The following is a 57,671-nucleotide window of genomic DNA, read 5'->3' as shown; positions in this document are numbered from 1 at the left end:
CAAATTTTTATTATCCCAATCTTTGCCTACCGATGACAAAGAATTAAAATATAGAATTGCTTGTTCATGATTTGTTAGTTGTGATCTGAGAATTTTCAATAGTTCTCTCTTCTTTTCTTGGGAATAATTTGAATTATGGACAAAATTTACAGTATGATATAGGTGCCTAAAATAATGTCCAAGCCTAGATTGATGCCCCTCAAAAGGCGTATATCCGAAACTTTTTTTATATTCCTCCTTTGAGGAATTCATTTTAGAAATTAGATTATCTATAAGTTTTTCATCAACATCTTTTAAATATTTTTGTAGAACGCGCGATGAGTTTGGACCAGTTCCAAAAAAGAAACTTAAGTATGTAATGTTGAGTATAGTTCTTTTATTTTCAAGAGAATTAAAATATAAATTATGAGCTTTTGCAACCTCTTTTACGATCGTTAAAAGCTTTCTAAATTCTCGAGTATACATGACAAAAACTTTCAGGCTTCTATGTTGTTTAATTTCCATTTTGTCTACATTCTCTCTATGAAATTTTACCAGTTCTAGAAAGTTGTTTTCAAAATTATTGCGTGCTTGATCCCGTAAAGTGATGATTAATAAAAATATACTGAATAACGTGAATATTGATCCTACATACCCACCAATGAAACTTCCGAATTGATTTGCATTCTCTGAATTAATTGATTTCCCATCAAATGCATTACACATTAAAAATGCATGGATGAATATCAAACCGATAATTAATATGAAATATTCTAACTTATGGTCTTTAAATTTCAACATAGTTCTTACGATTTCGGCTAATTTATTTATGTGTGTGATAAAATTAAACAAAGCCACCCTACATTGGGTAGACATGTGTGACAAACGGTAGCGTTTATTTCGCTAATATATAAATAAATCTTACAAATCCAGCTATGGCTTTATTGTTTATGTATTATTTCTCTTAGGGTTTTGAGTTGGATTTCCAGTTTCTATTAACAAGAACTCTCGTTTATATAAGGCTTCTCGATACAATTTTTAATAGTAAAGCTGTCGCATTACTATTAAAAATCACTCGAAGTGACGAATTCTTTACTTAATGACATTGACATATTAGAATCAAGAAAACAAAAAAAGCTTTAGCCAAATCTTGATTTAGATTTTAGCTAAAGCCCAATTCTATTCATTTTTAATTTAAAAAAGATCCGTTTAAATCTGTTTAAATCCGTCTAATCTGTGTTCCACATTTTTTACTGTTTCCACACTAACACATCGGCAGTTTTCATGGATTTAGTTCCAATGATAATTTCTGCATTGGCAGGCAATTTCATTTCATAAACTTTATCTGAATAGTTTACGGCAATCCCAAAACCATCGCGGTATTCGACCATAATTCCTTCCGGATAATTTTCGATAGCAATATTTTGTTGTTGGTATAATTTGGTCAAAACCTGTTTTTCTAAGTCTCCTCTTTTAGAATCAACGCCAATATAAGTTACGGTTCCTTTGCCTAATTTACGCGAAATCACAGCAGGAGTTCCGGCATAGAAATCACCCTGAAAAGTGCCCCAGATTTCGGTTCCTTTGTTTGGTTTTAACAAATCGCCCCAAGAAACCCAATCAAAATCCTGATTGTTGAATTTGATTTTGTCAGGTGATTGTGGCATCAATAAATCGTATGATTCAACTTCGGAACCAATTAATTTCCAGATCGGTTCATAGAATTTAGCTTCCCAAAGATGCCCTTTTCTATTTTGAATTCCTGATCGGCAGCTTAATACTAAGTTTCCTCCGTTTTGTGCATAGGCGGTCATTTTATCAATCATTTGCTGATCGATCATTTGATAAGCAGGTGCGATTAATACAGGGTATTTAGAAAAATCAGTAGTATCACGTACAAAATCCACCGGAGCTCCAAAAGATTTTACCGTTTTGTAATACTTTAGAAAATGATTTTCGGTATTCCATTGGTTCGTTTGCTTGTTCAAATTAATTCCCATAACGTTATCAGCATTAAAAAGAATTCCTGTTTTGCGTTGCAAATATTCCTTAGGCAATTGCGCTTTCGGATTGTGTTTTTTTCGCAACAAATTAATGTCTTTGATAAACTGGCTGAATTCTTGTCCGCCAGTGGTAGGAGTAACGCCATCAGTACCTACAATTCCGTAGTGGTATTGCTCATAACCGTACAATGGCGCACGAAAACGATAGGTGCAGGTAAATTTACTTCCGCCGGCAAAAACGTGCCATAACCAAAGTCGCATAGCTCCCGGCAAAGGTTGCGGATTGATACTTCCCCAGTTTACCTGTCCCGGCTGTAATTCCATCACTCCATAAGCACCTTTTAATGGACGGAAAAAATCATTTGCCATTGCAATTCTGGAATATTCGCCCACTCGATAGCCTTTTGGACCAATACCTAAATCGCTACCATAAACCATATAACGGGTGTAAGAAACAAAGTCCAGTTCTTTACTTGCGCCCACATAACCCACATCATACATTGGAATATAATTAGAAGTTACCCATTGGTTCGAATTGGAATATTTACGGATTTCTTTGGCTTGTTCGTCAAGAAAAGTAGCGGTTTCATCATCGGCAAAGCGGTAGTGGTCTAATTGCGAATGCAAATTCATCCCCCAAACAGAATGTAAAGGAATATTAATTTCGTCAAAATTACTGTAAGTTCCGCTCCAGAAATTATTTCCCCAGGCTTCATTCAATACATCAATGGTTTTATATTTTTCTTTTAACCAATTACGGAATCGTTGCGGTGCATCTTGTCCGTAATCCAGAAAACGACGTGGTTCATTGTCTATTTGCCAACCGATTACATTTTTATCATTACCGTATCTTTTAGCTAATTCGGCAATCATTTTCATCGAATAAGAACGGTAATAGTTGCTCGAAAAAGTTGCATGTTGGCGTGTTCCGTGATCCATTTTAGTACCATCTTCCATAGTGGCTAATACGTCAGGATGTTTGCGAACCAACCAAACCGGAGGCGTAGCCGTAGAAGTACAAAGAATTACTTTGAGATGGTATTTTTTAGCCAGTTCGAGTGATTTATCCAGCCATTTGAAATCGTATTTTCCTTCTTCTGGTTCAAGTTGTGCCCAGGCAAATTCGCCAAAATGGGTAAATTCAAATCCCATTTTTTCCATATTTTGGAAATCGCGTTCCCATTGCGCCGGATCCCAATGTTCCGGATAATAATAAACTCCTACAGAAGTCAAATCTTTGGAAGGGAAAAATTGCTCCATTTTTTGAGCAAATGTTGCCGTACTAAAAAGCAATAGCAATGCTAAAAAGCACTGTTGGTACAATGCAGTAATTTTGTAATTCATAATAAACCGGTTAGTTAATAGTGAATTACAAATCTAAGTTTTTTTAGATAATATTCTGAAGTTTCTTATAGTATTCAAATAATGTTCATTGCTTTTGTTTTATAGAATACGTAAAAAAGGGAAAAAAATTATAGGGGAAAATTGTCCATGCATTAGCGCCTATTATCCAATTTATTTGTTTCAGTTGTGCTGTATCTTTACTAAGTAAAATGATGAAAATCAGTTTGAAAGATTAAAGTCTGTTTCAAATCGCTAACCATTTTTATTTACATTTATAAGATAAAATACAATTATATGAATACTGAAGAAAAAAGATTTCCGCTGCCACCATTTACTTTAGAAACTGCTTTACAAAAAGTTCAAATGGCTGAAGATGCCTGGAATAGTCAAGATCCGGTGCGTGTTGCTAAAGCTTACACTATTGATACCGAATGGCGTAACAGAAGTAGTTTTATTAATGGAAGACAAGAAGCGGAGGCATTTCTAACAAAGAAATGGCAGGAAGAAAAGCATTATAAATTAAAAAAAGAACTATGGGCTTTTCTCGAAAATAAAATAGCAGTTCGTTTTGAATATGAATTCCAAAATAACGAAGGACAATGGTTTCGTGCATACGGAAATGAAAATTGGGAATTTGATGAAAATGGCTTAATGCAGAAACGTTTTGCTAGTATTAATGATTTAGCAATTGAGGAAAAAGACAGAAAATTTAAATAAATTACAATGGCTCAAAATTTTCATCAAATTGCTTTTACTGATGCTGTAAAAGCTTTACAAACGGAACACGGTAGCCGAAATAGCTATGAACGAATGGAGAAGTTCAACGTTATTGATGGCTTATCAGAAAATGAAATGAGATTTATTGCTAATCGGGATAGTTTTTATCTGGCTTCTTTTGGAGCTAATAATTTTCCCTACGTTCAGCATCGTGGTGGGCCAAAAGGTTTTGTAAAAGTTTTAGATGAGCATCAAATCGGATTTATTGATTTCACTGGAAATAAGCAATACATAACGGTTGGGAATATAGCAACAAACAATAATGTTGCCTTAATAATGGTCGATTATCCTACACAATCCAGATTGAAAATATATGCCAAAACAGAAATTGTAGAACTCAAAGATAATCCCGAATTACTAGCAACTCTTGATTTAGAAAATTATAAATTTCGTCCGGAAAGAATGATGGTTTTCCATATTGAAGCCTATGATTGGAACTGTCCGCAACATATTACACCTCGTTACACGGGTGCCGAAATTAAAGTTGCCCTGCAACCACAACAAGATTATATTGAAAAACTAGAAGAAGAAAATAAAAGGCTAATCGAAAAATTAAAAGAAGCAGGAATTAATTAATTCATCGTGTAAACCGAAATGTTTTTGTACAAAGCCGATCGGGTTGCCATTTGTCTTAGACCAATTCGACCTTCAATAAGTTCAGGATCATTTTGTAAATTCCACGAAAAAAGTTTTGAAGTGTCTTTTCCAGTGACTTTAAAATACAGTTTTTCAGCGGTTTTGATTACTGTAATTTTATAGTTTTCGTCAGTTTTAAATAATTCGGTTTCAAAAAAAGCATTAGGAATTTCGGTGGTAGTATTGAAATTTTGTCCTTTAATTACAGGATATTGACGTACCCGGATATAATCTTTTTCGGGGTCATTATTATCATTTTCGAATGAAGAATAACTAATATGCAAGGCTTTCATATTATTGAAATAAGTCTTCATCGCCGGAATCGTCCTTAGCTGATTCCATTTCGAAATATCTTCAACATAAGGTGAATTTCCAATACCAGTTGCCTGAAGGTATAAGATAATTGCCCATTTGGTTTCAGTATCTTTTCGGGTAAAGTTGTATTCTATTTTTAAATTTCCCTTAAAAGATTGTTTTGTCCATAAAACAGCATGAGCAGTATCGGTTCCTGCGGTTGTTCCGGCATTAAAAAGCATTCCCGCTTTGGTATTTTTAATATTGGCTTCGAGTCCGTCGAGAAACCATTTCGTTTGCCAGTCTTTTGTTCCTTTATCCTTTAATTGTAATTGCCAATGCTTGGACTGATTCAGAATTTCGAATTCTCGATTATCAGTGTTCTGAGCATTTACAATGACAGTTAAAAACAGATTTAGTGAAAAAAGAAAGGACTTTACATTCATGTATCTTAATTTATTTAAAGTTTAATTTTCGATACATTTTAAGTTTTGAATGAAATAATTTTCCGGCTGAAATGTTTTTCCGCTCAATTCAGAAACTAGTTCTTTTTTAATGATAAAATCTTCTATATCCGTTGAATATTTTATTCGCATCAAAGAAAGCGGAGAACTTTTTAAATCTTCCATTGATCCTTTCATAAACATGAAATTTCCAACAATCACGCGGTTGTCAAAACCATTTTCGTCTCTAATCATGCTGCCACAATATTCCATATTAGTGTGCACTAACGTAATTACTTTTCCGCTGTTTAATTGTAGATATAATCTGGAATTTTTGTCAAAACATCTGGCTTTAATAAATCCTTTACTTTTTTGAATCAATTGCACATTTAGCGTTGGTAAACCATCGGTTAATGACAAAGTATAGAAAATATAGCTTGAAGTTCCCGCAAAGTTTTTTTCAGAAATCAGGTATTCTTTGGTTACTTTGTACGTTCCAATAGAGTCCGTTACATTAGTGGCATATTCGCACGCCGTTTGTGCAAAAGTGTTGAATGATAAAAAGAAAAAGGCAATGAGTAATAGTTGTTTCATTATTAATTTATTTTGGCGCAAATTAATACAATTTTGTTATTGTTTTCATCTGTGGTAAAAAAAGAATATAAATTTCCTCCGTCTTTAATTTTCCATTTTTTTCGAATGTTTTCTACGGTTTCGGGAAAATTCCGAGTGGTAATATTGAATTGTTTCCCACTCATGTAGTTTTTCATCTCCGTTTTATTGTATGGAAAAGATGCTGTGATTTCGAAAATTCTACCCGGAAATGCAACTACCTCATTTGAGGTATATAAATGCGAATGTTTATGCAATTTAGCAATGTTATAGCTAACGGAAACTGCATCAAATCCGCCCGATTTCATAATCGCACTATTGGGTTCAAACAAGTATTTTTTAGGTAAACTATATTCTGGAAAAACGGATTCCTGATTCATAACGAATTCAAAAGTGTCAATAGTTCCTTTTGTAATATTAGCCGTTTTTAAAGTCACTTCGCCCGAATAATCTTTATGCAATTCCCATAAAAGCTCCTTTACTTCATTTTCCAAAGCTACAATATGAATAGCTTTTACATTTTTCAATTCAGATAATCCAGCCGAAATATCTAATATTGGTGCTGTTTTGATTAAAATAGCATCACTTTTTTCGAAATAAAAATCAAGGTTTTCAGGAACATTAGGTAAACAGTCTTTCAGCATAAAAACTTTTCCCTTTACATCATTTCGTCTCGAAGGATCAATGTAAATCCAATCCCATTTTTGATTCAATGATTGTAAGGTTTCCAAGCTATCGCCTGTATAACATTCGATATTTTTGCAATTTAATTGTTCGAAATTATGCCTCACAATTTCAGAAAGTTCGGGATTGATTTCGCAATGTGTTACCGATTTGATTTTGGATGCAAAAAAATAATCATCAACACCAAAACCACCGGTAAGATCAATTAATGATACTCCCGAAACGATATTGGTTTTATAAAGTGCTGTTTTTTCTGAAGAAGTTTGTTCGACCGAAATTTTACCGGGATAAATAATATTATTGGCAGTAAACCAGGTTGGTAATTTATCCTTAGCTTTTGATTTTGCTGCGATTTGGTTTAAAATTACAGCAAAATCAATTTCAGGAAACGGATTCTTTTTAAACGCTAATTGAGCAACATCAGTGTTGAGATTAGCGTTTATAAATTCCTGAATTTCTTTTTTTAAGATTTCTGAAGTCAACTTAAATTCCTCTCGTTAATACTTTTACAACTGGATTTTCAGGAAAAAATTCTTTGGCTACCACTTTAGCAATGGTGTAAAGCGGTACGGCGATAATCATTCCCAGGATTCCAAAGATGAAACCACTTGCTAAAATCACGATGAAAATTTCCAGTGGATGTGAATTGACACTATTCGAAAAAATCAATGGTGTTGTTACATTGTTATCAATAACCTGCGCCAGTGAATATCCAATTAAAACATATAAAGTGGTAGATAACATTTCGCCCTGCGATTGTGGATCCATGTGACCAAGCATTGTTAAAACAGCAACCAAAATCGTTGCAATCAAAGGCCCGATATACGGAATGATATTTAATAATGCTGTTATAAATGCAATGATAAAAGCGTTTTGTACTCCAAAAATGAGTAATACAATTAAATATAAAACAAACAAAATAGTTATTTGTCCTATTAAACCAATGAAGTAGCGACTCAATAAATGATTGATTTTTCTAAATGAATTTAAAATTTTGTCTTCATGCTGAGCAGGTAAAATTTGTCTGGCGTTAGAAGTGAAAAGCTTTTTGTCTTTCAGAAAAAAGAAAGTAATGAAAATAATAGAACCTATTGCCATCCCAAGATTTCCAAGCGTTCCTAATAAAGAATTCAGGAAATTAGGAATGAAATTCAAATTAATTTTTGAAGCAATATTAGATTCTTTCAGCATTCTTTCGGTATCAATATTATGATCTGAAAAATAGGTTTTTAGTTTTTCAATAAGCTGTGTCAGGTCATTTTGAAGTTTTCCGGTATCTAAAAGCGACAAATTTTCACTTTGCGAAATAATGAGCGGTACAAACATCATGATGAAACCAGCTAGCAATGAGATAAAGAAAATCATCGTGACAATCACTGCGGCAATGTGGTTGAATTTTAATTTGGTTTCCAGAAAGCGTACAATTGGATTTCCAATCATGCTTACAATTAATGCAATAAAAAGAAAATAGATGACAGGCTGGATTAGGAATAAAACGTAAAGTAAAAGTACAGTTCCCGCTGTTATAATTATGGCACGTAAAATTCCGTTACCAATTATTTTTGATGTTACCATTTTAGATTTGTTTATTTTGCTAAAGATAGCAAACTACAAATTAATTTTCGAAGTTAATTCATATAAAGCAATGCTTGTTGCCTGTACCACATTCATACTGCTGTTTTTTCCAAACATATTGATATGTACAATTTGGTTTGAAATATTTAAAATTTCATCGCTTATTCCGTTGATTTCGTTGCCTATAACAAGCGCTGTTTTTTTATCTGAAAGTAATTCGATTTCTTTTAAAGGTTTACTATTCGAAGCAATTTCTAATGCAATTATTTCGTAGTCATTTTGTTGTAAATACGTAATGACGTCTTTGTTTTCTTCAATTATCGAATGAGGGACATGTAAATGCGTGCTTCTTGAAGTTTTATTTATTTTTCGGGGATTAAGCGGAATATCTTTCCCTGAGAAAATGATTTTTTCGATTCCAAAAGCTTCTCCAATTCTAAAAAGCGAACCGATATTTTGCTGAAAATAAATATGATCGCAAACTAAAGTAATAGGAAAAGTAGTTGGCTTAAATTGATTTTCTTCGTGTTTTAATTGCACCTGAATCTAGTTGTTAAAGATGTAGTTAATAATATTGGCGCCCATTTTTAAGGCTTTTTCGCGTACAGCAACGGGATCATTATGTACTTCAGGATCTTCCCAGCCATCGCCTAAATCGCATTCAAAAGTATATAGCAATACTAATTTATTGTCAACAAAAATTCCAAAAGCCTGCGGACGTTTACCTTCGTGTTCATGAATTTTAGGTAATCCATTAGCAAAAAGATACGGCTTTTGAAAAATAGCGTGCGTAGCAGGAATTTCGACTAATTCTTTATTTGGGAATACTTTTTTTAGCTCTTTTCGAATGTATTCATCCATTCCGTAATTATCATCAATATGTAAAAAACCACCCGCTTTTAAATATTTTTGAAGATTCATCACATCCGATTCGTTAAAAACTACATTTCCGTGTCCCGTCATGTGAATAAAAGGATAAGAGAATAAATCAGGACTACTTGGTTCTACTGTTGCGGGCTTTGGACTAATAGCTGTTTTAATATTGCTGTTGCAAAAACGAATCAGGTTAGGAAGCGCCGTAGGATTTGCATACCAATCGCCACCACCGCTGTATTTTACCAAGGCAATTTCCTGGGAAAAAGAAGCGAAAGAAATTAATAGTAAAATGATATAGAGTCTTTTCATTTTTTAGTCCTTAGTGATTAGTCCTTAGTCCCTGGCTCTTGAGTTTTAGTTCTTAGTTGAGAAAGTTTGATTGCTAAGGACTATCATTCATTAAAAAATACCACACTGTGACAGGCTACAACTGCGGCAGTTTCGGTTCTTAATCTGGTGTTGCCTAAAGATACAGGAATGTAATTGTTTTCTAGCGCTAAAGTGATTTCTTTTATCGAAAAATCACCTTCAGGCCCTATTAATAATGTGATATCTTCATTCGGTTTTAAAACTGATTTTAGCGTTTTCTTATCCGTTTCTTCGCAATGAGCAATCAATAAATTACCGTTTTTTTGCTGTTTGATAAATTCTTTAAAAGTAATAGCGTTGTTTAATTTTGGCAAAAAAGCTTCGTTACATTGTTTTAAAGCCGACAAAATGATTTTATCAAATCGGTCTTTGTTGATTACTTTTCTTTCAGAACGATCACAAATAATCGGAGTGATTTCCTGAATGCCAATTTCGGTTGCTTTTTCCAGAAACCATTCGTAGCGGTCGTTCATTTTTGTTGGAGCAACCGCTAAATGCAAATGAAATTTTGGAGTTTCTTTTTTTTCGAAAGTATTAATTTTTACCGTGCATTTATTGTCTGAAGCTAAGGTAATTTCGCATTCAAAAATAAAACCGGCACCATTGGTTACAAATAAAATATCGCCGTCTTTCTTTCGCAGGACTTTGATAATGTGTTTGCTTTCTTCTTTATCGAAAGAAAAAGATTCGGTTTGTTCGTCGATATTTGGATTAAAAAATAATTGCATAGTTTATACCATTTGTATTTGTTATTTATACCAATATTTTCTGGTATAATGCCGAAATAACAAAATAATAGTTCCATTCTTATGGGGCTATATATTTTGTATAATCGGTATTAGAATTGAATTCGCGCTTTAGAAACTACCGAAGCATTTTCGAAATGTTGAGACAGGAATTTTTGATAACCTACAATTCCTATCATCGCAGCATTATCGGTAGTGTATTCAAATTTTGGAATAAATGTTTTCCAACCGTATTTTTTTTCAGCTTCTTTCAGAGTGTTTCTAATTCCTGAATTGGCCGAAACACCGCCACCAATCGCAATTTGAGTAATTCCGGTTTCTTTTACCGCTAATTTTAATTTGTCCATTAAAATTTGGATAATAGTGTGTTGGATAGAAGCACAAATATTATTGGTGTTTTCGTCTATAAAATTAGGATTCTTTTGTTTTTCTTTTTGAATAAAATACAAAATAGCCGTTTTTAAACCTGAAAAACTAAAATCTAATCCGGGAACTTTAGGTTTTGTAAAAGCATAGGCTTTTGGATTTCCTAATTGAGCATATTTATCGACTAAAGGTCCGCCGGGATAAGGAAGACCAAGGATTTTTGCACTTTTATCAAACGCTTCTCCTACGGCATCATCAGTAGTTTCGCCAATGATTTCCATGTTGAAAAAGTGATTGACTTTTACAATTTGTGTATGTCCGCCGCTTATGGTTAGGGCTAGAAATGGAAATTCGGGTTTGTCATAACCTTCTTCGTCAATAAAATGTGCCAGAATATGTGCGTGCATGTGGTTTACAGCAATCAGCGGAATTCCTAGTGCCAGTGCCATTGATTTTGCAAAAGAACTTCCTACCAGCAATGATCCCATTAATCCGGGACCTTGTGTAAAAGCAATGGCTGAAAGCTGTTCTTTCCTGATATTTGCTTTTTTTAGGGCGGCATCAATTACAGGAACAATATTTTGCTGATGTGCTCTTGAGGCTAATTCGGGAACAACACCGCCATATTGCGTATGAATGAGTTGATTTGCCACAACATTTGACAGTACTTTGTCGTTACATAAAACGGCAGCAGCAGTGTCGTCACAGGAACTTTCGATAGCAAGAATAAAAACCTCTGGATTTAGCATAAAACGAGACAAATTTTGAATTACTTATAGCAACCGATTTAAATTTTATTTAATTTTACGGCGCAGCCAAAATTAAAGAATTTTTATTAAAGCTTTCGCTCTTTCCTGGGGCAAAATAATATTTCATTTATTAAATAATACAGCATATCAAAAAAGCGGTTAAAATAACTTCGGGAATCATTTTTGGACTCATCATCTTCTTGTTGCTGCTGGGTATCGCTTTAACTTTACCTACGGTACAAACTAAAATAGGAAAATACCTGATGAATCGTATTAATAACGATTTTGGTACACATATTTCTATCGATAAAGTTAAGGTATCTGTTTTTGGAGGAGTAAAAATTCAAAACGTATTGATTTTAGATCATCATAATGATACTTTGATTAATACGAAAATTTTAAAAACGAATATTTTTGACATCAATACGATGCTGGAAAAAGGTGATTTGTTATTTAGCACCATTCGTTTAGATGGGGTTTTATTTGATTTGAAAACTTATAAAGACGAAAAGAAAACCAATCTTGATGTTTTTATAGCTTCTTTCGATTCAGGAAAACCGCCAAGCGGGAAAAAATTTCTTTTAAAATCGAATAAGGCTTACATAAGCAATGGTCATTTTAGATTGACAGATGAGAACAGAGTCAATCCAAAAGATGTTGATTTCGAAAAAGTCAATATCGAATTGACCGATTTCAAACTACATGGTCCCAATGTAAATACCACCATCAATAAGTTGTCATTTTTAGATTACAGGGGTTTATTTATTGAAAAATTAAGCACAGTTTTTAGCTATTCGAAAAAGAAAATTGAGCTGAAAAATATGGAATTAAAAACTCCTGAAACTACCATAAAAGGAGCTGTAAAACTGACTTATAAGGTTGAGGATTTTGCTCATTTTAATGATAAAGTAAAGTTTGATGTTAGGTTGAATACATCTAAGATTGCGACAAATGATATTCGGTATTTCTATAAAGAGTTAGGTGTAAATCAGTTTTTTTATATCAATAAAACTCAGGTAGGAGGAACGCTGAACGATTTGTATGTAAATGATTTGCATCTTGTTGATTCCCGAAAATCACGTATTGAAGGAAATATTAATTTCAAAAATATTTTTGGGAAACAGCATCAGCGGTTTTATATGGATGGTGATTTCACCAGAATTAATTCGAGTTATACTAATTTAGTAACGCTGCTCCCGAATGTTCTTGGGAAAAAATTACCGGTAGAACTAAAAATGCTGGGTAATTTCTGGATGGAAGGAGGCGCTCAGCTTACAGCAACGTCTATTGATGCGGCATTAAATGTAAGATCAGAAATAGGAAGAGTGCAGTCGGTTTTTTCGATGACTAACATTGATTTTATTGATAAAGCGACTTATACTGGAAATGTTGTTTTTGAAGGTTTTGATGTGGGAACTTTTTTAAATCGTAAAGATTTAGGAAAAGTGACTATGGATGTTAACGTTGATGGAAGAGGATTTACAGAGAAGTTTTTGAATACAAAAATAAAAGGTAATATCACCACGCTGGATTATAAAAACTACACTTATAATGATATTGTTCTTAATGGGAATTTTAAATTACCGTATTATAAAGGACAAATTTCGGTAGCTGATCCTAATCTAAAAATGGAATTCGATGGATTAGTTGATTTAAGTACTAAGGAAAACAAATATGATTTCCATATCAATGTAGATCATGCTAATTTGACTAAACTGAAATTTGTAAAAGATAGCATTTCTAATTTTAAAGGTGATGTGGTAGTGCAGGTTACCGGAAATACCATTGAAGATTTACAAGGAAATGTTTATATCAAAGAAACTTCATACCAGAATGTAAAAGATACTTATCTTTTTGATGATTTTAATGTCAATTCTACGTTTGATGAAAACAGAATCCGAACGCTTACCATCAATTCTCCTGATATTATTGACGGTAAAGTTGTTGGTCGTTTTCAGTATGGTCAGTTAGGAAAATTAGCCCGAAATTCTTTGGGTAGTTTGTACACCAATTTCAAACCTGAAAAAGTAAATAAAGGTCAGTTTTTAAGATTCAATTTTACTATTTACAGTAAGATTGTCGAAATTTTATATCCCGAAATTGCACTGGCGACCAATACTGTTTTAAGAGGGAATATCAAGGCCGATAGTCAGGAGTTTAAGATGAATTTTAATTCACCTAAAATTGTATATGCTAAAAATACATTCGATAATATCAGGGTTTCGGTAGATAATAAAAATCCTTTATATAATGCTTATGTTGAATTAGACAGTATTAAAACGCCTTATTATAAAATGCGTGATTTTAGTTTGATTAACATCACAACTAAGGATACTTTGCTGTTTCGTTCGGAATTTAAAGGTGGCGAAAAAGGAGAAGATTATTTCAATTTGAACTTGTATCATACCATTGATGAGGATAATAATAATGTGGTAGGTATCAGTAAATCAGAAATGAAATTCAAGGAGAATTTATGGTATCTGAACGAAAAAGATGCTTCTAACAACAAAATCGTTTTTGATAAGTCGCTTAAGAATTTCAATTTTGATGATATTATATTGTCACACGAAAATCAGTCGGTTTCTCTTAAAGGGACAATGAATGATAAATCCAAGAAAGATTTAGAACTCAATTTTAAAGATGTCGATTTGTTTAAAATTACACCTTTAAGCAGCAAGTTTGTCTTTAATGGAAACTTAAATGGAGCTGTACATTTTAAACAAAATAACCAAATTTATAAGCCTACAGCTTCTCTGGTTGTGGATAAACTGAATATCAATAAGACCGATTTAGGAGTTTTGAGATTTAATATTGAAGGTGATCAAAACTTAGAAAAATTCACTATTAATTCGTTTTTAGAAAATGAAAATATGGAATCTTTCAATGCTAACGGAAGTTTTCAGGTAGTCAATAAAAAGACTATTCTGGATTTAAAAGTAAAATTAGATAAGTTTAATTTAGGTGTTTTAGGCTCCTTAGGAGGCAATGTCTTGTCAAATATTCGAGGTTTGGTTACAGGAAACTCAATTGTTACAGGTGATGTTAATAAACCTAACATAAGCGGCCGATTGTTTGTCGACAAAGCCGGATTAACTGTTCCGTATTTGAATGTCGATTATCAGTTAAGCGACCGTTCCATTGTGGATTTAGTTGATAATAAGTTTTTGTTTCGAAACAATACTATTACTGATTCGAAATACAACACAAAAGGTATTTTAAGCGGCAGTGTAGAACACAATAATTTTACCGATTGGAAACTGGATTTTGATATTAATTCGAAAAAATTAGTGGCTTTAGATACTAAAGATTCCGAAGATGCAGCTTATTATGGAACTGCATTTATCAATGGAAATGCTTCTATAAAAGGGCCGGTAGATGGCTTGTTTATTAAAATAGTTGCCAAATCAGAAAAAGGTACGGATGTTAAAATACCAATTAATTCTGCTGAAAGTGTTGGCGAAAATTCATTTATTCACTTTTTAACTTCTAAAGAAAAGTACAATAATATGATGGGTATTGTTGAAAATACCCGAAAATACAACGGATTAGAATTAGAATTTGATTTTGATATCACACCTGATGCTGAGGTTGAAGTTATTTTAGACCGTAATTCCGGTCATGGAATGAGAGGTCGTGGTTATGGATCCTTATTATTTAAAATTAACACCTTAGGGAAATTCCAGATGTGGGGGGATTTCCAGGCTTATGAAGGGACTTACAATTTCAAATACGGTGGATTGATTGATAAGAAATTTGATGTAAAAAAAGGAGGATCAATCACCTGGGAAGGAAATCCAATGAGAGCACAATTGAACTTACAGGCTGTGTACAAAACCATTGCTAATCCTGCTGTTTTATTAGATAATTCTTCGTTTAACAGAAAAGTTCCTGTAGATGTAATCATTGGAATTCAAGGAGATTTAGCTAGTCCGGAACCTGATTTTAATATCGAATTTCCAACAGTGAGTAATGTTTTGAAATCTGAAATTCAATATAAATTATACGATAAAGATGTAAGGCAAACACAGGCTTTGTATCTGCTTTCTTCAGGAGGATTTTTAAGTCCTGAGGGTGTAAATCAGTCTGACTTTTCAGGAAGTTTGTTTGAAACAGCGTCCAGTTTGTTAGGAGATATTTTAAAAACCGATACTGATAAAATTAAGGTAGGACTTAATTATGTTTCGCCGGATAGAAGAATTGGTAGAGAAACTGACGGTAGAGTAGTGGCGACTATTTCTTCAAAAATCAATGAGCGTGTTTCGATTAATGGAAAAGTCGGAGTTCCTTTTGGCGGAATTAATGAGTCTGCAGTTGTGGGAGATGTCGAAGTACAATATAGAGTGAATCAGGACGGAACTATGAATTTAAGGTTGTTTAACAGAGAAAACGATATTAATTACATTGGGCAGGGAATTGGTTATACACAAGGTTTAGGTTTAACTTACGAGGTTGATTTTGATAGTTTTAGGGAATTGGTAAACAAAATCTTTAAAAAGAATCTGATTCGGAAAGTAAATAATACTAACGAATATTTCCAGGATTCAAATGTTACTCCTGAATACATCAATTTCAATAACGAAAAAACGCCTAAAAAGAAGGATTTGAAAAATAATTCTGAAGCAGTAAAAAACGATGAAGACTAATCATTGTACTTTTTTAAGAAATTAATTTTGCAAAAAAAAAGCATTTTGTAAGAAGTGTTATAAAAACATTAATAATAAGTTATTCTTAGTTTAATTATCCAAAAATCGGTTTCTATTGAAAAAAAAGTGACTTTTTTTGTTTTTTGTGAAACTTGTTAACGAAAACGTTTGAATTTGGAATAGTAAGTTAAAATATTAACACAGACGCTATTAAAGTAATTTATGTTTCTTAATTTTACGTTTCAAAACTAAAACAATGCTAAAAACAATCAAAAAAATAGGCGTTTTAACTTCTGGTGGAGATTCTCCGGGAATGAATGCCGCAATACGATCAGTTGTTCGAACTTGTGCTTTTCATAATATTGAATGTGTTGGGATTTACAGAGGATATCAAGGAATGATTGAAGGTGACTTCAAAGAAATGGGACCTCGAAGTGTAAATAACATTATCAATAAAGGTGGAACAATTTTAAAATCGGCTCGTTCTTCTGAATTCAGAAGTCCCGAAGGAAGAAAAAAAGCATACGATAACTTGATAAAACAAGGAATTGAAGCTTTAGTAGTTATTGGCGGAGACGGTACTTTTACCGGAGCGTTGACTTTTAACTCAGAATATGGTTTTCCGGTAATGGGAATTCCTGGTACTATCGATAATGATATTTATGGAACAACTCATACATTAGGATATGACACCGCTTTAAATACTGTTGTAGACTGTATCGATAAAATTAGAGATACTGCGAGTTCTCATAACCGTTTATTCTTTGTTGAGGTAATGGGAAGAGATGCTGGACACATTGCCTTGAATGCCGGAATAGCAGGTGGTGCTGAAGAAATTTTAATTCCTGAAGAAGACTTAGGGTTAGATCGTTTGTTAGAATCACTTCAAAAAAGTAAAGCATCAGGAAAATCATCCAGTATTGTAGTAATTGCTGAAGGCGATAAAATTGGTAAAAATGTATTCGAATTAAAAGATTATGTTGATGCTAATTTGCCTGAATATGATGTTCGTGTATCTGTATTAGGACACATGCAGCGTGGTGGATCACCTTCTTGTTTTGATAGAGTACTGGCTAGCCGTTTAGGAGTTAAAGCAGTAGAATCTTTATTAGACGGAGTTTCTAATTTTATGGTAGGATTGAAAAATGATACCGTAAATCTTACTCCGTTATCATTAGCTATCAAAGGAAAATCAGAAATCGATAGAGAATTATTAAGAGTCTCTGATATTATAACAACTTAATAAAAATTGTAGCAAAATTAATTATTAAATTTGCACAAATTTTTTAATCAGAATAATAAACAATAAATAAATAAAAGAAATGTCAAAAGTAAAATTAGGAATAAACGGTTTCGGAAGAATCGGAAGAATTGTTTTTAGAGAGTCTTTCAACAGAGACAATGTAGAGGTAGTTGCAATCAACGACTTATTAGATGTAGATCACTTAGCTTACTTATTAAAATATGATTCTGTTCACGGTCAATTTAACGGAACAGTTGAAGTTAAAGAAGGAAAATTATACGTAAATGGAAGAAACATTCGTATCACTGCTGAAAGAAACCCAGCTGATTTGAAATGGAACGAAGTTGATGTTGATGTTGTTGCTGAGTGTACTGGTATCTTCACAACTATCGATACTGCTAGTGAGCACTTAAAAGGTGGCGCTAAAAAAGTAATTATTTCTGCTCCTTCTGCTGATGCTCCAATGTTTGTAATGGGAGTAAACCACGAAACTGCAAAAGCTTCTGATTTAGTTGTTTCTAATGCTTCTTGTACTACAAACTGTTTAGCTCCTTTAGCTAAAGTTATTCACGATAACTTTGGAATCGTTGAAGCTTTGATGACTACAGTTCACGCTACAACTTCTACTCAAATGACTGCTGACGGACCTTCTAGAAAAGACTGGAGAGGTGGACGTGCTGCTGCAATCAATATCATTCCTTCTTCTACAGGTGCTGCTAAAGCTGTTGGAAAAGTTATTCCTGAATTAAACGGGAAATTAACTGGTATGGCTTTCCGTGTTCCTACTGCTGACGTTTCTACAGTAGATTTAACTGTAAAAGTGGCTAAAGAAACTTCTTATGAAGAAATCATGAAAGTTTTGAAAAATGCTTCTGAAACTAACCTTAAAGGTATCTTAGGATATACTGAAGATGCAGTAGTTTCTCAAGATTTTATCTCTGACAAAAGAACTTCTATCATCGATGCTACTGCAGGAATTGGATTGAACTCTACTTTCTTCAAATTAGTATCTTGGTACGATAATGAGTACGGATACTCAAGTAAATTAATTGATTTATCAGTTCACATTGCTGGATTAAAATAATTCCAGTGTAATTATTATAAAGAAATCCCGTTATTTTTAACGGGATTTTCTATTTTATTATATCTTTAATTAATTGTGAAAAACACATTTTAATTTAAGAAATCAATCTAAAAACTAAATCTAAAAAAAAACTAAAATTAATGAAACTAATTGTTGATAGCGGTTCTACTAAAGCCGATTGGATTGCAATAGATGATCATGGAAAAGTATTGTTTACTACCCAAACTCTTGGACTAAATCCGGAGATTCTTGAAGGAGATGAAATCATTTCCCGTATAGATGATCGATTTGATATTCAGCAAAGTAAAAAAACAGCAACGCATTTGTTTTTTTATGGCGCAGGTTGCGGTACTGACCGAATGAAAAATAGTTTAACAGCTGTTTTTCAGGGATATTTTTCGAATGCTAAAGTAGTTGTTGAAGAAGATACTTATGCAGCTGTTTATGCAACAACACCAAAAGATGAAAAAGCTATTGTTTGTATTTTAGGTACGGGTTCTAATTGTAGTTATTTTGATGGAACTCAATTGCATCAAAAAGTACAATCTTTGGGGTATATTGTTATGGATGATTCCAGTGGAAATGTTTTTGGGAAAGAATTAATTAGAAAATACTATTTCAATAAAATGCCTAAAGAATTAGCAGTTGAATTTGAAAAAGAATACAATGTTGATCCTGATTTTATAAAAAGTAAATTATACAAAGAACCTAATCCGAATGCTTATTTAGCGACTTTTGCTAAATTTTTAATTCAACATAAAGAAACTGAATTTTGCCAGAAGATTATTCGAAAAGGAATGAAAACTTTTGTAAAAAATTACATCCAGCAATATGATAATTGCAATGAAGTGCCTATTCATTTTATAGGTTCAATTGCTTATTATTTAAAAGAAGAATTACAAGAGATTTTTGAAAAATACAACCTGCAATTAGGGAATGTTTTAAGAAGACCAATTGATGGTTTAATTTCATATCATGTAGCTAATAAATAAGAATTATGGAAATTGCTATTATTGCCCACGATGGTAAAAAAGTAGAAATGGTTCAGTTCTTAAATAAGAATCTGGAGCTTTTACGACAAGAAAATATAAAGCTTATTGCTACAGGAACTACTGGAAGAAAAGCAGAAATTGCCGGTTTTAAAGTAAAGAGAATGCTTTCGGGACCATTAGGAGGCGATGCTCAAATTGCAGCCCGTGTGGCCGAAGGAAAAACAAAAATGGTTTTGTTTTTTAAAGATCCACTAGCAAGTCATGCTCATGAAGTAGATATTAATATGTTACTTCGTGTATGTGATGTGCACAATGTGCCAATAGCGACTAACGAAGCATCGGCACAATTGCTATTGAGTGCTATAACACTGCTACCATAGAAATCTCAATATTAACATTTTTTGGCAAACAAGCCACTTGAACCGTTTCACGAGCTGGAGCGGTTTTTTCGTTAAAATAAGATCCGTAAACAGTATTTATGGTTCCAAAATCATTCATATTGATAATGAAAATAGTTGATTTAACCACGTTTTCAAAAGTCATTCCGGCAGCTTCCAGTACTGCTTTTAGGTTTTCCATAACCTGAGTTGTTTCGGCTTCGATAGTTGCTGTAGTCAAGTTTCCGTCAGCAGGATTGATAGCAATCTGTCCGGAAGTGTAAAGTGTGTTTCCTGAAAGAATTGCCTGGTTGTATGGTCCAATAGGTGCTGGTGCTTTTTCGGTAAAAATTATTTTTTTCATGAGGCTGTAATTTTGAAATAAAACAAAAAGTTTGTTGTTCGAAAATATTAACGATTAGGAAAATTACGTTTTTCCCATTTAATATCACTTAAGATTCCTGATTTAATTCCGATAAAGAAATTCCAGTTGGCATTAGCGCCAAATGGCATCCAGTTTAGCGACATTCTCCAGCTCGATAAATCACGTTCAAAACGCATTTGAGTATAAGTAACACCTTTTTGAACAAAATCATATCCTGTTGAAACTCCTACTTTCCATTTTGGAGTCAAATCAGCATTAGCAGAAATCATTATTGAATTTCCGGTGATTTTATTTTCCCTGTTATTATTTCCATAAGTAAAGGAATAAGCAAAGGTCATGTCCCAGGGTAATTTGGAATTAAAAAACTCTGATATAGTGTCTTCTCCTTCTTCTTCGCTGCCATCAAACAAACTCTGTCTGTTGTCATTAATATCAGTCGCTGTTCCAAAAAGATCGTCTTCACGACCTCCGTTTCGGGTGGTTTGCTTGTCTTTTTTCTTGTCGTCTTTGTCTTTACTGGATAAGGAATAATTTAAAGTAATATTCGAACTGGTCATTCTAAATAAACTTCCTCCGTTTTCAATATTGTATTTGTTAATTCTTCGTCCTGAGTTATCAATAGCATAAGGATCTAAAGTTGCGGCAAAGTTGGCATTCAGTTTATTTTCGAAAAATTGAGCTCCGGTACTTACCCTAACCGGTGACCAGGCAAGTGCGGTAACGCCATCGGCATCCAGATTATAACTCGTAGAAAAATTTAAGTTATTTAATAACATTACTTTCTTTGGTTCTGTTTTAGTCGAATCTTTGTCCCTCACTTTAGCTTCAAAAGTATTGCTAATGCTTATTCCCATCGTATTTGAATTAGTTAATCCGGGAACTCCAAAAATCCCGCCTTCAAAACGGGTGTACTGTTTATTCGTATCCATGGTTCCGCTACCATCAGAAGAGTAAGTGTCGTAATATTTCTCAAAACTTGGCGTATAAGCATAAGAAATCGACGGACGCATTACGTGCCTTATTGCTTGTATTTTCTTGTTGTCACCAAAATTGAATGTTCCATAAATAGTGGTTCCTAAACTGGCAGAAAAGTTATAAGTTCGAAAAGCATCAAATCCGTTTACAGTTTTATCAACAACTGCGTTTTGGTTGTTGTCAAATGATCTTCGGATAGTTTTCAAGTACCAAATTTCTTCGTAGTTCACCGATGTGGAAGCACTAAAATATTTGAATAATTTAAAGTTGGTACTTAACGGAATACTGTGTTGGAAACCTACTTGAGCGTCTTTAAACATTTGGGGTTTAAAAAACAAAGAATCGGTGGTGTTGATGGTATTTCGACCGTTTAAGTTGTATTGTAAGTTGATGTTTTTAAAGAAACCTTTTTTAACACCATTTTCTCCAACAAAAGGATATATTCGGTCTACACTAAATTGCAAAGTTGGTAATGTCATGCTGATTGATTCAGTTTGCGTATTTTGTGTATGCGTTGCAGACAAAGATAATCTCGCCTGAGGAAGAGTGTTGAATGTTTTTGAATACGAAATAGAGGAGCTTAAGGTGTTGTTTAAGCTGGAACCAATGTTAGACTGGTTAATCGATTGCTGGAAATATTTACTACTACCTAAGTTGACCGATGCAGAAAAACTCGAACTAGGATTAGCCTTAGAATCTCTGGAATGTGACCATTGAATGTTGTAAATATTTTGTTTAGAATAGTCAGGATAACCTCTTTCACTATTGATAAGGTTTTCAAAACGGACATTGACATTTCCTCTAAATTTATACCGCGTGGCATAAGAAGATTCAAATCGCATACCATAACTTCCGTTAGTGTAATAATCGGCGAGTACCGTTAAATCATAATGATCACTCAGAGCAAAATAGTATCCTCCATTTTGCAAAGAAAACCCACGCGTATTAGAATCATTATAACTAGGTAAAATTAATCCGGAAACGCTGGTTTCTTTATTCATTGGAAAAAAAGCAAACGGTAAAGCGATAGGAGTGGGAACATCAGCAATAACAAGATGTGTTAGTCCGGTAATTACTTTTTTGCCGGGAATAAATTTCACTTTACTGGTCTGGAAATAATATTCAGGATTTTCTTTATTAGTAGATGTGGTAAAACGGGCGCCTTTCAGAAAATAAACCGAATCATTCTCTTTTTTTGTAATAGCCGCTTTTACATTAAATTCCCCCTGATCAGTTCTGGAATTCCAAATCAGTGCTTTTTTAGTTTTAAAATTGAACCGAATCGAATCGGGTTCTATAACATTCGATCCTTGTTTAAAGTTTGGGTATTGCGTGTATTTGCCTGTTGAATCTTTAATTCGACCGGCATAAACCTCACTTTTTTCGTAATCCATGATAATTTTTCCCGACTTTAATTCAATATCCTGATAATAAAGTTCGGCATTATCGTACAAGGTGATTAATTTCTTTTTTTGATCAATTTTAGCATATTGATCAGCCTTGTATTTTACTTTTCCTTCAAGAAAGGCTTTTTTAGGTTTGATACTGTCTGTTTTTACGCTGTCTTTCTCTTTCTTTATGGTGTCAATAACAGGAGTTTTAATCTCTTTTACAGCAGGAATAGCTTTTTTTGGTTGAGTAACAGGAATCGGTTTCGTTTTTTTTACTATATCTTGCGAATAGATGTTAGAAGCTCCAAAAGTCAGGAGAAATGAAAATAAAACGATATGAAATAAGTTTGTCTGCAACGGTATAAATGCTATTTTTGTAAAATTATGGCTTGTTTTTTGAAGTGTCAAACTTACAGATTATTTTTCGGCAAAAATAGTCAAATAAAAAAATTAAGCATAGTGCTTTTAATTAAATTAACTTTTAAAAAATGAAATTCAATTATAAGAACTTTTTTTTAATAACAGTTTTAATGTTGTTTGGATTTAGTTCCGTTTTTTCTCAGAATAAGAAGGTTTTTACAGTAATTCTGGATGCGGGTCATGGTGGGAAAGATCCGGGCAATTCGTATCATGGTTTCGTTGAAAAAGAAATTGCACTTAAAACCGTTTTAAAGGTGGGTGATTATCTTAAAAATGAGCGAAATATCGAAGTAAAATACACCCGAACTACGGATGTATTTATCGAATTGGCTAACCGTCCTAAAGTTGCTAATAATGCTAAGGCAAATCTGTTTGTGTCAATACACTGTAATTCGGTTAAAAACCCAGCGCCTCATGGAACGGAGACTTTTGTTATGGGATTGTCAAGACACGATATGAATTTAGAAGTGGCTAAAAGCGAGAATTCGGTTATTTTATTAGAGAAAGATTATAAAAGAAAATACCAGGGATTTGATCCTAAAAAGCCTGAAACCCTGATAGGTTTGACGATGATTCAGGAAGAAAATCTAAATAATAGTATCAGTTTAGCATCAGGAATCCAGAATAATTTCACCAAGAAATTAAACAGAAGTTCAAGAGGAGTAAAGCAACAGCCTTTATGGGTTTTGGACGCTGCTTATATGCCAAGTGTTTTAATAGAATTGGGTTTTTTGTCTAATAAAACAGAAGGGAAGTTTCTAAATTCGAATGAAGGACAAACTAAAATGGCAAAACAAATTGCCGATGCAATTATAGATTATAAACGAAGGTATTTCGGGACAGGAGATTCTGATTCTTATGAGAAGGATTCGAATAAAAAAACTACTAAAGCAACGGCTTCTAAAAAAGGGGATTCTGCTGGTCAAATCTACAAAGTACAGGTTTTAGCAAGTCCGAAAAAAATAAAATTAGTACCGGGTAATTTTAAAGGTTTAAAAGATATATCGTATGAATTTCTAAATAATCTTTACAAATACATGTACGGATCGACTTCGGATTTTCAGGAAGCTAAAAATTTACAGTTAGAAGCCCGAAATGCAGGATTTTTGAAAGCTTTTATTGTTAAAGTAAAAGAATAGTCGTAATTTTTGTGTCGCATATAAGTTTAATGAGTTAAAACAAGATTATTTTGAAATTAACAATTACAATTAAAAAAACTACTGCCGTATTATCATTATTAGTAATCTTACTATGTAATTCAGCTTTTGCACAATCTGATGTCTTTAAGGTTACTCTGGATGCAGGTCATGGAGCGCATGATTTTGGTGCTTCTTATAATGGTCATGTCGAAAAAAATATCAACTTAGCCATCGTGCTTAAAGTAGGGAAGTTGCTAGAGCAAAATCGTAAAATTGCTGTTATCTACACCCGAAAAACCGATGTTTTTATTGATTTGGTCGAAAGAGCTAATATTGCGAACAGAGCCAATGCTAATATTTTTGTTTCGATTCACTGTAATGCCAATAGAAACACAGCAGCCGATGGAACTGAAACTTACGTAATGGGTATGAGTAAAATTGCTTCCAACTTAGAAGCAGCAAAGAAAGAGAACTCGGTAATTACTTTAGAAAAAGATTATAAAGCAAAATACGAAGGTTTTGATCCCAATTCTCCGGAAACTATGATTGGTTTTACGTTGATGCAGGAAGAATATTTGGATAACAGTATTTCTTTGGCTAGTAAAATACAAAACGGTTTTGCAGCTTTAGGTAAAAAAATCAGAGCTGGCGGTGTAAAACAAGCGCCTTTCATGGTATTGCATAAGGCTTATATGCCAAGAGTTTTAATTGAAACCGGATTTATATCTAATTATGAGGAAGGTAATATTTTAGATTCTGAAGAAGGTCAGAATGATATAGCCAGAGCAATTGCTAATGCAATTATTAGTTATAAAAATGAATATTTTGGAGGAGAAGAATCAGAACCGGCAGTGAAACCATCTGAAAGAATGGCAGAAGAAGCGCCAGTAACAACTCCGGCTTCAGTTGTAACAAAAACTCCAGATCCGGTAGTTCCTAAAAAAGAAGTTCCTGTTCAGGCAAAATCAGATGTTGTTTTTAAAGTTCAATTGGCAGTTTCTAGTAAAAATTTACAATTGGCTCCTAAAAATTTCAAAGGTCTAAGAGATGTGTCAATGGAACCAATAGGAAGAAATTATAAATATTTTTATGGAGAAACCAATGATTATGAGGTTTCTAGAAAGCTTTTGGATGAAGCAAAAGCAAAAGGATTTGAATCTGCATTTTTAGTGGCTTACAAAAATGGAGTTAAAATCGATATCCAGGATGCAATTAAATAACGCCAAGTTCTAATATTTATATTAAATTTGCACTAAATACTTATATTTTGAAACTAACAAGAGAAATTAAGACTGCAATTCTGGTAATTGCATCGATATTATTATTTATTTGGGGTTATAGTTTTTTAAAAGGAAGAGATCTTTTTAGCAGTTATACAACATTGTATGTTCAGTATGACAGCGTTGAAGGCTTAGCAATATCAGCTCCGGTAACTTTAAATGGTTTAGTTATTGGTAAAATTGAAAATATTACCATTAATCCTAATGACGGTAAATTATTAGTTGAATTACAGATAAAAACTGATTTTCCAATTTCTAAATCAAGTCTTGCAACTATTTATGAACCAGGATTTATTGGCGGAAAGCAAATTGCTATCGAGCCTAATTTTTCAGATAAAACAGTTGTAGAAAAAGGAGATCGTTTACAGGGCAATGTCCGATTAGGAATGACAGAATCTTTAAGCAAGAAGTTAGTTCCTCTTCAGGATAAAATAGAAAAAGTATTAGTTAATGCTGATAATCTGATTTCTGGAATCAATAATGTGCTGGACAAAAAAACACAGGAAGATTTAAAGAAAAGTATTGCTGAGTTAAGTAAAACAATGGAACAATTTCATCAGGCTTCGGCTGGGATGAATTCATTATTAGCAGATAACAAAACTAAAATCAACGGAGCTGTTACTAATTTTAATAAAATGTCAGGCAATTTTGCGAATATTTCAGAATCTTTAGACAAAGCTGATTTAGGAAAAACAGTGGAAACACTGAATGCTAGTTTAGCTAAAGTAAAAGAAATCATGGCTGGGTTAGAAGCTGGAAAAGGAAGTATGGGTAAATTATTAAATGATGATGCTTTTTATAACAATCTGTCTAAAACTTCTAAAGAATTAGAATTATTACTTCAGGATGTTCGATTGTATCCTACAAGATATATTAATGTTTCACTTTTTGGAAAGAAAAATAAGCCTTACAAAGCACCTACTGATACCGTTTCAAATAGTAAATAATAACATACTATGAGTTATTTAGATAATATATTATTTGCAATCATCTTAATTGTTGGTTTTGGATACTTTATTTCGAATATCAAAAAAATCTACAGAAATATTAATTTAGGAATTGATGTAGATCGAAAAGACAATTCAAAAGAACGATGGAGAAATATGGCAATGATTGCTTTAGGGCAGTCAAAAATGGTTAAAAGACCTGTTGCCGGGATTTTGCATATCATTGTCTATGTTGGTTTTGTGATTATCAATATCGAATTACTGGAGATAATTATCGATGGATTATTCGGTACGCACAGAGTTTTTGCTCCGTTTTTAGGCGCTGTCTACAATGTGCTAATCGCTTCTTTCGAAATTTTAGCCATTTTAGTTATCATTGCTGTAACTGTATTTTGGATTAGACGAAATGTAATCAAACTAAAGCGTTTTATAAATCCGGATTTAAATGGATATCCTAAAAAGGATGCTAATTTTATCTTGTATTTTGAAACCATATTGATGGTTCTGTTTTTGTTCATGAATGCTGCCGATTTTCATTTGCAGTACGTACCAGGAGGATATCCTCATTTCATTCAGGCAGGTTCATTTCCGGTAAGTCAGTTTTTAGCGCCTTTATTTAACGGAATAAATAACGATGCAGTAGCTGTGATTTACGAATTGTTTTGGTGGTTACATATCGTTGGGATTTTGATATTCATGAATTATTTGTATTTTTCAAAACATTTGCACATTCTTTTAGCTTTTCCAAATACTTATTTTGCGAATTTAAAACCATTAGGAGAATTTGATAATTTAGAAGCAGTTACTAAAGAAGTGAAAATGATGATGGATCCCAATGCTGATCCATTTACAGCTCCGGCAGCAGCTGAAGGAGAAGTTCCGGCTAAATTTGGAGCTAGTGATATACAAGATTTAAACTGGGTACAATTACTTAATGCTTATACTTGTACCGAGTGCGGAAGATGTACTTCGGCATGTCCGGCTAATATTACGGGTAAGAAATTATCTCCCCGAAAAATTATGATGGATACGCGCGATAGGATGGAAGAAGTAGGAAGAAATATTGATGCTAACAAAGGTGTTTTTGTTGCTGATAATAAAACATTACTGAATGATTACATTACTCCCGAAGAACTTTGGGCTTGTACTTCTTGTAACGCTTGTGTAGAGGAATGTCCGGTAAGCATTAGTCCGTTATCAATTATTATGGATATGCGTCGTTTCTTAGTAATGGAGCAAAGTGCAGCACCAACAACTTTAAATGCCATGATGACTAATGTTGAAAATAACGGAGCACCTTGGCCATACAATCAACAAGATCGATTGAACTGGAAAAACGAAATATAGTTGAATTGTTTATTCGGTAAAATGTTTAACCGTTTAAACAAATAACAAATCAACGATTAAACAAAAAGAAATGTCAGAAAATTTGATAGTACCCACAATGGCAGAAATGCTGGCTCAAGGAAAACAACCTGAAGTTTTGTTTTGGGTAGGTTGCGCAGGAAGTTTTGACGATAGAGCCAAAAAAATTACCAAAGCATTTGTGCGTATATTAAATAGTGCCAATGTTCCGTTTGCAGTTTTAGGTACCGAAGAAAGTTGTACCGGAGATCCTGCAAAAAGAGCGGGAAACGAATTTTTGTTTCAAATGCAGGCCATGATGAATATCGAAGTGCTGAATGCTTATGAAGCTAAAAAAATTGTGACTGCTTGTCCGCATTGTTTTAATACTTTAAAAAATGAATATCCTGAACTTGGCGGAAAATATGATGTAGTACACCATACAGAATTTTTAAAATCCTTATTGAACGACGGAAGATTAAGTATTGAAGGCGGGCAATTTAAAGGAAAAAAAATTACGTTCCATGATCCTTGTTATTTAGGAAGAGCGAATAAAATTTACGAAGCACCACGTGATTTAATTGAAAAATTAGATGTTGAATTGGTCGAAATGAAACGCTCTAAAGCAAATGGATTGTGTTGTGGAGCTGGTGGAGCGCAAATGTTTAAGGATGCCGAAAAAGGGAACAAAGAAGTAAACGTCGAAAGAACCGAAGATGCTCTGGAAAGTCATTCTGAAATTATCGCTACCGCTTGTCCGTTTTGTAATACGATGATGACTGACGGAATTAAGAGTAAAGAAAAAGAAGCCGATGTAAAGGTGATGGATATCGCTGAATTAATCGCGAATGCGCAGGATTTGTAAGCTTAGGATGCTAAGTTACTAAGATTAAAAATAAATCTGCAATTTAAAATCAACAATCAAAAATCTAAAATTGATATGTACGTACCATTTGAAAATTTACCAGAAGAATCCAGAATTTGGATTTACCAGTCAAACAGAAAATTTTCGGATGCCGAATTTTCTGAAATAGAAGCCGATTTAGAAACATTTTTAAACGGTTGGGCAGCTCACGGAACAAGTCTGGAAGCTTCTTACCAGTTAAAGTACAATCGTTTTATCATTCTTGCAGTAAATCAGGAAGTACAATCAGCAACAGGTTGTTCAATTGATGCTTCAGTAGCTTTTATTCAAAGTTTAGAGCAAAAATATGGCGTTGATTTATTAGATAAAATGAATGTAACTTTTAAATTAGGAGAACACATTGCTCATAAACCATTAATTGATTTCAAGAAAATGGTAAAAGATAAAGCAGTGACCGAAAATACGATTGTTTTTAATAACCTGATTAATACCATTCAGGAATATAATGAATCATGGGAAGTGCCTGCAGCAGATAGCTGGCATAGCCGATTTTTTTAATAAAAGTATAAAAGGAGATTTTTTTCTCCTTTTTTTGTACCTATATTTTTGCAGTGCTGTATAGGAGTTTTAACTTAATTTAACTCTTTTTTGTTGCTTTTTGAGTACTTTCGTAATACTAAAATTTATACATGAAAATAGCAATAGTTTGTTATCCAACCTTTGGAGGAAGTGGTGTTGTCGCTACCGAATTAGGTTTAGAATTAGCTCGTTTAGGACATGAAGTTCACTTTATAACTTATAGTCAGCCGGTACGTTTGGCGTTGCTAAGTCCTAATGTTCATTATCACGAAGTAAACGTTCCCGAATATCCTTTGTTTCATTACCAACCTTATGAATTGGCTTTATCGAGTAAGCTGGTCGATATGGTTAAGTTGTATAAAATTGATGTATTGCATGTACATTATGCCATTCCTCATGCTTATGCAGGTTATATGGCGAAGCAAATGCTTAAAAATGAAGGAATCGAAATCCCAATGATTACAACCCTTCACGGAACAGATATTACTTTGGTAGGTAATCATCCGCATTATAAACCGGCAGTAAGTTTTAGTATCAATAAATCAGATGTGGTGACTTCGGTATCTCAAAGTTTAAAAGACGATACTTATAAATTATTTAATATTAAACGTGATATTCATGTTATTCCTAATTTTATCGAATTAGATAAAAATAACCCTGATTTGAATATTCCATGTAAACGTTCGCTTATTGCTAAAACCGAAGAGCGAATTATTACCCATATTTCTAATTTTCGAAAAGTAAAACGAATTCCGGATATCGTTAAGATATTTTATAAAATTCAAAAAGAAATTCCAGCCAAATTATTGATGGTAGGTGATGGACCTGAAAAGGAAAAAGCCGAATTTTTATGTCAGGAACTAGGAATAGTTGATAAAGTAATCTTTTTTGGTAATAGTAATGAAATTGATAAGCTTTTAAGTAATTCAGATTTGTTTTTGTTGCCTTCAGAGACAGAAAGTTTTGGATTGGCCGCTCTTGAAGCAATGGCCTGGGGAGTTCCGGTTATTTCCAGTAATTCAGGAGGTTTGCCTGAGGTTAATTTTGATGGCGTCTCTGGTTATTTAAGTGATGTAGGAAATATTGATGAAATGTCTCAAAATGCGCTGAAGATTTTAAAAGATGATACCGTTTTGGCAAAATTTAAAGAAGACGCCTTAACTGTCGCTAAAAAATTTGACATCAAACACATTTTGCCTTTGTATATTGATATTTATGATAAGGCAATTAAAAAATATCAAAAAAAACAACATTCAGATTCTAATTAATTTTAAGCACATGAAAAAAAGTATTCTTTCTATAGCTATAGTTTTAATGTTGTTTTCTTGTAAAACGGCAGAAAAAGTCCCAACCCATAAAAATCTGTACGAAGTTTTATTGCAAAAAAATGACGGAGGAGGAAATATTAATTTCTACGAAATTCTATCGGAACCTAACGAAATTAAAATGTTACTTAATGATGAGAATTTAAAAGGAAAAATTTCAGAAGCTGATGTGAAACAATCAAATTTTGTGATTCTCAATATGGGACAAAAGCCCACAAGCGGCTACGCCATAACGGTTGATAATGTTGAAGAAACGGATAAGCAAATTATTGTTAAAGTAAAAGAATTACTACCTGATCCCAATGCCATGTTGATGCAAATGATTACATATCCTTATACGGTTGTAAAGGTTAATTCGAAAAAAGAAATTATCGTAAAATAAAAAAATGCCACTTTAAAAAAGTGGCATTTTTTGTGTCATTTTTTCTTAGATTAGAACTTGAATTTAATACCTAAAGCGATATCTGGTCCAAAGTTATCTCCATAGTAGTTATCAGAAAAATACAATTCTGGTCTAATGTCTAGAGAAAGTAAAAGAGGCACTTCGTCAAAACCGTACTCAATACCAAGATCTCCAGCAACAAAAGCAAATGTTTTACTCTCATCTACTCCAGGCGCATCAACACTCCAGTTTCCAACACCTCCACCAACACCAGCGTACCAGTTGAATCCACCATCGATGTTCCAAACCCATTGGTAAAGACCAGTTAATTTGAACGCATCAACATTTTTACTGTTTCTCCATCCTAAGTCTAACTCTAAACGGTTGTTGTCAGACAATCCTCTTTGGTAAGAGATCTCTCCACCAAAACCGTCATTGTCTCCTAAACGCAAACCTAGAGCGTTTTTTGAAATTTCTTGTGCTTGTGAGCTGAACGCTAATCCCATTAGCATAAAAGCTGATAAAATGATTTTTTTCATAAAAATAGTTTTGTTACTTGCAAATTTACAATTATTAGCAAACGTAATCTTTACTCCAAAATTATATATTTTTATATAATTTCCACTTTTTTTATTAGGATTATTAGGGCTTGTGATTTATTTAGAAAGAATAATTGATGCAATTAGTTGTTCTCCAGTGAGTTCTTCTTTTTCAATAATATTTGATGTACTATATTTAGATTCATGATATTTATACAATTTCCATTTTTTTCTATTGTATTCTAAGGCGGTAAGATTTTCTACCCAGTCTCCTGAATTAAGATAAAGTGTAGAACCCGATTTATTAGCTTTTTTAAGAATTTTTGGTTCATGAATATGTCCGCATATTACATAATCATATTTGTTTTCGATAGCTAATTCGGTTGCGGTTTCTTCAAAATCAGAAATATGTTTGACCGCTTTCTTTACGCTTGCCTTTATTTTTTTCGAAAAAGAATAAGGTTCTTTTCCCATTTTGTTCAGGCACCAGTTGATAAAACGGTTAATTAGAATTAAATAATCATAACCTAAACCGCCTAGTTTTGCAATCCATTTAGCATGATTGACCGAAGCATCAAAAACATCACCATGAAAAATCCATGCTTTTTTTTCGTCTAATTCTAAAACTACTTTATCGGCAAGAACTAAATTTCCCATATTCATTTCGGTAAATTTTCGAAGCATTTCGTCATGGTTTCCGGTAATGTAATAAACCTTGGTTCCTTTAGAAGCAAAGCTTATTATTTTTTGGATAACTTTTAAATGTGATTTAGGGAAATACGATTTTCTAAATTGCCAGATGTCAATAATATCGCCATTTAAGACCAGGATTTCAGGCTTTATAGACAATAAATAGTTGTATAATTCTTTGGCATGACTTCCATAGGTTCCAAGGTGAACATCAGAGATTACAACTACTTCAACTTTTCTTTTTTTCAATTGATTTACTAATTTGTTGTTTTGCAAATTAACGTTGTAAGTGTAAAATTATCTTAAAGTTAAGGTTAATAAATAAGCTGTTATTAGTAAACTAAAACGCAATTTTTAGCTTAAGATTGAAATCTTTAAATCATTAATTTTTAAAGCTAAAACTAAAATGGTACTTTTGTTCAAAATTAATTATAATGGCAGGAAATAGCTACGGAACACTATTTAGAATAACGACTTTTGGAGAATCACATGGTGAAGCTTTAGGAGGAATCATTGATGGTTGCCCATCAGGAATTGCATTAGATTTTGATGCTATTCAACTAGAAATGTCAAGAAGAAAACCAGGACAATCAGCTATAGTTACACAAAGAAAAGAACCGGATGATGTACAATTTTTATCTGGAATTTTTGAAGGAAAAACAACTGGAACTCCTATTGGTTTTATCATTCCAAATACCAATCAAAAATCAGACGATTATTCGCATATAAAAGATAATTACAGACCCAGTCATGCTGATTATGTATATGATCAAAAATACGGTTTTAGAGATTATCGCGGAGGAGGAAGAAGTTCAGCTCGTGAAACAGCAAGTAGAGTAGTAGCGGGAGCAATTGCTAAGCAAATGTTGTCAGATATTAAGATTCATGCTTATGTTTCGGCTGTAGGGCCACTTTCTTTAGAAAAAGATTATCAGGATTTAGATTTTTCTAAAATCGAAAGCAATCCCGTGCGTTGTCCGGATGAAGAAATGGCGGCGACAATGGAAGAGTATATCAAGCAAATTCGTAAAGAAGGTGATACTGTAGGAGGTGTGGTTACTTGTGTAATTCAAAATGTACCTATTGGATTAGGAGAACCGGTTTTTGATAAATTACATGCCGAATTAGGAAAAGCAATGCTTTCTATCAATGCTGTAAAAGGTTTCGAATATGGAAGCGGATTTGAAGGTTCAAAAATGAAAGGTAGTACGCACAATGATTTATACAATGCAGATGGTACTACAAAAACCAATCTTTCAGGAGGAATTCAAGGCGGAATAAGCAACGGAATGGATATTTATTTCCGTGTGGCTTTTAAACCTGTGGCTACGATTATGCAAAAACAAGATTCGTTGAATAATAAAGGAGAGATTACCGAAATGACTGGTAAAGGTCGTCATGATCCTTGTGTAGTTCCTCGTGCAGTTCCTATTGTCGAGGCGATGGCAGCAATTGTTTTGGCTGATTTTTATTTAATCAATAAAACATACTAATAAACGAGATTTTCTAAATTAACATATCGTTTTTTAATAAAACAATAATTATAAAAAGGTGAGCTAATAATTTTTATTATACTCACCTTTTTTTTGTACTTTTTATCCGGATTTTAACTTTAAAGCAGGATAAAATGACACAAAATATAAATGGAAAGCCATCACTTTTAAAGAATCTGACTTTTCAAATTCTAATTGCAATGTTTCTTGGTGCTGTTTTAGGAGTTATTATTCATAATTCAATTGATACAGCAACGGCGCAATCCTTTAGTGTTAAAATAAAAATTTTAGCAACTGTTTTTATCCGCTTAGTCCAGATGATTATTTCTCCTTTGGTTTTTACAACATTAGTTGTGGGAATTGCCAAATTGGGAGATGTTAAAGCCGTTGGGAGAATTGGAATCAAATCTTTAGCATGGTTTTTTACAGCCTCATTTTTATCATTATTATTGGGAATGTTTTTTGTAAACCTACTTCAGCCCGGAGTAGGATTGAATTTATCCAATGTTGATATAGCTGCTGTTTCCGAAGTAACTGCAAAAACGAAAAATATATCTTTCGAAAATTTTATAGAACACATTGTGCCTAAAAGTATTTTTGAAGCTATGGCAACTAATGAAATTTTGCAAATAGTTATTTTCTCTATCTTCTTTGGTTTAGCAGCGGCATCTTTAGGAGATTATGTAAAACCAGTTGTCAGTGTATTAGATAAAACGTCTCATATTGTACTTAAAATGGTAAATTATGTGATGAATTTTGCTCCTATTGGTGTTTTTGGTGCTATTGCGGCTGTATTTGCTGTTAGAGATTTTCAGGAATTAGCAATGACTTATTTTAAGTTTTTTGGTTCTTTCTTAATCGGAATTTCTTCTATTTGGATAGTACTCGTATTAATTGGTTACATTTTTCTTAAAAACAGAATGACTATTTTACTTCAAAGAATTTTTGGACCATTAATAATCGCTTTTGGAACGACAAGCAGTGAAGCCGTTTTTCCTAAACTTACCGAAGAGTTAGAGCGTTTTGGCGTAAAAGACAGAATAGTTTCCTTTATGCTGCCATTAGGTTATTCATTTAATTTAGACGGAAGTATGATGTATATGACCTTTGCGAGTATTTTTATTGCTCAGGCGTATGGAATTGATTTAGATTTAGGAACCCAAATGTCAATGCTTTTAGTTTTAATGCTTACCAGTAAAGGAATTGCAGGAGTGCCAAGAGCAAGTTTAGTAGTCGTAGCAGCAACATGTGGAATGTTTGATATCCCTGTTGAAGGTATTGCTTTAATATTACCAATAGATCATTTTTGTGATATGTTTAGAAGCGCGACTAATGTTTTAGGAAATGCCTTAGCGGCTTCAGTAATAGGAAAATGGGAAGAAAATAATGAACTTACAGCAATACAGGAATAAAAGATTAGCTGAATTGGTTAATAGAAAATAGATTTTTTATTGTAATTTAGAATTAATATATAATCGATTGATTGTGCTATCTTTGATAACATTATGCTGCTTATGTTTCCTTTTCGAATTTTTCTCTTCTTCTTTACCTTATCTCTTTTTAGCCAACCCAGAATTGAAAAAACTGAAGTTTCTTCAAAAGAAATACTTTCGTCAATAAAGCAGGCATCTCAATACTTGGATGAGTATAAATATGAATTGTCTTTATCCAAAGCCCGAATTGCTTTACATCAGGCTTTTGAAAGTAGAAATGACCTTTTAGTTGCAAAGTCTTATAATGTCATTGCTGGAAATTATGAGGAACTTTATGAGTTTAAAAAAGCAATACTTTATTATGAAAAAGGATTAGTTTATGCTAATAAAGCGAATAATGATACTATAAAATACAAGCTCTATAATAATTTAGGAAACGTATATTGTTTTGAAGAAAAGCAGTTCAGTAAAGGATTGTTTTACTATCAAAAATCCTTAAAATATAGTGAAAGAGAAGGCGATTTTGCGCAAATTTACATGACTAAATTAAATTTGACCTGGGCCTATTTCGATGCCAATGATTTTGTGAAAGGGAAAGTTTACTTAGATTTTATCAATAAAAAGTATAAAGGATTTGATAATGAATCGTATTTGGTAATTATAAACATGCTCAATGGCATGTATTATAGTGCAACAAAAGATTTTAAAAAAGCAGAATCTTATTTTATAAAATCAATAAATCTGGCAAAGAATGGAAATAATAAATTAGATTATTCGTATGCTTTAGACGAATACACAAAGTTTTTATACCATACGGGCAATTATAAAGAAGCTTACGAAAATAAGGCATTATTTCATAAAACTCTAGATGAAATTGATACTAAAGTAAGGTTGAATAAAGCAAATGTTGCCGGAATAACTTTAGAAATTGATGAATATAAAAGAAAAATAGATGAAATAGAATTAAAGAATAATTTTCAATCACAGGTTTTAGAAAAAACTAAAACAATTTCTATTTTGTTAATTATTAGTTTGTTGATATTGTTATTGTTGATTTATTCTTTGTATCGAAATTTTAATTTAAAAAAAGTAAAAAATTTAGAGTTAGTTCGTACTAATCATGAATTAGTTTTGGCAAGAGAAAAAGCCGAAGTAGCTTCGAAACTTAAATCTCAGTTTGTATCGACAATTACACACGAATTACGAACGCCATTATATGGAGTTATCGGAATAACAAATATGTTGGTTGATGAGCACAAAGAATTATCAGACAGTCCTCATTTAAAGTCGCTTAAATTTTCGGCAAAATATTTATTGTCATTGGTAAACGATGTTTTACAAATAAATAAGATTGAAGAAAATAGAGTCGTTTTAGAAAAAATGACTTTTAATATTGCTGACGAAATTGAATTCATTAAGAATACAATGGCTTATTTAGCTCAAAAACATAATAATACTATTGATGTTAAGGTAGACACTGCAATTCCGGAATATTTAATTGGAGACAAACTTCGCCTTTCTCAAATCATTATAAATTTGGTGAGTAATGCATTAAAATTTACTCATAATGGTGAAATAAAGATTCGGGTGAACTTAGTTGATGTAAAAGAGAAACTTTATTTTATCGAATTTACTATTGAAGATAACGGAGCAGGAATTGCCGAAGAAAATCAGGAAAAAATATTCGATAAATTTGTTCAGGTAAGTCGAAAAGAAATTGATTATCAGGGTACAGGACTTGGGTTGTCTATTGTAAAACAGCTTTTACATTTGTTTAATAGTACCATTTATTTAAAAAGTGAACTAGGAAAAGGAACTACGTTCAATTTTACTATTGCTTTTGAAAGCGATATGGCAAAAACTAATTCGATAATTAACAATATCAATGTAGATTTATCTTCGAGTCAGATTTTTAATGTTTTGGTAGTTGATGATAATAAAATTAATCTTTTGATTACCCAAAAAACTATTGAAAAATTTAACTATAAATGTAGTGTTGCCTTATCAGGTCAGGAAGCTTTAGCATTATTAGAGGTAGAAAAATTTGATACTATATTGATGGATATTAATATGCCGGTAATGAACGGCTTTGAAACCACAAAAGTAATTCGTGAAAGAGGAATAAAAACACCGACTATTGCATTGACAGCATTTGATAAAGAAGAAATTACCGAAGAAGCTATTTCTGCTGGTTTTAATGATATTATTAGTAAGCCTTTTGATTCTAAACAGTTATATAAAATTATTAACGAAGTCATTGTAAAAGAATCTCATCTAAAATAAAAAATCGTAAAAAAGTATAAACTCTTTTACGATTGATTAAATTTTTAAAAAGCTGATTTTTTAATACCAGCGTTTTTTATTTTGTTTAGAAGCGCTGGATTTTCTCGATTTGTGAGCACCTCCACTTCTGTTTGAATTTTTAGGTTTTTCCTGTTTTGCATCCGGACTTCCAGCATGCCATGGATAAGGATGATCTGAAATTGTTTTTACATCAACTTTAATTAGTCTCTGAATGTCTTTCCAGTAACCATGTTCGTCTTTACTGCAAAAAGAAATCGCAATTCCGCCATTTCCTGCACGTCCCGTTCTACCTATTCGATGTACGTAAGTTTCGGGAATATTAGGTAAATCAAAGTTGATAACATAAGGTAACTGGTCAATATCAATTCCGCGAGCGGCAATATCAGTAGCTACAAGAACACCAACTTCCTTGTTTTTAAAAGCATCCAGAACACGTTGTCTTGCATTTTGCGATTTGTCTCCGTGAATAGCTTCGGCAGCAATATTTTTTTTGCGTAACGCTTTCACCACATTATCGGCACCGTGTTTTGTTCTCGAAAAAACCAATACATTACTCAAATTTTCATTTTGAAGTAAGCTGTATAAAAGATTTCTTTTTTCGCCTTTTTCGACAAAATAAATACGTTGTTCTACATTTTCGGCAGTTGATGAAACAGGTGAAACGGTTACTGTTTCAGGATCAGTCAAAAACATTTCGGCAAGTTCTCTAATCGCTATTGGCATTGTGGCCGAGAAGAATAAAGTTTGTCTGTTTTTAGGAGTCAATTTTACAATTTTCTTGACATCATTTACAAATCCCATATCGAGCATCTGATCAGCTTCATCAAGAACTAAAGTGTGTAAATGATCAAAATTCACAAAACCCTGTTTGTGTAAATCTAATAATCTTCCTGGCGTAGCAATCAAAATATCTACTCCGCTTTTAAGTGTATCGACTTGTGGATTTTGAGAAACTCCTCCAAAAATAGTCAATTGAGTAAGATTAGTATATTTAGCATAAGTTTCAAAACTTTGCCCTATTTGTACCGCTAATTCTCTGGTAGGTGTAACTACTAAAGCACGAATTTGTTTTGGCTTTTTAGATGAACCTACAATTCGATGCAACTGATGAATAATTGGAATAGCAAAAGCAGCTGTTTTTCCGGTTCCGGTTTGTGCGCAGCCTATTAAATCATTTCCGGCTAAAATAAGCGGAATGGCTTGTTCCTGAATAGGGGTAGGACTTGTATAGCCTTCTTCATAGATGGCTTTTTGGATACTTTTTGAAAGTGATAAATCTTCGAATAACATAAGTTGGGTATTAATTATCCTGTAATAATTACAGTGATAAGCTGTGCAAAGATAGTGTTATTATTCCTGATGCTTGTTTATTACTCGAATAGTATCTTTTTTAAAGACTGTTTTTATTCGAATTTGATTTAATAAAATCAGTAACAAGATAGCCAATTAATTTTCCAATCAAATGGTTGTTTTTGTCAATGTCTAAATCAGGTGCGCCTTCGCAAATGTGTAAATAACCAGCGTTTTTATGTTTAGCAAAGAATGAAACAAACTGACGTAATTCTTCTACCGAAAAACCGCTCAAAGTCATAGCGCTGCTGGCAATATTAGGAATAGCATCAAGATCAATTTCAATCCCAAAAGTATCTGATTTAATGAATTCAAGCGCATGAGTCATTTCTTGTGAAAAGTCTTTTTCTTTTCGAATATTGATACTGTCGTAAGTATTGTAGCGAACACGATCTTCGATTTTTTTGATAATATCTAATACACTTTTAGAAGTATAATTTTCGTGTAAACCGAAGACAAAATATTTTTTAAGAAAACCTTCTTCATAAGCATACGAAAAACCATTTCCACTATGTCTTCCTTCGAGGATTCTAAAATCAGAATGAGCGTCGAAATTAATAGCATTAATAGGTTTTCCTTTGGCAAGAGCTGTACCTTTAATATTTCCGTAAGCATTGTTATGTCCGCCGCCAATGATAATAGGGATTTTGCCTAATTTAACGATGCTGAAAATAATATGCGAAACGTCTTTGTCAATTTTTTGAACTAACTGACTTAGTTTCACGCGGTCGTCAATGTTGTTGAAATCTAAGTTTTCGACTTCTTTCATTTCTTCCGAGACATTAATTTGTCCCAAAACAAGAATTTGGTTGCCTTTACAGAAACGATTATGCTGAATATTGGCAATGCTTTTTATAGCTTCATTCCATGCCGAAGCAGCACCGGGACGTCCAAAGTTTGCCCGTACACCAATATCTTCAGGAATTCCTAATAAAATGTACTTGACATCAGTGTTTTTTATAAAAGAGATGGGATTTGTTCCTACAGGAACCGTAAGCATTTTTTCTCCAAACTTAATTTCTCCGCTTCTATGGTTAGTAACCTTTGCTAGATCATTAATTGTAAATGGCAGAAACTTTTCCATAAAAGAAAATTTTTCCCCAAAAATAATATAATTTCTCTACTTACGTTATATCTTAAAAATTATATTGTTAAATTTGATATTATTAAAATTGAAAAATCGTTAAAAAAATGGAAAACAAACAAAATGGTTCAAGCCTGAAGGCAGTTGTTGCTGTATTGGCAGTCTTATTGGTGGGAAGTTTAGTATATATTTTCAAATTATCTTCTGATACAGAAAAAGTACAAACAGTATTAACTAAAGAGGTATCTGAAAAAGATTCAGTATTAAAAGACTTAGAAGAATTAAAAGCAACTTATGATGCTGCAATTGCTGAAAATACTTCAATGTCTGACGAATTGATTCAGGAAAGAGATAAAGTAGTAGGTTTAATGGAAGAAGTAAAAAAATCCAAAGGTGATCTTTCTGCTTTTAAAACTAAAATGAATCTTTTACAAAACAAAATGAAGGCTTTAATGGCTGAAAACGAAGGATTGAAAAATCAAAATAGCGTTTTAAAAACACAGCGTGATAGTACAGCAGTAGTTTTGGATGAGTCTAAAAAATACAACCAGACTTTAGTAGGACAAAATGACGAGTTAGCTAAAGTAGTTGAAAAAGGAGCAAAACTGACAGTTTTAAACATTCAGAGTTCAGCTTACAAAGTTAGAAGTTCAGGAAAAGAAATTGCAACAGATAAAGCCCGTAGAACTAATATGCTTAAAATTAGCTTTACTATTGCCGGTAACGAAATTGCACAATCAGGCGATAAAACTTATTATGTACAAGTAATTGATAGTAAAAACAATGTATTAGGCGAAAAGAAAATCATTAGTTTTGAAGGTAGTACTTTAACTTATAGTTTTACAAGTACTGTGAAATATGAGAACAAAACAGTTCAGGTTTCTGAAAATTTACCTGGAAAAGACTTTGAAAAAGGAACTTATTTTATCAATATTTTTGATAAAGGAGAAGTGGTTTCTAAATCAAGTTTTACCTTAAAATAATCTTATTGATTAAATAGTATAAAAGAGGAGCAATTAGCTCCTCTTTTTTTATGCGTTATACTGAAATTATTCAGAAGCTTAATTTTCTTTTATCTGATAAATGATAATTATATAAATGCTGAAATGAATTCTATAAACTATTAAAATGACATATTATTCACCTTTGCATAAAATTAAAAAACATAAAATTATAGTAAAGATGAATACACAATACGCAAAAATTGGAAAAACTTATCCGAAACCAACTCCAGCAAACAAAAAAGATGACCCTTGGAAAAAATATCAGGAATTACTTAGTTAATAAAAGTCCAGATAGATACTTCTGTTATTACTAGAAACTTAATACTATGGAAAATGTTATAGAAAAAATCGAAGGAATGGGAGCCATTGCTTCGGATCAAGGAACAACCTTTAGAGTTTGGGCACCTAATGCAGATAAGGTTTTCGTAACCGGTACGTTCAATAATTGGGATCATACTAAAAACGAACTTACTCAGGAAGAAAACGGATATTGGTCTGAGAGTGTTTTAGAAGCAAAAAAGGGTGATGAATACAAATACATTATCCATAATGGTGATTTGATTTTAGAAAAAAATGATCCCTATGCCAGAGAAATGACAAATAGTAATGGTAATAGTGTCATTACACGCTTAGATTTTGAATGGGAAGACCAGGATTTTAAAATGAAATCATGGAATAATTTGGTAATATACGAATTGCATGTAGGTACATTTTACAGAAAAGAATTAGATACTGTTGCAACATTTGACTCTATTATTGAAAAGATTCCCTATTTAAAGAAACTAGGTGTCAATTGTGTTGAGCTATTGCCCATTGCAGAATTTGCAGGTGGTATTTCCTGGGGATACAATCCTTCTTATCCTTTTGCAATAGAGCGAGATTATGGAGGTGCCGAAGCTTTTGCCCGAATGGTAAATGCTTTTCATAAAGAAGATATTGCTGTAATTCTGGATGTTGTTTACAATCATTTTGGACCATCGGATATGGATTTATGGCAATTTGATGGCTGGTCAGAGAATGGTAAAGGAGGAATTTATTTCTATAATGATCATCGCTCCTCTACACCTTGGGGAGATTCCAGACCTGATTACGGACGAGAAGAAGTAAGAAGATATATAAGAGATAATGTAATGATGTGGATTGAAGATTATCATTGTGATGGTTTACGTATGGATGCTACTTCTTACATTCGTTACGAAGGAGGAGGTACAGGATATGACAGCGAAATACCCGAAGGAAATATTTTGATGAGAGATATAAATGCAGAAATCAAAATGAAATATCCAGAAAAACTGACCATTGCTGAAGACTTGAAAGGTCACGATTTAGTTACTCTTAGTATAGAACATGGAGGAATTGGCTATGGTTCACAATGGGATATGAATTTTGTGCATCCGGTAAGGAAATTTTTAATTGAACAAGGAGATGAATATCGCGATATGCAAGCACTTGTTGATGCTATTTTGTTTAAATATAACAATGATGTTTTCGAAAGAATTATTTATACTGAATCGCATGATGAAGTTGCAAATGGCAAGGCGCGAGTACCTGAAGAGATTCAGCCTGGACACGCCGATAGTTTCTTTGGAAAAAAGAGAGCAATACTAGGTCTGGTAATCACTTTGACATCTCCGGGAATACCAATGCTGTTTCAGGGACAGGAATTTATTGAAGATGAATATTTCAAAGATTCTGAAGCTTTAGATTGGAATCAATATGAGAAACACGCAGGAATTACGCAAATGGTTAGTGATTTGATTAACATTCGTACAGAGGAAAAATATGAAAGTGATGGTTTAAAAGGGCAATACACAAAAGTAATTCATTTTGATAACGACAATAAAATTCTGGCTTATGCACGATCAGCTAATGAAGATTTTTCAAATTCTACAGTTGTTTTATTGAATTTATCGAATCAGGCTTTTGAAAATTTTACATTTGGTGTTCCTTATGCAAATGGATATCGTTTAGTTTTTAATAGCGACTGGAAAGGGTATGATGAAGAATTTACAGATATGATAGTGGAATCTGTTGTTGTTTTAAATGAAGATTTTAATGGAGAGCCGCTTAAAGTAATCACGAATTTACCGGCTTATACCGCTTTGATTTTGACTCCTGACAATAATTAAAACTAGAAATAGCATTTAAGGCATAAAAAAAGAGGAGCAATTGCTCCTCTTTTTTTGTAAACCAATAGGTGAAAATTTATTCAGAAACTTTAATTTCAAACATTTTATCCCAGTTTTTTCCGGCAACAAAAATGGATTTAGTTTTAGGATTATAAGCAATTCCGTTTAAAACTTCGGCTGTTGGGCTTTTAAGTTCTTTGCGTAATTTAGATAAATCAATAATTCCTTCAACCGCACCATTAGCAGGATCTATGATTGCAATGGCGTCTTTTTGCCAAATATTAGCATAGAATTTTCCGTCGATTAATTCTAATTCATTAACTGCTTTTATTTTTGAACTTCCCGAATAAACATTAATGTAATCGATCATTTTTTGAGTTTCAGGATCCATTTTCCAGATTTTCTCCGTTCCGTCCGATTGGTAGATGTATTTGCCATCATTAGTCATTCCCCAGCCTTCAATTTCTTTGTCGTAGGTAAAAGTTTTTTCCAGTTTTAATGTTTTGGCATCGTAAATAAAACCTGTTTTTTCCTGCCAGCTTAACTGAAATATTTTTCCATTTATAATAGTAATTCCTTCGCCAAAATATTTTGGATCTAAGTCAACTTGTTTAAAAACTTTTCCTGTTTTGTAATCGAATTTTCTAAAATAAGAATTTCCTTTTTGTCCCGTACTTTCATATAAGGTGTCTTTGTAGAATTCTAAACCTTCGGTAAAAGCATTGACATCATGAGGATAGGTATTTAAAATAGTGTATTTTAATAATTTAGGCTGAATATTCGAAACCACTTCAATTCGGGTTGTAGTCTCTGCATTTTCCCCTTCAAAATAAACTAAGGCTTTGATATTTTGGTAGCCTAATTTTTGGTCTTTCAAATCAAAAGAAAGCTTTTCAAGACCTTTTACCGTTTTAACTTTAGCATCATTAATGTAGTATACAATGCTGTCTACTGCCTTCGATTTTGGGTTTAAAATAGACAAATCAAGGCTCTGTTGTGGCTGATATTGTGCTGAAATTTTAGAAGAATCAAAATTAAATAAGTTGTTTTCTCTATTTTTTGTATCTCCGCAGTTTGAAAGAAGACTTCCTAATAAAATGAAAGATAGTAAGTTATGTTTTTTCATGTTCTGAATTTTAAGAGTTCTAATATACAATGTTATTTTAAGCATACAAAAGGGCTTGTAAAAATATAAAAAGATTGTATATTTGCAGCGGCAAGTCCTACACGACCAGCTCCTGCAGACTCCCCCAGGATGGGAACATAGCAAGGGTACGTGGTTGAGCGGTGCGATGTAGGTCGCTTGCCATTTTTTATTTAATCTGTTCGCCGCGGCGAATCAGAATTTTTTCAAAAGTAGTCTTCCTTCGGGAGGATTTTTTTATTTTTGGACTTTTTCAGAAGTTAGATGTTATTGGTTATAAGTTAAAAGTGGAGTGTTTTTTATAAAACTCAAAACTTTGATTTAAGGTCATAACGAATAACTCATAACGAATAACTCACAACTTAAAAATGAGCAAAGTAGTTTTGATAACCGGAGGTTCTTCGGGAATAGGGAAATCTATTGGAGAATATTTACATCATAAAGGTTTTATTGTTTATGGAACAAGCCGAAATCCCGAAAAAGTCCTTAACTCCGTTTTTCCATTAGTAGCATTAGATGTTAGAGAAGTAGCTACCATTCAGGCTGCTGTTGCAAAAGTTATTGCTATTTCGGGTCGATTAGATGTTGTAATCAATAATGCTGGAGTAGGAATTACTGGTCCTTTGGAAGAAATTCCGACTTCGGAAATTAAGAATAATTTCGAGACTAATTTTTTTGGTCCTATTGAAGTGATGAAGGCCGTTTTGCCTCAAATGCGCCAGCAAAAATCAGGATTGATTATTAATGTGACATCGATTGCGGGTTATATGGGTTTGCCTTATCGCAGTGTTTATTCGGCTTCAAAGGGTGCTTTAGAATTAATTACCGAAGCTTTGCGTATGGAAGTGAAATCTTTTGGAATCAATATTACTAATGTGGCTCCGGGTGATTTTGCAACTAATATTGCTTCAGGACGTTTTCATGCTCCTCTAATTAAAAATTCGGCTTATGAAGTTCCTTACGGAAATACTTTGAAAATGATGGATGAGCACGTAGATAGTGGAAGTAATCCTGATGAAATGGCTATAGCGGTTTATAACATCATTCAGGAAAAAAATCCTAAGATTCATTATAAGGTGGGTATTTTTATGCAAAAATTCTCCATTGTATTAAAACGTTTATTGCCAGATAAAGTATATGAAAAAATGCTGATGAACCATTATAAACTATAAATTATGGAATTTAGAGATATTGAAGATTTAAAAGAAATAATTTTTCCGTTATTATTTATTGCCTTTTTGTGGTTTGTAATTCGGAGAATATTTAAAGCAATAAGTAATAAAATTAATAATGCTGAAACGCATAGAGAAGACTTATTAAATGTTTTAGAAGAAATTCGTGATGAATTGAAAGAATTGAATAAAAATAATTCTATTAAGTAATATAATTGTAAATTTGCAACGCTTAACAAAATACAAGTGTTTAAAAAACACTTTTAAAAAATAATCTAAAAACAATTAAATATATAAATTATGAAATTTTTTATTGACACAGCTAATTTAGCTCAAATCAAAGAAGCACAATCTTTAGGTGTATTAGATGGTGTAACTACAAACCCATCTTTAATGGCTAAAGAAGGAATCACAGGAAAAGATAACATCTTGAAACACTATGTTGATATTTGTAATCTTGTTGATGGTGATGTAAGTGCTGAGGTAAATGCTTTGGACTTTGAAGGAATGGTAAGAGAAGGTGAAGAATTAGCTGAATTACACGAGCAAATCGTAGTAAAATTGCCTATGACTAAAGAAGGTGTTCAGGCTGCTAAATATTTTTCAGATAAAGGAATTAAAACTAATGTAACTTTAGTATTCTCAGCAGGACAAGCTTTATTAGCTGCTAAAGCTGGTGCTACTTATGTTTCTCCTTTCTTAGGAAGATTAGATGACGTTTCTACAGACGGATTGAACCTTATTCAGGAAATTAGAGATATCTATGATAACTACGGTTACGAAACTCAAATTCTAGCTGCTTCTGTACGTCACACAATGCACGTAGTTAACTGTGCTAAAATTGGTGCCGATGTTATGACAGGACCTCTTTCTTCAATCTACGGTTTATTGAAACACCCATTAACTGATATTGGATTAGCGCAGTTTGTTGCTGATTTCGAAAAAGGAAACAAGAAGTAATTTAACTTTTTATCCCAATAAAAAAATCCCGTCTCGAAGCTATCGAGACGGGATTTTTTAGTTTATTTCTACATCAAAATAGTGTTAGACTATTTTATAAATTTTAGTAATATCTTTTAAAATTTCATCAAAATTGATTTTTAAGTCAATCAATTCTCCTGAGTGAATATCAAAAACCCAACCGTACACTTTTAAATCTCTTTCACTGTTTGCTTTTTGAACTTCGGCAGTTTTAATGATATTGATACATTGTTCCTGAACGTTCAATTCAACTAATCTTTTGTATCTCTCAGAATCATTAGTTATTGCATCTAATTCTTCTCTGTGAATTCGATAGACATCTCTAATGTTTCTTAACCAAGGATTTAAAATTCCTAAATCAGATTGTTGCATAGCGGCAAGAACTCCACCACAACCATAATGACCGCAAACTACAATATGATTAACTTTTAAGTGACTCACGGCATAATTAATAACCGACATCGAATTCAAATCGGTGTTAGGAACCATATTAGCAATGTTTCTGTGAACAAAAACCTCACCAGGTTGTAATCCCATTACTTCTTCGGCGGTTACACGACTATCTGAACAACCAATGTATAGAATTTCAGGCGCTTGTCCAGCTCCTAATTTGTCAAAATAGGTTTCGTCAGTTTGGAGTTGTTTAGTAATCCACTTTTTGTTATTTTCAAAAATTTGTTTGATGTCCATAGTTCTGTATTTTTTTTCAAAGATAATATCTAATTCTAAAGTAAAAAAATGGCTTTTTATATTCTTATAAAAAAGCCCCAGTATTTGTATAAAATAAAGGGACTTTGAGGATGAAGTTTTTTATCCTTCCATTTTTGCCGAAAGCTCAAACCAGCGTTCTTCTTTGGCTTCAATTTTATTGATAATATTTTCTAATTCTTTAGCTTTTTTCTCAATATCAGCATCAGCAACTTTTCCTTCTGAGAATAATAATTCGATTTTAGCTTTGTCAGCTTCTAAATCTTTGATTTCGCGTTCTATTTTTTGATATTCTTTTTGTTCGTTAAAACTCAAATTTCCAGTTGGATTTTTTTGTTTCCATTCTTTTTTTTCGGCTTTGTTTTCTTCTTTTTGAGCTACATCAGCACTGTCTTCATAAGCTCTGAAATCAGAATAGTTTCCAGGGAAATTTTCGATTTCACCTTGTCCTCTAAAGACAAATAAATGGTCTACAATTTTATCCATAAAGTAACGATCGTGAGAAACGACCAATAAACAGCCAGGATAATCCAGTAAAAAACTTTCTAAAACGTTTAAAGTCACGATATCCAAATCGTTTGTTGGCTCGTCGAGAATCAAAAAGTTTGGATTCTGAATCAAAACCGTACATAAATACAAACGTTTCAACTCGCCACCACTTAATTTATCTACAAAATCATATTGTTTTTTAGCGTCAAAAAGGAAACGCTCTAACAATTGGGAAGCCGAAATAATTCTTCCTTTTGCCAGCGGAATAAACTCTCCGTATTCTTTGATAATATCAATAACACGTTGTCCAGCTTTTGGATTGATTCCAGATTGTGTGTAATAACCCACTTTTATGGTATCGCCTTTAACCACTCTTCCTGAATCTGGAGGAATAGTTCCGGTTAACAGATTTAAGAAAGTCGATTTTCCAGTTCCGTTTTTACCAATGATTCCAATGCGTTCGCCACGTTGAAAATCAAAACTGAAATTATCGAGAATAACTTTGTCTTTGAATTTTTTAGAAAGTTTATGAAGCTCAATAATCTTGCTTCCCATTCGTTCCATGTTGATTTCAAGTTCTACTTTATTCTCTTTTCGGCGGCTTTGTGCTTTTTCTTTGATAACGTAAAAATCATCCTGACGCGATTTAGATTTGGTAGTTCTAGCTTTAGGTTGGCGACGCATCCATTCTAATTCTTTTACGAATAAATTTTGAGCTTTGTCAATACTGGCATTTTCAGAAGCAATTCGTTCCTCTTTTTTCTCTAAATAATAAGAGTAATTTCCTTTGTATTGGTATAATTTCCCGTTGTCTAATTCTAAAATTTCGTTACAAACACGCTCTAAGAAAAAACGGTCGTGTGTAACCATAAATAGCGTAATGTTTTCTTTAGCAAAATAGCTTTCTAGCCATTCAATCATTTCTAAATCCAGATGATTCGTAGGTTCGTCAAGGATTAATAAATCAGGACGGTTGATTAAGATTATAGCTAAAGAAAGACGTTTTTTTTGTCCTCCCGAAAGATTTTTTACTTTTAGTTTAAAATCTTCCAGTTTTAATTTGAAAAGAATTTGTTTGTATTGAGTTTCAAAATCCCATGCATTGTGACGATCCATATTATCAAAAGCTTTTTGATATGCTTCTTCGTCTTCCGGATTTTCTAATGCTTTTTCGTACTGTTCAATTACTTTCAGCGTTTCATTATCCGAAGCAAAAATACTTTCTTCAATAGTCAATTCATCTTGCAGATTATTGTCTTGCGATAAAAACGCCATTCTGATTCCTTTTCGCAAAACTACTTGCCCAGTATCAGGTTCGTCCAGCCCATTGATAATGCTCATAATGGTGGTTTTTCCCGAACCATTTTTGGCTATAAAAGCAATTTTTTGGTCTTTGTTGATTCCGAAAGAGATGTTACCAAATAAGGTTCTTTCGCCAAAAGATTTGGATATGTTTTCGACTGATAAGTAATTCACTTTGTATGTTTGAGTTATAAATTATAAGTCATGAGTGTTTTACAATCACAACTTTTTGCAAAAGTAAGTTTTAAATACGGAAGTTGCTATTAAAGTTTTAAATGAGAACTCAAATCAAACCAATGCAATTGTTGCGGATTATTAGCGATTGGCTTTTTAATAAAGAGTTCATTCGTTAAATAAAACAATTTCCCATCTGTAGTCGTGATTCCTTCAATTTGATGAAAAGGAAGTTTTAGTTTAATTTTTCGTTTATTTCCTGATAAAAAATCGTAGTCTTTAAAATCAGATAAAAGATAGATAAACGTTTTCCCCATTTTAGAATAACCACAAAGCGCAATTAGTTTTTTGTCTTCTAAGTAAATGGCGCCAGTAACTAAGCTTTTCGTATCGAGTGTTTGTTTTAATTGGGCGATGTGATTTCCGGGTGTTTTAGGTAATGCATAAATACTGGTTTTAGACGAATTCCATTGTTTGGTAAACAAATAAATACTGTCTTGAGAAACAATGAAAGCTTCACAATCAAAATTAGTGGTATTGGGCTTTTGTGCTGAAAAATCGATTTGATCAGCATAAGAAAATGAAATCGTATCTATTACAGCCTGATTGGCTAAAAAAGAGTTTTTTTCGATTCTTAAAATATGTAAATCAGTTCTATTACCTTGGTAATTGTTGCCAAAATCACCTACATAAATATAGCTGCTGTCCTGTGAAATCTCTTCCCAGTCGGTGTTAATTACTCTATTTAAATTTATTTTCTTTTTAATATTTCCTAAAGTATCGAGTCCGTAAATAGTAGTATCGGTATCGTCATTGTGTGTCCACAATAAATTATCAAAAGTAATTATTCCCGAAGTTTCTACTATAGAATCGCTGAGCTTTACTGTAAAAGTAGGTTTGATTTTAACCGATTTGTATTTACAGCTACCGTCATTAATTGTCGCTTGCGGATTGTAGTTTTTTGATAATGGGTCAGTGCAGCCGGCAATTTGAGAATAAATTTGGCTAATTGAAAACAGGAGTAATAGTAAGCAAACTTTTTTCAAAGGAATACAATAATTTAAGATTGGTTTTGTTTTTTACTATTCAAAAGTAAATTATTTTGATAGTTTAGAGGTTAAATTAATAAAGTAAAAGCTTTTTATTTTTGAGAAAAAATCTATATTTAGAAGTGAAAAAAATGAAAAAAAGCATTTGTCAAGATTAAAATGTATCTTTTATGTTAATTTATTGTAAGATTTACCGCTGATACAATTTGATTTTTTTTATCGAATTAATAAAAATTGATGAGTTTGCCATTTGATTTTTATTAATAAGTAGATTATTAATTTGAAAATGAGTTGCTTCCTATAATTAATATAGGAAAGCTACATTTAATATAATTTATGTTTTAAGAATTTAGTAATTTCGCAGACAGAAATTAGAAAACTACCTTTTAGGTTAACAATATGGCAAGATTTGAATTAAAGCTTCCAAGAATGGGAGAAAGTGTCGCAGAAGCAACCGTTACAAACTGGTTGAAACAAGTAGGCGACAAAATTGAAGCAGATGAGGCTGTGCTGGAAGTTGCTACCGACAAAGTAGATAGTGAAGTACCTAGTGAAGTTTCGGGGGTTTTGATAGAACAATTGTTTTCGAAAGATGATTTGGTTGAGGTAGGACAAACTATTGCAATCATTGAAACTGAAGGAGAGAATGAAGAAGTAACAGTTGAAATCGAAGAAACAGTAGCACCTGAAATAATTGAAGAAGTAACAAAAACAATTGAATCAGTAAAAGAAAGTCTTGCTGCTCCTGCAATAGCAAACAGCAATTCTGAAAAATTCTTTTCACCATTAGTAAGAAATATTGCTGCTGCCGAAGGTATAGGAGCCGAGGAGTTAAACAGAATTCCGGGTACAGGAAGTGAAGGCAGGGTTACTAAGAATGATATTTTAGAATATTTAAAAACAAGAACCAATAAGTCAGAGGTTGAAACTGTAAATATAGTAGACGCTCCTGTGTCAACAAAATCAGCTCCTGTTTCGGTAAGCGGAGGTGACGAAATTGTTGAAATGGACAGAATGCGCAAGCTGATTGCCGGTTATATGATTTCTTCTCAACAAACATCGGCTCATGTTTATTCTTTTATAGAAGTTGATATGACTAATATTGTAAAATGGCGTGAGAAACATAAAAATGAATTTGAGAAAAGAGAAGGCGAAAAGCTGACTTTTACTCCAATTTTTATGGAAGCTGTTGCTAAGGCATTGAAAGATTATCCAGGAATGAATATTTCAGTTGATGGTGATTATATCATTAAAAAGAAGAATATTAATTTAGGAATGGCAGCCGCTTTGCCAAACGGTAATTTGATTGTTCCTGTAATTAAAAATGCTGATCAATTGAATTTAGTTGGAATGGCAAAAGCAGTAAATGATTTAGGAAATCGTGCTAAATTAGGAAAGTTAAAGCCAGATGAAACTAAAGGCGGAACATATACCGTAACTAATGTTGGTTCTTTTGGAAGTGTTTTTGGAACGCCAATTCTTAATCAGCCGGAGGTGGGAATTTTAGCTTTGGGTGCTATACGAAAAGTACCTGCTGTAATCGAAACTCCGGAAGGTGATTTTATTGGTATTCGTCAAAAAATGTTTTTAACTCATGGTTATGATCATCGTATTATTGATGGCGCTTTAGGAGGAATGTTTGTAAAACGAGTGGCTGAATATTTAGAGAATTTTGATACTACAAGAACAATATAATTAGTTAGTAATAAAAATGAAGTCCCCAAGAGTTTTTAAAAAGCTCTTGGGGATTCTTTTTTTAAACTGTTGTTTGAATTCATTTCAAAACTTTATATTTGTAGCTAATACTATAAAAATGGAATTAAAACTCAATAGACCCATCTGCTTTTTTGATCTTGAAACTACAGGGATTGATATTGGAAAAGACAGGATTGTGGAAATCTCAATATTTAAAGTTTTTCCAAACGGAAATAAAGAAAGTAAAACCTGGTTAGTGAATCCTACGATTCCAATTCCACCGCAAACTACAGCTGTGCACGGAATTACAGATGAAAAAGTAGCTAATGAGCCAACGTTTTCAGAGTTGGCTTCCCAAGTTTATAATATGATTAAAGACAGTGATTTGGCTGGATTTAATTCAGATCGATTTGATATTCCGCTTCTGGCAGAAGAATTGCTTCGTGCAGGAGTAGATTTTGATATGAAAAACCGTGTATCTGTTGATGTCCAGACTATTTTTCATAAAAAAGAAGAACGTACTTTGAGTGCTGCTTTGAAGTTTTATTGCGGACAAACTTTGGATAATGCGCATTCGGCTGAGGCTGATACGATGGCAACTTATGAGATCTTGAAGGCGCAATTAGAGCGTTATCCTGATTTAGAAAACGATATGAAATCGTTGTCTGAGTTTACTACCCGTAAAAAAATAGCCGATTTTGCCGGAATGATTTCTTTTGATAAGGATGGCGATGAGATTTTTACTTTTGGAAAGCATAAAGGTGTAAAAGTAGATACTATTTTAGAAAAAGAGCCAGGTTATTTTAGTTGGGTTCAAAATGCCGATTTTCCATTATATACTAAAAAGGTATTGACAGGAATAAAATTAAGGAAGTTAAATACAAAATAGTGATAAGTAAATAGTAATTAGTAACCAGTTTTCTAAGGTTAGCTAATTACAATTCACTTTTTACTAATTACTAGAGAATATGAAAATAATTTGTATTGGTCGCAATTATGCTGATCATATCGAAGAATTACAAAATGAGCGCCCTTCAGAACCTGTAATTTTTATTAAACCAGATTCGGCGATTTTATTAAAACAACATCCTTTTGTGCTTCCTGAATTTTCAGAAGATGTGCAGCATGAAATTGAGGTGATTGTTAAAATTAATAAGGTAGGAAAGTATATCGAACCTAAATTTGCTCATAAATATTATGACGAGATTAGTGTTGGGATTGATTTTACAGCCCGTGATTTGCAAACAAAGTTGAAAGAGAAAGGTTTGCCTTGGGAAAAAGCAAAGGCATTTGATGGTTCGGCAGTGATAGGTGATTTTTTACCAAAAGAACAATTTAGTTCGTTAGAAAATCTTACATTTGAATTGAAAAATAATAATCAAACCGTTCAAAAAGGTAATGTGAATATGATGTTGTGGAAAATAGATGAGCTTATTGCTTATGTTTCTCAATATTTTACCTTAAAAATAGGTGATATTATTTTTACTGGAACTCCCAAAGGGGTTGCTGCAGTGCAACCCAATGATGTTTTGGAAGGATTTTTAGAAGGACAAAAACTATTTAGAATACAAGTAAAATAATGGCTTTAAATTATAACTTAGCAAAAGTGTATGCAATCTCGGATAATGATCAGGAGTTTGTAAACGAAATTTTAACCTTGTTTGTAAATGATGTTCCAGAGGATTTGGCGCAAATAAAAGAAGGTATCAAGAAAAAAGATCACAAGCATGCCTATGCTTATGCGCATAAAATTAAACCAACTTTAGATTTATTAGGAATGACCGTGGCATTTGAAGAAATTCTGGAAGTTGAAGCCTGGACGAAAGCTGAAGGAAGAAGAAAAGATATTGAGCATACTTTTGACAGTATAAAAACAAAAGTAAAAGAGGCAATTAAAGAAATTAAGAAAGATTTTGACTTGTAATTAAGTCTTAGTTTTATTAGAATAAAAAAACACATAAAATCAACATTCAACTTTTTTTGAATGTTGATTTTATTTTATAAAGTACTTAAATTATTAGGTTATTAAATGAAAGCAACGATTGTTACCATAGGTGACGAAATTTTGATAGGACAAATTATCGATACAAATTCAGGTTTTATTGCTAAATCTCTGGATAAAATAGGAGTAGAAATTCACGAAATGATTTCTATAAGTGATGACAAGCAAAATATTCTGAATACTTTCAAAAAGTTACAAAATAAAGTAGATTTAGTTATTATTACTGGCGGACTGGGACCAACAAAAGATGATGTAACTAAAAAAACATTTTGTGAATATTTTGAAGACGAATTAATCGTAGATCAAGATGTTTTAAAACATGTAACCCATTTAATTGAAGGTTTCTATAAACGTACTATTACACAAATTAATAAAGATCAGGCATTAGTGCCTTCCCGCTGTACAGTGCTGCATAATGAAGTAGGAACTGCGCCGGGAATGTGGATGAAAAAAGAAAATACCGTTTTTGTTTCTTTGCCAGGAGTGCCATTCGAGATGAAATATTTAGTTGAAAACGAGATTATTCCTAAGGTCGTGAAAGAATACAATCGTCCTTATATCATTCATAAAACCATTCTGACTTATGGGCAGGGTGAGAGTATGGTGGCGGAGCGAATCGAAGAATGGGAAAACAGTTTGCCTGATTTTATTAAGTTAGCTTATCTGCCAGCTCCGGGAAGAGTGCGTTTACGTCTTTCTGGAAGAGGAATTGATAAAGAGGTTTTAGAAAAAACTATCGATTCTTATGTGATTTCGCTAACAGGAATCATCAATGACATTATTGTAGGTTTTGAAGAAGATGAAACCATCGAAGTTTTAGTTGGTAAAATTTTGAAAAGTCAGTTAAAAACCATTGCTACAGCCGAAAGTTGTACCGGAGGTCAGATTGCAGCCAGTTTGTCTTCGGTAGCGGGATCTTCCAGTTATTTTAAAGGAAGTGTCGTTTCGTATGCGACTGAGGCTAAGATTAATGTATTAGGAATTCCTGAAAATTTGATAAATGAACATTCAGTAGTTAGTGCTGAGGTGGCCAAAGCGATGGCTGTAAGCGTTAAGAAGCTGATGCTTACGGACTATGCTCTGGCAACAACAGGAAATGCCGGACCTACAAAAGGAGATGAAAAAGCCGAATTAGGGAGTGTTTTTATTGCTTTAGCAACTCCAAATGAAGTGATTGTAGAGGAGTTTAATTTTGGTCAACCCCGTGAAAAAGTGATAGATAGGGCAGTGATTAAAAGCCTGGAAATGCTTAAGAAAGAAATTTTTAAAAATGTATTGTAATTTTTTTGTTGGAACCGTTTATTTTTCTTTTCTTTGCACCCTGATTTTGAATAACGAATATAAAATATAAGTATAATGTCAAGAGTTTGTGACCTTACAGGTAAAAGAGCGATGGTAGGAAATAACGTTTCTCACGCTATGAACAAAACTAAGAGAAAGTTTTCTGTAAACTTAGTTAAAAAGCGTTTTTATCTTCCAGAAGAAGATAGATGGATTACTCTTAGAGTAGCAGCATCTACGATAAAAACAATTAATAAAAATGGAATTGACGCTGTTTTGAAAAAAGCACAGTCTCAAGGATTTATTAAATAATTCTTATTTCCTAAATAAATATATAGCAAGATGGCAAAGAAAGGTAATAGAATCCAAGTAATTTTAGAATGTACTGAGCATAAAGCTTCAGGTGTTGCAGGTACTTCAAGATATATCACTACAAAGAACAAAAAAAATACTCCAGACAGATTAGAAATTAAAAAATTCAATCCTGTTTTGAAAAAAGTAACTGTTCACAAAGAAATTAAGTAATAATTATAGATTTTAATTTAAGCTCTCAAGTGATTTCATTTAGAGTATTTCATTGAAATTTTAATAACAATTAAATCATGGCAAAGAAAACCGTAGCATCGTTACAAACTTCTTCTAAGAGATTATCAAAAGCCATTAAAATGGTTAAATCTCCAAAAACTGGCGCATATACTTTCGTAGAAACTATCGTTGCACCTGAATTAGTTGATGAATTCTTGAAAAAGAAATAATTCATAAAAGCATATATAGAAAAGCTACTTTCCTTCAGGAAGTAGCTTTTTTATTTTCTATATTTACTCTTTGAAAAGTGGTGTTAGTGTTTAGTAGCTAATCCTCTTGTTATTAATACTGTATATACGATGAGTTTTTTTAAAAGAATATTTTCTTCAGAAAAAAAGGAAACCTTAGACAAAGGCCTTGAAAAAACAAAAACTACTTTCTTTTCGAAGTTAAGTAAGGCAATAGTTGGAAAATCTAAGGTTGATGATGATGTTTTAGATAATTTAGAGGAGATTCTGGTTTCTTCAGATGTAGGTGTTGATACTACTTTAAAAATTATAACTCGTATCGAGAAGCGTGTTGCGGATGATAAGTATTTAGGAACTTCAGAACTAAATCAAATTCTGCAGGAAGAAATTGCTTCTTTGTTATCAGAAACTAATACTGGCGAAGCAACCGAATTTGTAATTCCTGTTAATAAAAAACCTTATGTTTTAATGGTAGTAGGAGTTAATGGCGTTGGAAAAACGACAACTATTGGAAAATTAGCTTACCAATTTAAAAAACAAGGTTACAAAGTGGTTCTTGGAGCAGCTGATACTTTTAGAGCTGCAGCAATTGATCAGTTACAAATTTGGGCTGATAGAGTTGATGTTCCAATTGTAAGACAAAATATGGGATCTGATCCTGCCTCTGTCGCTTTTGATACGCTTCAGTCAGCAGTGGCACAGGATGCTGATATTGTAATTATTGATACTGCCGGACGTTTGCATAACAAAATCAATTTGATGAACGAATTGTCTAAAGTAAAACGTGTGATGCAAAAAGTAGTTGCCGATGCACCGCATGATGTATTGTTAGTTCTTGATGGTTCTACAGGACAAAATGCTTTTGAGCAAGCCAAACAATTTACTGCTGCAACCGAAGTAACTTCACTTGCAGTTACTAAACTGGACGGAACGGCTAAAGGCGGTGTTGTTATTGGGATTTCTGACCAATTCCAAATTCCGGTGAAATACATTGGTGTAGGTGAGGGGATTGAAGATTTACAAGTCTTTAATAAATACGAATTTGTAGATAGTTTCTTTAAATAAAAGTCATGAAGAATATTGCTCCTATTTATCTGTATATGATAAGTGTGGTTTGTTTTGTTATAGCTAATGTTGTTAGAGATCAATTTTTAGAATTGTACTATGTTCTATTAATAGTAGGTGTAATATTGTGTATCTTAGGTTTTAAAAACCGTATCCAAAAATAATTCTTTCTAAGCTAAGGATTTTCCAGAATTAATAATTGTATTATGAAAAATGTTTTAAAATTTCTTTTTATAGGTTTGTTTTTTGTGTCTTGTCAACAAAAAATTACTCCTGAAGATATTAATAAACTAAATGGATATTGGGAAATAGAAAAAGTAATTTTTAAAGATGGCGATGATAAGGAATTCAAAATGAATGAGAATTTCGACTTTTTTAAAATAGCTAATAATACAGGTATCCGAAGAAAAGTAAGACCGCAATTTGATGGAACTTTTTTGATGAATGAAGATTACGAAAAAGTAAAAGTTCGATTTGAAAATGATCAGGTATTTTTAGATTATACAACAGATTATGCTAAGTGGACTGAAGAGCTGATTAGTATTTCGGAAGATGAAATGTTAATTAAAAATGACCAGAATAAAGAATACCAATATAAAAAAGCAAGACCAATAAACTTACTGGGCGATGGCGAAAAGACTAAATAATGAGAGTTCTATAGGAGATGTTTTAAAGCAGTTTATCCAAAATAATAAATTGCAATCAGGAATGGATGGAATTAATGTTAAGGAAGCCTGGCAAAATTTAATGGGAAACGGTGTAAATAGTTATACTCGAAATGTGGTTTTAAAAGGAAATACTTTGTATGTCGAGTTAACATCGTCAGTTTTAAGAGAAGAATTAAGTCACGGAAAGTCGAAAATAATAACTATGATTAACGAAGAATTACGAAGAGACGTAGTGAAAGATGTGGTTTTGAGATAATCTTTGTTAAGTATACATTGTTCAGTTTTTAATATTCAGTTATAAAAAGAAAATCCAGTTTC

The 57,671-nt window shown here is 32.7% G+C and carries 55 protein-coding genes and 1 other RNA gene (1 of these 56 running past the window's edge); 36 read left to right on the top strand and 20 right to left on the bottom strand.

Annotated elements, in window-relative coordinates; translation table 11 throughout:
- Nucleotides 1-780, bottom strand: partial view of a putative phage abortive infection protein gene (locus FEM21_RS10670; RefSeq protein WP_160171314.1) — the 5' portion only. The gene continues 108 nt to the left of window position 1, outside the view; the window shows 780 of its 888 coding nt (coding positions 1-780); it begins with the start codon at nt 778-780; the stop codon falls past the left edge of the window.
- A gap of 449 nt (nt 781-1,229) precedes the next feature.
- Nucleotides 1,230-3,326 (bottom strand): beta-galactosidase, encoded by a 2,097-nt coding sequence (locus tag FEM21_RS10665; protein WP_035660294.1) that lies wholly within the window; start codon nt 3,324-3,326, stop codon nt 1,230-1,232.
- Between the two features lie 294 nt (nt 3,327-3,620).
- Here FEM21_RS10665 and FEM21_RS10660 point away from each other — a divergent pair, with 294 nt between their 5' ends.
- Nucleotides 3,621-4,043, top strand: a complete 423-nt coding sequence (locus FEM21_RS10660) for a nuclear transport factor 2 family protein (RefSeq protein ID WP_035660293.1) — start codon at nt 3,621-3,623, stop codon at nt 4,041-4,043.
- Between the two features lie 6 nt (nt 4,044-4,049).
- Complete coding sequence (locus tag FEM21_RS10655) at nt 4,050-4,679, top strand: pyridoxamine 5'-phosphate oxidase family protein (protein WP_035660292.1); 630 nt, start codon at nt 4,050-4,052, stop codon at nt 4,677-4,679.
- Here FEM21_RS10655 and FEM21_RS10650 read toward each other — a convergent pair.
- The 8 genes from FEM21_RS10650 to tsaD all read right to left on the bottom strand — a co-directional run bounded on the left by FEM21_RS10650 (nt 4,676) and on the right by tsaD (nt 11,453).
- A complete protein-coding gene (locus FEM21_RS10650; protein ID WP_035660290.1) occupies nt 4,676-5,479 on the bottom strand; it encodes a DUF1961 family protein in 804 nt (267 codons plus the stop codon). The two genes, FEM21_RS10655 and FEM21_RS10650, sit on opposite strands and share 4 nt — an antisense overlap.
- 21 nt (nt 5,480-5,500) lie before the next feature.
- Entirely contained in the window at nt 5,501-6,070 is a 570-nt protein-coding gene (locus FEM21_RS10645; protein ID WP_035660289.1) for a hypothetical protein, read from the bottom strand.
- Nucleotides 6,071-6,072: 2 nt separating this feature from the next.
- On the bottom strand, nt 6,073-7,254 hold the full coding sequence (locus tag FEM21_RS10640) for a class I SAM-dependent methyltransferase (protein WP_035660288.1): 1,182 nt from the start codon (nt 7,252-7,254) through the stop codon (nt 6,073-6,075).
- Between the two features lies 1 nt (nt 7,255).
- Nucleotides 7,256-8,347: an AI-2E family transporter gene (locus FEM21_RS10635; RefSeq protein WP_035660286.1), complete on the bottom strand. Its 1,092-nt coding sequence runs from the start codon at nt 8,345-8,347 to the stop codon at nt 7,256-7,258.
- A 33-nt stretch (nt 8,348-8,380) separates the two neighbouring features.
- Nucleotides 8,381-8,887, bottom strand: coding sequence for a TrmH family RNA methyltransferase (locus FEM21_RS10630; RefSeq protein WP_035660283.1), 507 nt, complete (start codon nt 8,885-8,887; stop codon nt 8,381-8,383).
- 6 nt (nt 8,888-8,893) lie between these two features.
- Entirely contained in the window at nt 8,894-9,532 is a 639-nt protein-coding gene (locus FEM21_RS10625; RefSeq protein ID WP_035660281.1) for a DUF4159 domain-containing protein, read from the bottom strand.
- An 83-nt stretch (nt 9,533-9,615) separates the two neighbouring features.
- Nucleotides 9,616-10,320, bottom strand: coding sequence for a 16S rRNA (uracil(1498)-N(3))-methyltransferase (locus FEM21_RS10620; RefSeq protein ID WP_035660279.1), 705 nt, complete (start codon nt 10,318-10,320; stop codon nt 9,616-9,618).
- A 110-nt stretch (nt 10,321-10,430) separates the two neighbouring features.
- Complete coding sequence (gene tsaD, locus FEM21_RS10615; RefSeq protein WP_035660277.1) at nt 10,431-11,453, bottom strand: tRNA (adenosine(37)-N6)-threonylcarbamoyltransferase complex transferase subunit TsaD; 1,023 nt, start codon at nt 11,451-11,453, stop codon at nt 10,431-10,433.
- Between the two features lie 263 nt (nt 11,454-11,716).
- On the opposite strand from tsaD, the gene FEM21_RS10610 reads away from it, so the two are divergent.
- The 5 genes from FEM21_RS10610 to FEM21_RS10590 all read left to right on the top strand — a co-directional run bounded on the left by FEM21_RS10610 (nt 11,717) and on the right by FEM21_RS10590 (nt 19,795).
- Entirely contained in the window at nt 11,717-16,096 is a 4,380-nt protein-coding gene (locus FEM21_RS10610; protein ID WP_081824682.1) for a translocation/assembly module TamB domain-containing protein, read from the top strand.
- 256 nt (nt 16,097-16,352) lie between these two features.
- Nucleotides 16,353-17,339, top strand: coding sequence for a 6-phosphofructokinase (gene pfkA / locus FEM21_RS10605; protein WP_035660271.1), 987 nt, complete (start codon nt 16,353-16,355; stop codon nt 17,337-17,339).
- 79 nt (nt 17,340-17,418) lie between these two features.
- A complete protein-coding gene (gap, locus tag FEM21_RS10600; RefSeq protein ID WP_035660269.1) occupies nt 17,419-18,423 on the top strand; it encodes a type I glyceraldehyde-3-phosphate dehydrogenase in 1,005 nt (334 codons plus the stop codon).
- Nucleotides 18,424-18,563: 140 nt separating this feature from the next.
- Nucleotides 18,564-19,415 (top strand): N-acetylglucosamine kinase, encoded by an 852-nt coding sequence (locus FEM21_RS10595; protein ID WP_035660267.1) that lies wholly within the window; start codon nt 18,564-18,566, stop codon nt 19,413-19,415.
- 5 nt (nt 19,416-19,420) lie between these two features.
- Nucleotides 19,421-19,795, top strand: a complete 375-nt coding sequence (locus tag FEM21_RS10590) for a methylglyoxal synthase (RefSeq protein WP_035660266.1) — start codon at nt 19,421-19,423, stop codon at nt 19,793-19,795.
- On the opposite strand, the gene FEM21_RS10585 is transcribed toward FEM21_RS10590, so the two are convergent.
- Together FEM21_RS10585 and FEM21_RS10580 are read right to left on the bottom strand one after the other, a co-directional pair.
- On the bottom strand, nt 19,776-20,156 hold the full coding sequence (locus FEM21_RS10585) for a Rid family detoxifying hydrolase (RefSeq protein ID WP_035660264.1): 381 nt from the start codon (nt 20,154-20,156) through the stop codon (nt 19,776-19,778). The two genes, FEM21_RS10590 and FEM21_RS10585, sit on opposite strands and share 20 nt — an antisense overlap.
- Before the next feature lie 47 nt (nt 20,157-20,203).
- A complete protein-coding gene (locus FEM21_RS10580; protein WP_035660263.1) occupies nt 20,204-22,951 on the bottom strand; it encodes a putative LPS assembly protein LptD in 2,748 nt (915 codons plus the stop codon).
- Nucleotides 22,952-23,031: 80 nt separating this feature from the next.
- On the opposite strand from FEM21_RS10580, the gene FEM21_RS10575 reads away from it, so the two are divergent.
- The 8 genes from FEM21_RS10575 to FEM21_RS10540 all read left to right on the top strand — a co-directional run bounded on the left by FEM21_RS10575 (nt 23,032) and on the right by FEM21_RS10540 (nt 30,824).
- Nucleotides 23,032-24,102 (top strand): N-acetylmuramoyl-L-alanine amidase family protein, encoded by a 1,071-nt coding sequence (locus FEM21_RS10575; RefSeq protein WP_035660262.1) that lies wholly within the window; start codon nt 23,032-23,034, stop codon nt 24,100-24,102.
- A 104-nt stretch (nt 24,103-24,206) separates the two neighbouring features.
- On the top strand, nt 24,207-25,322 hold the full coding sequence (locus tag FEM21_RS10570; RefSeq protein ID WP_394332869.1) for an N-acetylmuramoyl-L-alanine amidase family protein: 1,116 nt from the start codon (nt 24,207-24,209) through the stop codon (nt 25,320-25,322).
- A gap of 47 nt (nt 25,323-25,369) precedes the next feature.
- The gene (locus FEM21_RS10565) at nt 25,370-26,329 is read left to right on the top strand and encodes an MlaD family protein (RefSeq protein ID WP_035660261.1); all 960 of its coding nucleotides are present in this window, start codon (nt 25,370-25,372) and stop codon (nt 26,327-26,329) included.
- A gap of 9 nt (nt 26,330-26,338) precedes the next feature.
- Nucleotides 26,339-27,676, top strand: a complete 1,338-nt coding sequence (locus tag FEM21_RS10560) for a 4Fe-4S dicluster domain-containing protein (protein WP_035660260.1) — start codon at nt 26,339-26,341, stop codon at nt 27,674-27,676.
- A gap of 70 nt (nt 27,677-27,746) precedes the next feature.
- Complete coding sequence (locus FEM21_RS10555; RefSeq protein ID WP_035660259.1) at nt 27,747-28,538, top strand: (Fe-S)-binding protein; 792 nt, start codon at nt 27,747-27,749, stop codon at nt 28,536-28,538.
- Nucleotides 28,539-28,613: 75 nt separating this feature from the next.
- Nucleotides 28,614-29,096, top strand: coding sequence for a hypothetical protein (locus tag FEM21_RS10550; protein WP_035660258.1), 483 nt, complete (start codon nt 28,614-28,616; stop codon nt 29,094-29,096).
- A 131-nt stretch (nt 29,097-29,227) separates the two neighbouring features.
- A complete protein-coding gene (gene bshA, locus FEM21_RS10545) occupies nt 29,228-30,385 on the top strand; it encodes an N-acetyl-alpha-D-glucosaminyl L-malate synthase BshA (RefSeq protein ID WP_035660257.1) in 1,158 nt (385 codons plus the stop codon).
- A 10-nt stretch (nt 30,386-30,395) separates the two neighbouring features.
- Nucleotides 30,396-30,824, top strand: a complete 429-nt coding sequence (locus FEM21_RS10540; RefSeq protein WP_035660307.1) for a protease complex subunit PrcB family protein — start codon at nt 30,396-30,398, stop codon at nt 30,822-30,824.
- 50 nt (nt 30,825-30,874) lie between these two features.
- On the opposite strand, the gene FEM21_RS10535 is transcribed toward FEM21_RS10540, so the two are convergent.
- Together FEM21_RS10535 and FEM21_RS10530 are read right to left on the bottom strand one after the other, a co-directional pair.
- Nucleotides 30,875-31,363 (bottom strand): hypothetical protein, encoded by a 489-nt coding sequence (locus FEM21_RS10535; protein ID WP_035660256.1) that lies wholly within the window; start codon nt 31,361-31,363, stop codon nt 30,875-30,877.
- Nucleotides 31,364-31,480: 117 nt separating this feature from the next.
- Nucleotides 31,481-32,302, bottom strand: a complete 822-nt coding sequence (locus FEM21_RS10530; protein WP_035660305.1) for a UDP-2,3-diacylglucosamine diphosphatase — start codon at nt 32,300-32,302, stop codon at nt 31,481-31,483.
- A gap of 185 nt (nt 32,303-32,487) precedes the next feature.
- Here FEM21_RS10530 and aroC point away from each other — a divergent pair, with 185 nt between their 5' ends.
- The 3 genes from aroC (at nt 32,488) to FEM21_RS10515 (ending at nt 37,262) form a co-directional block, all read left to right on the top strand.
- Nucleotides 32,488-33,546, top strand: a complete 1,059-nt coding sequence (gene aroC, locus FEM21_RS10525) for a chorismate synthase (RefSeq protein ID WP_035660255.1) — start codon at nt 32,488-32,490, stop codon at nt 33,544-33,546.
- Between the two features lie 134 nt (nt 33,547-33,680).
- On the top strand, nt 33,681-34,958 hold the full coding sequence (locus FEM21_RS10520; protein WP_035660252.1) for a dicarboxylate/amino acid:cation symporter: 1,278 nt from the start codon (nt 33,681-33,683) through the stop codon (nt 34,956-34,958).
- A 102-nt stretch (nt 34,959-35,060) separates the two neighbouring features.
- A complete protein-coding gene (locus FEM21_RS10515) occupies nt 35,061-37,262 on the top strand; it encodes a response regulator (protein ID WP_035660250.1) in 2,202 nt (733 codons plus the stop codon).
- 60 nt (nt 37,263-37,322) lie between these two features.
- Here the strand turns inward: FEM21_RS10515 and FEM21_RS10510 are convergent, their stop codons facing one another.
- Nucleotides 37,323-38,573 (bottom strand): DEAD/DEAH box helicase, encoded by a 1,251-nt coding sequence (locus tag FEM21_RS10510; protein ID WP_035660248.1) that lies wholly within the window; start codon nt 38,571-38,573, stop codon nt 37,323-37,325.
- Nucleotides 38,574-38,673: 100 nt separating this feature from the next.
- Nucleotides 38,674-39,717: a formimidoylglutamase gene (locus tag FEM21_RS10505; protein ID WP_035660246.1), complete on the bottom strand. Its 1,044-nt coding sequence runs from the start codon at nt 39,715-39,717 to the stop codon at nt 38,674-38,676.
- A gap of 107 nt (nt 39,718-39,824) precedes the next feature.
- Here FEM21_RS10505 and FEM21_RS10500 point away from each other — a divergent pair, with 107 nt between their 5' ends.
- Both FEM21_RS10500 and FEM21_RS10495 read left to right on the top strand, forming a co-directional pair.
- On the top strand, nt 39,825-40,700 hold the full coding sequence (locus FEM21_RS10500; RefSeq protein ID WP_035660244.1) for a hypothetical protein: 876 nt from the start codon (nt 39,825-39,827) through the stop codon (nt 40,698-40,700).
- Between the two features lie 347 nt (nt 40,701-41,047).
- Nucleotides 41,048-42,850, top strand: a complete 1,803-nt coding sequence (locus FEM21_RS10495) for an alpha-amylase family glycosyl hydrolase (RefSeq protein WP_035660242.1) — start codon at nt 41,048-41,050, stop codon at nt 42,848-42,850.
- Nucleotides 42,851-42,926: 76 nt separating this feature from the next.
- Here FEM21_RS10495 and FEM21_RS10490 read toward each other — a convergent pair whose 3' ends face one another.
- On the bottom strand, nt 42,927-43,976 hold the full coding sequence (locus FEM21_RS10490; protein ID WP_035660304.1) for a glutaminyl-peptide cyclotransferase: 1,050 nt from the start codon (nt 43,974-43,976) through the stop codon (nt 42,927-42,929).
- An 88-nt stretch (nt 43,977-44,064) separates the two neighbouring features.
- On the opposite strand from FEM21_RS10490, the gene ffs reads away from it, so the two are divergent.
- The 4 genes from ffs to fsa all read left to right on the top strand — a co-directional run bounded on the left by ffs (nt 44,065) and on the right by fsa (nt 46,126).
- Nucleotides 44,065-44,162, top strand: an RNA gene (ffs, locus tag FEM21_RS16410) — signal recognition particle sRNA small type.
- 200 nt (nt 44,163-44,362) lie between these two features.
- On the top strand, nt 44,363-45,166 hold the full coding sequence (locus tag FEM21_RS10485) for an SDR family oxidoreductase (protein WP_035660240.1): 804 nt from the start codon (nt 44,363-44,365) through the stop codon (nt 45,164-45,166).
- A gap of 3 nt (nt 45,167-45,169) precedes the next feature.
- Nucleotides 45,170-45,376, top strand: a complete 207-nt coding sequence (locus FEM21_RS10480) for a hypothetical protein (protein WP_035660238.1) — start codon at nt 45,170-45,172, stop codon at nt 45,374-45,376.
- 90 nt (nt 45,377-45,466) lie between these two features.
- The gene (gene fsa, locus FEM21_RS10475) at nt 45,467-46,126 is read left to right on the top strand and encodes a fructose-6-phosphate aldolase (RefSeq protein ID WP_035660236.1); all 660 of its coding nucleotides are present in this window, start codon (nt 45,467-45,469) and stop codon (nt 46,124-46,126) included.
- 84 nt (nt 46,127-46,210) lie between these two features.
- Here fsa and FEM21_RS10470 read toward each other — a convergent pair whose 3' ends face one another.
- From FEM21_RS10470 to FEM21_RS10460, 3 genes are all read right to left on the bottom strand, one after another.
- A complete protein-coding gene (locus tag FEM21_RS10470) occupies nt 46,211-46,837 on the bottom strand; it encodes a carbonic anhydrase (RefSeq protein WP_035660233.1) in 627 nt (208 codons plus the stop codon).
- A gap of 120 nt (nt 46,838-46,957) precedes the next feature.
- Entirely contained in the window at nt 46,958-48,820 is a 1,863-nt protein-coding gene (locus FEM21_RS10465; RefSeq protein WP_035660232.1) for an ABC-F family ATP-binding cassette domain-containing protein, read from the bottom strand.
- A gap of 89 nt (nt 48,821-48,909) precedes the next feature.
- Nucleotides 48,910-49,866 carry a hypothetical protein gene (locus FEM21_RS10460; protein WP_035660231.1) on the bottom strand — a complete coding sequence of 319 codons (957 nt, stop codon included), beginning with the start codon at nt 49,864-49,866 and terminating at the stop codon, nt 48,910-48,912.
- A gap of 402 nt (nt 49,867-50,268) precedes the next feature.
- Between FEM21_RS10460 and FEM21_RS10455 the strand changes: the two genes are divergently transcribed.
- The 12 genes from FEM21_RS10455 (at nt 50,269) to FEM21_RS10410 (ending at nt 57,609) form a co-directional block, all read left to right on the top strand.
- A complete protein-coding gene (locus FEM21_RS10455) occupies nt 50,269-51,564 on the top strand; it encodes a dihydrolipoamide acetyltransferase family protein (RefSeq protein ID WP_035660230.1) in 1,296 nt (431 codons plus the stop codon).
- A gap of 118 nt (nt 51,565-51,682) precedes the next feature.
- Nucleotides 51,683-52,453, top strand: coding sequence for a 3'-5' exonuclease (locus FEM21_RS10450; protein ID WP_035660229.1), 771 nt, complete (start codon nt 51,683-51,685; stop codon nt 52,451-52,453).
- Between the two features lie 79 nt (nt 52,454-52,532).
- The gene (locus tag FEM21_RS10445; RefSeq protein WP_035660228.1) at nt 52,533-53,144 is read left to right on the top strand and encodes a fumarylacetoacetate hydrolase family protein; all 612 of its coding nucleotides are present in this window, start codon (nt 52,533-52,535) and stop codon (nt 53,142-53,144) included.
- On the top strand, nt 53,144-53,488 hold the full coding sequence (locus tag FEM21_RS10440; protein ID WP_035660227.1) for an Hpt domain-containing protein: 345 nt from the start codon (nt 53,144-53,146) through the stop codon (nt 53,486-53,488). The genes FEM21_RS10445 and FEM21_RS10440 overlap by 1 nt, the downstream gene beginning before the upstream one ends.
- A 105-nt stretch (nt 53,489-53,593) precedes the next feature.
- The gene (locus FEM21_RS10435) at nt 53,594-54,847 is read left to right on the top strand and encodes a CinA family nicotinamide mononucleotide deamidase-related protein (RefSeq protein ID WP_035660226.1); all 1,254 of its coding nucleotides are present in this window, start codon (nt 53,594-53,596) and stop codon (nt 54,845-54,847) included.
- 75 nt (nt 54,848-54,922) lie between these two features.
- Complete coding sequence (gene rpmB, locus FEM21_RS10430; RefSeq protein ID WP_035660225.1) at nt 54,923-55,159, top strand: 50S ribosomal protein L28; 237 nt, start codon at nt 54,923-54,925, stop codon at nt 55,157-55,159.
- Between the two features lie 30 nt (nt 55,160-55,189).
- On the top strand, nt 55,190-55,372 hold the full coding sequence (gene rpmG, locus FEM21_RS10425; protein WP_035660223.1) for a 50S ribosomal protein L33: 183 nt from the start codon (nt 55,190-55,192) through the stop codon (nt 55,370-55,372).
- A 77-nt stretch (nt 55,373-55,449) separates the two neighbouring features.
- On the top strand, nt 55,450-55,602 hold the full coding sequence (locus tag FEM21_RS16405; protein ID WP_081824680.1) for a DUF4295 domain-containing protein: 153 nt from the start codon (nt 55,450-55,452) through the stop codon (nt 55,600-55,602).
- A gap of 129 nt (nt 55,603-55,731) precedes the next feature.
- Nucleotides 55,732-56,685 carry a signal recognition particle-docking protein FtsY gene (gene ftsY / locus FEM21_RS10420; protein ID WP_035660221.1) on the top strand — a complete coding sequence of 318 codons (954 nt, stop codon included), beginning with the start codon at nt 55,732-55,734 and terminating at the stop codon, nt 56,683-56,685.
- Nucleotides 56,686-56,690: 5 nt separating this feature from the next.
- Entirely contained in the window at nt 56,691-56,849 is a 159-nt protein-coding gene (locus FEM21_RS16725; protein WP_236353607.1) for a hypothetical protein, read from the top strand.
- A gap of 42 nt (nt 56,850-56,891) precedes the next feature.
- A complete protein-coding gene (locus tag FEM21_RS10415; RefSeq protein ID WP_035660219.1) occupies nt 56,892-57,332 on the top strand; it encodes a hypothetical protein in 441 nt (146 codons plus the stop codon).
- A complete protein-coding gene (locus tag FEM21_RS10410) occupies nt 57,313-57,609 on the top strand; it encodes a DUF721 domain-containing protein (protein WP_035660218.1) in 297 nt (98 codons plus the stop codon). The genes FEM21_RS10415 and FEM21_RS10410 overlap by 20 nt, the downstream gene beginning before the upstream one ends.
- Nucleotides 57,610-57,671 lie beyond the last annotated feature (62 nt).

The sequence above is a fragment of the Flavobacterium seoulense genome (assembly GCF_000695795.1).
In the GTDB taxonomy this organism is placed as follows: Bacteria; Bacteroidota; Bacteroidia; order Flavobacteriales; family Flavobacteriaceae; genus Flavobacterium; species Flavobacterium seoulense.
This window is presented reverse-complemented; position numbering and strand designations above follow the sequence as displayed.

Excerpts from the sequence above, each read along its gene's own strand:
- FEM21_RS10665 (WP_035660294.1), bottom strand. The coding sequence starts at position 3,326 with ATGAATTACAAAATTACTGCATTGTACCAACAGTGCTTTTTAGCATTG.
- FEM21_RS10660 (WP_035660293.1), top strand. The coding sequence starts at position 3,621 with ATGAATACTGAAGAAAAAAGATTTCCGCTGCCACCATTTACTTTAGAA.
- FEM21_RS10655 (WP_035660292.1), top strand. The coding sequence starts at position 4,050 with ATGGCTCAAAATTTTCATCAAATTGCTTTTACTGATGCTGTAAAAGCT.
- FEM21_RS10650 (WP_035660290.1), bottom strand. The coding sequence starts at position 5,479 with ATGAATGTAAAGTCCTTTCTTTTTTCACTAAATCTGTTTTTAACTGTC.
- FEM21_RS10645 (WP_035660289.1), bottom strand. The coding sequence starts at position 6,070 with ATGAAACAACTATTACTCATTGCCTTTTTCTTTTTATCATTCAACACT.
- FEM21_RS10635 (WP_035660286.1), bottom strand. The coding sequence starts at position 8,347 with ATGGTAACATCAAAAATAATTGGTAACGGAATTTTACGTGCCATAATT.
- FEM21_RS10625 (WP_035660281.1), bottom strand. The coding sequence starts at position 9,532 with ATGAAAAGACTCTATATCATTTTACTATTAATTTCTTTCGCTTCTTTT.
- FEM21_RS10620 (WP_035660279.1), bottom strand. The coding sequence starts at position 10,320 with ATGCAATTATTTTTTAATCCAAATATCGACGAACAAACCGAATCTTTT.
- tsaD (WP_035660277.1), bottom strand. The coding sequence starts at position 11,453 with ATGCTAAATCCAGAGGTTTTTATTCTTGCTATCGAAAGTTCCTGTGAC.
- FEM21_RS10610 (WP_081824682.1), top strand. The coding sequence starts at position 11,717 with ATGAATCGTATTAATAACGATTTTGGTACACATATTTCTATCGATAAA.
- pfkA (WP_035660271.1), top strand. The coding sequence starts at position 16,353 with ATGCTAAAAACAATCAAAAAAATAGGCGTTTTAACTTCTGGTGGAGAT.
- gap (WP_035660269.1), top strand. The coding sequence starts at position 17,419 with ATGTCAAAAGTAAAATTAGGAATAAACGGTTTCGGAAGAATCGGAAGA.
- FEM21_RS10595 (WP_035660267.1), top strand. The coding sequence starts at position 18,564 with ATGAAACTAATTGTTGATAGCGGTTCTACTAAAGCCGATTGGATTGCA.
- FEM21_RS10590 (WP_035660266.1), top strand. The coding sequence starts at position 19,421 with ATGGAAATTGCTATTATTGCCCACGATGGTAAAAAAGTAGAAATGGTT.
- FEM21_RS10585 (WP_035660264.1), bottom strand. The coding sequence starts at position 20,156 with ATGAAAAAAATAATTTTTACCGAAAAAGCACCAGCACCTATTGGACCA.
- FEM21_RS10575 (WP_035660262.1), top strand. The coding sequence starts at position 23,032 with ATGAAATTCAATTATAAGAACTTTTTTTTAATAACAGTTTTAATGTTG.
- FEM21_RS10560 (WP_035660260.1), top strand. The coding sequence starts at position 26,339 with ATGAGTTATTTAGATAATATATTATTTGCAATCATCTTAATTGTTGGT.
- FEM21_RS10555 (WP_035660259.1), top strand. The coding sequence starts at position 27,747 with ATGTCAGAAAATTTGATAGTACCCACAATGGCAGAAATGCTGGCTCAA.
- FEM21_RS10550 (WP_035660258.1), top strand. The coding sequence starts at position 28,614 with ATGTACGTACCATTTGAAAATTTACCAGAAGAATCCAGAATTTGGATT.
- bshA (WP_035660257.1), top strand. The coding sequence starts at position 29,228 with ATGAAAATAGCAATAGTTTGTTATCCAACCTTTGGAGGAAGTGGTGTT.
- FEM21_RS10540 (WP_035660307.1), top strand. The coding sequence starts at position 30,396 with ATGAAAAAAAGTATTCTTTCTATAGCTATAGTTTTAATGTTGTTTTCT.
- FEM21_RS10535 (WP_035660256.1), bottom strand. The coding sequence starts at position 31,363 with ATGAAAAAAATCATTTTATCAGCTTTTATGCTAATGGGATTAGCGTTC.
- aroC (WP_035660255.1), top strand. The coding sequence starts at position 32,488 with ATGGCAGGAAATAGCTACGGAACACTATTTAGAATAACGACTTTTGGA.
- FEM21_RS10520 (WP_035660252.1), top strand. The coding sequence starts at position 33,681 with ATGACACAAAATATAAATGGAAAGCCATCACTTTTAAAGAATCTGACT.
- FEM21_RS10515 (WP_035660250.1), top strand. The coding sequence starts at position 35,061 with ATGTTTCCTTTTCGAATTTTTCTCTTCTTCTTTACCTTATCTCTTTTT.
- FEM21_RS10510 (WP_035660248.1), bottom strand. The coding sequence starts at position 38,573 with ATGTTATTCGAAGATTTATCACTTTCAAAAAGTATCCAAAAAGCCATC.
- FEM21_RS10505 (WP_035660246.1), bottom strand. The coding sequence starts at position 39,717 with ATGGAAAAGTTTCTGCCATTTACAATTAATGATCTAGCAAAGGTTACT.
- FEM21_RS10500 (WP_035660244.1), top strand. The coding sequence starts at position 39,825 with ATGGAAAACAAACAAAATGGTTCAAGCCTGAAGGCAGTTGTTGCTGTA.
- FEM21_RS10495 (WP_035660242.1), top strand. The coding sequence starts at position 41,048 with ATGGAAAATGTTATAGAAAAAATCGAAGGAATGGGAGCCATTGCTTCG.
- FEM21_RS10490 (WP_035660304.1), bottom strand. The coding sequence starts at position 43,976 with ATGAAAAAACATAACTTACTATCTTTCATTTTATTAGGAAGTCTTCTT.
- FEM21_RS10485 (WP_035660240.1), top strand. The coding sequence starts at position 44,363 with ATGAGCAAAGTAGTTTTGATAACCGGAGGTTCTTCGGGAATAGGGAAA.
- FEM21_RS10480 (WP_035660238.1), top strand. The coding sequence starts at position 45,170 with ATGGAATTTAGAGATATTGAAGATTTAAAAGAAATAATTTTTCCGTTA.
- fsa (WP_035660236.1), top strand. The coding sequence starts at position 45,467 with ATGAAATTTTTTATTGACACAGCTAATTTAGCTCAAATCAAAGAAGCA.
- FEM21_RS10470 (WP_035660233.1), bottom strand. The coding sequence starts at position 46,837 with ATGGACATCAAACAAATTTTTGAAAATAACAAAAAGTGGATTACTAAA.
- FEM21_RS10455 (WP_035660230.1), top strand. The coding sequence starts at position 50,269 with ATGGCAAGATTTGAATTAAAGCTTCCAAGAATGGGAGAAAGTGTCGCA.
- FEM21_RS10450 (WP_035660229.1), top strand. The coding sequence starts at position 51,683 with ATGGAATTAAAACTCAATAGACCCATCTGCTTTTTTGATCTTGAAACT.
- FEM21_RS10445 (WP_035660228.1), top strand. The coding sequence starts at position 52,533 with ATGAAAATAATTTGTATTGGTCGCAATTATGCTGATCATATCGAAGAA.
- FEM21_RS10440 (WP_035660227.1), top strand. The coding sequence starts at position 53,144 with ATGGCTTTAAATTATAACTTAGCAAAAGTGTATGCAATCTCGGATAAT.
- FEM21_RS10435 (WP_035660226.1), top strand. The coding sequence starts at position 53,594 with ATGAAAGCAACGATTGTTACCATAGGTGACGAAATTTTGATAGGACAA.
- rpmB (WP_035660225.1), top strand. The coding sequence starts at position 54,923 with ATGTCAAGAGTTTGTGACCTTACAGGTAAAAGAGCGATGGTAGGAAAT.
- rpmG (WP_035660223.1), top strand. The coding sequence starts at position 55,190 with ATGGCAAAGAAAGGTAATAGAATCCAAGTAATTTTAGAATGTACTGAG.
- FEM21_RS16405 (WP_081824680.1), top strand. The coding sequence starts at position 55,450 with ATGGCAAAGAAAACCGTAGCATCGTTACAAACTTCTTCTAAGAGATTA.
- ftsY (WP_035660221.1), top strand. The coding sequence starts at position 55,732 with ATGAGTTTTTTTAAAAGAATATTTTCTTCAGAAAAAAAGGAAACCTTA.
- FEM21_RS16725 (WP_236353607.1), top strand. The coding sequence starts at position 56,691 with ATGAAGAATATTGCTCCTATTTATCTGTATATGATAAGTGTGGTTTGT.
- FEM21_RS10415 (WP_035660219.1), top strand. The coding sequence starts at position 56,892 with ATGAAAAATGTTTTAAAATTTCTTTTTATAGGTTTGTTTTTTGTGTCT.
- FEM21_RS10410 (WP_035660218.1), top strand. The coding sequence starts at position 57,313 with ATGGCGAAAAGACTAAATAATGAGAGTTCTATAGGAGATGTTTTAAAG.